42 protein-coding genes and 1 tRNA gene are annotated in these 53,796 nt (G+C 25.8%); 7 read left to right on the forward strand and 36 right to left on the reverse strand.

The genetic code is table 11. The features are described from left to right. The 5 genes from ABGF45_RS05860 to ABGF45_RS05880 all read right to left on the reverse strand — a co-directional run. On the reverse strand, positions 1-232 hold a 232-nt coding region (locus tag ABGF45_RS05860; protein WP_408112821.1), incomplete at its 3' end, for a hypothetical protein. A gap of 44 nt (positions 233-276) precedes the next feature. Further along, the gene (locus ABGF45_RS05865) at positions 277-1,167 is read right to left on the reverse strand and encodes a helix-turn-helix domain-containing protein (protein ID WP_134711813.1); all 891 of its coding nucleotides are present in this window, start codon (positions 1,165-1,167) and stop codon (positions 277-279) included. Between the two features lie 94 nt (positions 1,168-1,261). Beyond that, the gene (locus ABGF45_RS05870; RefSeq protein ID WP_134768802.1) at positions 1,262-3,439 is read right to left on the reverse strand and encodes a C1 family peptidase; all 2,178 of its coding nucleotides are present in this window, start codon (positions 3,437-3,439) and stop codon (positions 1,262-1,264) included. 121 nt (positions 3,440-3,560) lie between these two features. Then, positions 3,561-4,424 (reverse strand): staphylokinase domain-containing protein, encoded by an 864-nt coding sequence (locus tag ABGF45_RS05875; RefSeq protein ID WP_408112822.1) that lies wholly within the window; start codon positions 4,422-4,424, stop codon positions 3,561-3,563. Between the two features lie 451 nt (positions 4,425-4,875). Next, positions 4,876-6,153: a folylpolyglutamate synthase/dihydrofolate synthase family protein gene (locus ABGF45_RS05880; protein ID WP_134711816.1), complete on the reverse strand. Its 1,278-nt coding sequence runs from the start codon at positions 6,151-6,153 to the stop codon at positions 4,876-4,878. Positions 6,154-6,271: 118 nt separating this feature from the next. Here ABGF45_RS05880 and ABGF45_RS05885 point away from each other — a divergent pair, with 118 nt between their 5' ends. Beyond that, on the forward strand, positions 6,272-6,796 hold the full coding sequence (locus tag ABGF45_RS05885; RefSeq protein ID WP_134711817.1) for a folate family ECF transporter S component: 525 nt from the start codon (positions 6,272-6,274) through the stop codon (positions 6,794-6,796). A 79-nt stretch (positions 6,797-6,875) separates the two neighbouring features. Further along, positions 6,876-7,916, forward strand: coding sequence for a hypothetical protein (locus tag ABGF45_RS05890; protein ID WP_408132175.1), 1,041 nt, complete (start codon positions 6,876-6,878; stop codon positions 7,914-7,916). 129 nt (positions 7,917-8,045) lie between these two features. Here the strand turns inward: ABGF45_RS05890 and ABGF45_RS05895 are convergent, their stop codons facing one another. The 11 genes from ABGF45_RS05895 to polA form a co-directional block, all read right to left on the reverse strand. After that, the gene (locus ABGF45_RS05895; protein WP_167554059.1) at positions 8,046-8,621 is read right to left on the reverse strand and encodes a 5-formyltetrahydrofolate cyclo-ligase; all 576 of its coding nucleotides are present in this window, start codon (positions 8,619-8,621) and stop codon (positions 8,046-8,048) included. Positions 8,622-8,688: 67 nt separating this feature from the next. Then, positions 8,689-9,261, reverse strand: a complete 573-nt coding sequence (locus tag ABGF45_RS05900; protein WP_134744103.1) for an electron transport complex protein RnfA — start codon at positions 9,259-9,261, stop codon at positions 8,689-8,691. Continuing rightward, positions 9,258-9,860 (reverse strand): Rnf-Nqr domain containing protein, encoded by a 603-nt coding sequence (locus tag ABGF45_RS05905; RefSeq protein ID WP_134711944.1) that lies wholly within the window; start codon positions 9,858-9,860, stop codon positions 9,258-9,260. Before ABGF45_RS05905 ends, ABGF45_RS05900 begins: the two co-directional genes overlap by 4 nt. A gap of 9 nt (positions 9,861-9,869) precedes the next feature. Continuing rightward, entirely contained in the window at positions 9,870-11,114 is a 1,245-nt protein-coding gene (locus ABGF45_RS05910; protein WP_408111996.1) for an FMN-binding protein, read from the reverse strand. After that, the gene (locus ABGF45_RS05915; RefSeq protein WP_134711946.1) at positions 11,111-12,028 is read right to left on the reverse strand and encodes an RnfABCDGE type electron transport complex subunit D; all 918 of its coding nucleotides are present in this window, start codon (positions 12,026-12,028) and stop codon (positions 11,111-11,113) included. The genes ABGF45_RS05910 and ABGF45_RS05915 overlap by 4 nt, the downstream gene beginning before the upstream one ends. A 9-nt stretch (positions 12,029-12,037) precedes the next feature. Continuing rightward, positions 12,038-13,348, reverse strand: coding sequence for an electron transport complex subunit RsxC (rsxC, locus tag ABGF45_RS05920; protein WP_134711947.1), 1,311 nt, complete (start codon positions 13,346-13,348; stop codon positions 12,038-12,040). Positions 13,349-13,470: 122 nt separating this feature from the next. Next, complete coding sequence (locus ABGF45_RS05925) at positions 13,471-15,975, reverse strand: ABC transporter permease subunit (protein WP_134768804.1); 2,505 nt, start codon at positions 15,973-15,975, stop codon at positions 13,471-13,473. Positions 15,976-16,077: 102 nt separating this feature from the next. Beyond that, the gene (locus tag ABGF45_RS05930; protein WP_134744294.1) at positions 16,078-16,371 is read right to left on the reverse strand and encodes a hypothetical protein; all 294 of its coding nucleotides are present in this window, start codon (positions 16,369-16,371) and stop codon (positions 16,078-16,080) included. Between the two features lie 169 nt (positions 16,372-16,540). Next, a complete protein-coding gene (locus tag ABGF45_RS05935; protein ID WP_134711950.1) occupies positions 16,541-17,158 on the reverse strand; it encodes a lytic transglycosylase domain-containing protein in 618 nt (205 codons plus the stop codon). Continuing rightward, positions 17,155-17,775: a dephospho-CoA kinase gene (gene coaE / locus ABGF45_RS05940; RefSeq protein ID WP_245151213.1), complete on the reverse strand. Its 621-nt coding sequence runs from the start codon at positions 17,773-17,775 to the stop codon at positions 17,155-17,157. The genes ABGF45_RS05935 and coaE overlap by 4 nt, the downstream gene beginning before the upstream one ends. Beyond that, entirely contained in the window at positions 17,741-20,377 is a 2,637-nt protein-coding gene (gene polA, locus ABGF45_RS05945) for a DNA polymerase I (RefSeq protein WP_134744293.1), read from the reverse strand. The genes coaE and polA overlap by 35 nt, the downstream gene beginning before the upstream one ends. Positions 20,378-21,101: 724 nt before the next feature. Between polA and ABGF45_RS05950 the strand changes: the two genes are divergently transcribed. Then, positions 21,102-21,188 (forward strand) — tRNA-Leu (locus ABGF45_RS05950). 217 nt (positions 21,189-21,405) lie between these two features. On the opposite strand, the gene ABGF45_RS05955 is transcribed toward ABGF45_RS05950, so the two are convergent. The 19 genes from ABGF45_RS05955 to purE form a co-directional block, all read right to left on the reverse strand. Further along, positions 21,406-21,591, reverse strand: a complete 186-nt coding sequence (locus tag ABGF45_RS05955; protein ID WP_134744292.1) for a hypothetical protein — start codon at positions 21,589-21,591, stop codon at positions 21,406-21,408. A gap of 145 nt (positions 21,592-21,736) precedes the next feature. Beyond that, positions 21,737-22,336, reverse strand: a complete 600-nt coding sequence (locus ABGF45_RS05960; protein ID WP_134711952.1) for an NUDIX domain-containing protein — start codon at positions 22,334-22,336, stop codon at positions 21,737-21,739. 266 nt (positions 22,337-22,602) lie between these two features. Then, positions 22,603-26,523 carry an NEAT domain-containing protein gene (locus ABGF45_RS05965; protein WP_134744291.1) on the reverse strand — a complete coding sequence of 1,307 codons (3,921 nt, stop codon included), beginning with the start codon at positions 26,521-26,523 and terminating at the stop codon, positions 22,603-22,605. A gap of 22 nt (positions 26,524-26,545) precedes the next feature. Continuing rightward, entirely contained in the window at positions 26,546-27,325 is a 780-nt protein-coding gene (locus ABGF45_RS05970) for an ABC transporter ATP-binding protein (RefSeq protein WP_245151214.1), read from the reverse strand. Next, positions 27,318-28,313 (reverse strand): iron ABC transporter permease, encoded by a 996-nt coding sequence (locus tag ABGF45_RS05975; RefSeq protein WP_209021429.1) that lies wholly within the window; start codon positions 28,311-28,313, stop codon positions 27,318-27,320. Before ABGF45_RS05975 ends, ABGF45_RS05970 begins: the two co-directional genes overlap by 8 nt. Then, positions 28,300-29,280: a heme ABC transporter substrate-binding protein IsdE gene (isdE, locus tag ABGF45_RS05980; protein WP_134711955.1), complete on the reverse strand. Its 981-nt coding sequence runs from the start codon at positions 29,278-29,280 to the stop codon at positions 28,300-28,302. Before isdE ends, ABGF45_RS05975 begins: the two co-directional genes overlap by 14 nt. After that, a complete protein-coding gene (locus tag ABGF45_RS05985; RefSeq protein ID WP_167554060.1) occupies positions 29,277-30,170 on the reverse strand; it encodes a heme-binding Shp domain-containing protein in 894 nt (297 codons plus the stop codon). Before ABGF45_RS05985 ends, isdE begins: the two co-directional genes overlap by 4 nt. A gap of 199 nt (positions 30,171-30,369) precedes the next feature. Further along, a complete protein-coding gene (locus ABGF45_RS05990) occupies positions 30,370-31,974 on the reverse strand; it encodes an ABC transporter ATP-binding protein (RefSeq protein ID WP_134711956.1) in 1,605 nt (534 codons plus the stop codon). Continuing rightward, positions 31,967-33,634, reverse strand: coding sequence for an ATP-binding cassette domain-containing protein (locus tag ABGF45_RS05995; RefSeq protein WP_134744290.1), 1,668 nt, complete (start codon positions 33,632-33,634; stop codon positions 31,967-31,969). Before ABGF45_RS05995 ends, ABGF45_RS05990 begins: the two co-directional genes overlap by 8 nt. Continuing rightward, complete coding sequence (locus tag ABGF45_RS06000; protein WP_134744289.1) at positions 33,628-34,014, reverse strand: YbaN family protein; 387 nt, start codon at positions 34,012-34,014, stop codon at positions 33,628-33,630. The genes ABGF45_RS05995 and ABGF45_RS06000 overlap by 7 nt, the downstream gene beginning before the upstream one ends. 406 nt (positions 34,015-34,420) lie before the next feature. After that, the gene (locus ABGF45_RS06005; protein ID WP_134744288.1) at positions 34,421-36,070 is read right to left on the reverse strand and encodes a formate--tetrahydrofolate ligase; all 1,650 of its coding nucleotides are present in this window, start codon (positions 36,068-36,070) and stop codon (positions 34,421-34,423) included. Positions 36,071-36,076: 6 nt separating this feature from the next. Continuing rightward, entirely contained in the window at positions 36,077-37,315 is a 1,239-nt protein-coding gene (gene purD, locus ABGF45_RS06010; protein ID WP_134744287.1) for a phosphoribosylamine--glycine ligase, read from the reverse strand. After that, the gene (gene purH / locus ABGF45_RS06015; RefSeq protein ID WP_134744286.1) at positions 37,315-38,835 is read right to left on the reverse strand and encodes a bifunctional phosphoribosylaminoimidazolecarboxamide formyltransferase/IMP cyclohydrolase; all 1,521 of its coding nucleotides are present in this window, start codon (positions 38,833-38,835) and stop codon (positions 37,315-37,317) included. The genes purD and purH overlap by 1 nt, the downstream gene beginning before the upstream one ends. A 13-nt stretch (positions 38,836-38,848) precedes the next feature. Further along, positions 38,849-39,409 carry a phosphoribosylglycinamide formyltransferase gene (purN, locus tag ABGF45_RS06020; RefSeq protein ID WP_134711962.1) on the reverse strand — a complete coding sequence of 187 codons (561 nt, stop codon included), beginning with the start codon at positions 39,407-39,409 and terminating at the stop codon, positions 38,849-38,851. Next, positions 39,406-40,410, reverse strand: a complete 1,005-nt coding sequence (purM, locus tag ABGF45_RS06025) for a phosphoribosylformylglycinamidine cyclo-ligase (RefSeq protein ID WP_134711963.1) — start codon at positions 40,408-40,410, stop codon at positions 39,406-39,408. Before purM ends, purN begins: the two co-directional genes overlap by 4 nt. After that, positions 40,407-41,825: an amidophosphoribosyltransferase gene (purF, locus tag ABGF45_RS06030; RefSeq protein WP_134744285.1), complete on the reverse strand. Its 1,419-nt coding sequence runs from the start codon at positions 41,823-41,825 to the stop codon at positions 40,407-40,409. Before purF ends, purM begins: the two co-directional genes overlap by 4 nt. 4 nt (positions 41,826-41,829) lie before the next feature. Next, positions 41,830-45,495 (reverse strand): phosphoribosylformylglycinamidine synthase, encoded by a 3,666-nt coding sequence (locus ABGF45_RS06035; RefSeq protein WP_245151215.1) that lies wholly within the window; start codon positions 45,493-45,495, stop codon positions 41,830-41,832. Then, positions 45,488-46,525: a 5-(carboxyamino)imidazole ribonucleotide synthase gene (locus tag ABGF45_RS06040; protein ID WP_245151216.1), complete on the reverse strand. Its 1,038-nt coding sequence runs from the start codon at positions 46,523-46,525 to the stop codon at positions 45,488-45,490. Before ABGF45_RS06040 ends, ABGF45_RS06035 begins: the two co-directional genes overlap by 8 nt. Continuing rightward, a complete protein-coding gene (purE, locus tag ABGF45_RS06045) occupies positions 46,525-47,004 on the reverse strand; it encodes a 5-(carboxyamino)imidazole ribonucleotide mutase (RefSeq protein WP_209021431.1) in 480 nt (159 codons plus the stop codon). Before purE ends, ABGF45_RS06040 begins: the two co-directional genes overlap by 1 nt. 165 nt (positions 47,005-47,169) lie before the next feature. Between purE and ABGF45_RS06050 the strand changes: the two genes are divergently transcribed. Both ABGF45_RS06050 and ABGF45_RS06055 read left to right on the forward strand, forming a co-directional pair. Continuing rightward, complete coding sequence (locus tag ABGF45_RS06050; RefSeq protein WP_134711968.1) at positions 47,170-47,853, forward strand: phosphoribosylaminoimidazolesuccinocarboxamide synthase; 684 nt, start codon at positions 47,170-47,172, stop codon at positions 47,851-47,853. Between the two features lie 9 nt (positions 47,854-47,862). Then, on the forward strand, positions 47,863-49,050 hold the full coding sequence (locus ABGF45_RS06055) for a coenzyme F420-0:L-glutamate ligase (protein ID WP_134744283.1): 1,188 nt from the start codon (positions 47,863-47,865) through the stop codon (positions 49,048-49,050). A gap of 60 nt (positions 49,051-49,110) precedes the next feature. Here the strand turns inward: ABGF45_RS06055 and ABGF45_RS06060 are convergent, their stop codons facing one another. Next, positions 49,111-50,016, reverse strand: coding sequence for a D-alanyl-D-alanine carboxypeptidase family protein (locus ABGF45_RS06060; RefSeq protein WP_134768808.1), 906 nt, complete (start codon positions 50,014-50,016; stop codon positions 49,111-49,113). A gap of 210 nt (positions 50,017-50,226) precedes the next feature. Between ABGF45_RS06060 and ABGF45_RS06065 the strand changes: the two genes are divergently transcribed. Both ABGF45_RS06065 and ABGF45_RS06070 read left to right on the forward strand, forming a co-directional pair. After that, positions 50,227-51,732: an IMP dehydrogenase gene (locus tag ABGF45_RS06065; protein WP_134743981.1), complete on the forward strand. Its 1,506-nt coding sequence runs from the start codon at positions 50,227-50,229 to the stop codon at positions 51,730-51,732. A 227-nt stretch (positions 51,733-51,959) separates the two neighbouring features. After that, the coding region (locus ABGF45_RS06070; protein ID WP_134743982.1) for an ATP-dependent helicase at positions 51,960-53,796 on the forward strand (1,837 nt) is incomplete at its 3' end.

A 53,796-nucleotide genomic window follows, 5' to 3' on the forward strand; every position in this document is an offset into this window, starting at 1 on the left:
TAAAATCTGTATACAATAATATTTTACGTCTTTTGAATCTATCTACTAATGCACCACTTATCGGATTTAACAAAATCGATGTTAGTGTATCAGCTATTTGATAATACGCTAAAAACTTCTTTCCTATATTCCCAATTGATGCTAGCCATATTGAATTTCCATAATCATAAAATATATTTCCTATTTTATTTATTCCTCTGCTAAATAGCAGTTTTTTGATTGTTTTATTCATAAAAATCCTCCTAAATAATATGAATATAATTATATCCATATTATTTAAGAGATATTATTTTTTCCCATATATACAAATTTATTTTTTACAAATTCATCAAAATGTTGCTGATAATTTTTTGCATGATAATCACAAGAAAGTAATTTAAACGTTTCGATGATTTTCTTCATCACTTCAACTCCGGCACTATCCCCTTTTTTGTAAAGTAAAAATGCTTCTCCATATTTAAGTATCATTCTTTCATAAACTTTTGTTTCTCCACCGACAATTTTTCTTAATTTCTTGTTAATTTTTTCAGCTTCTTTCAAATCATTTCTTTCTATTAATTTTAAAAATATATTTAGTGAAGTGATACATACTAAATGTTTGTGCATTGAACTTTTTTTATACTTTTCATAATTTTTAAATATTTCATCAAAAAAATATAACATTCGTTTTGTACTAAAAAATTCATATAGATTTCCTATTAACTGAAGTTCTAAAATTCCCCAATTTTCAGTTACAAATAAATGATCTATTATTTTTTGAAGATCTTTATCTGATAGTTTTGTCTTATTTATCTTGCATATAAACCCTTTAAATAAAATTATATATAATGGATAAAGACTATTATCAGGATTTTCTTTTAATTTATTTTGATTTAGTTCTATCAATTCTCTAAATCCTTCAATACTATTCTCATAATAATATTTTACAACCTTTGACATCATTTTAACTACATCATATTTTTCATAATCCCTAGCATATACCATAAATTCATCAATAGTAATCCCTATTTTATTAAGAATAAAAATAAATTTTCCAATTGATAAATCAGTTTCACCTCTCTCAAACCTTGAAATTTGAGAAATCGATATTTCACCAGAAGATATTTGCTTTAATGTATAATTTCTATCTTTTCTAAGTTTTTTTAATACTTCGCCATAATTATTCATGATATATCCCTACTTTATTATATTCATCTCAACATAATAATAAAGTAGTGAAGATAATTAATCAACACTACTTTATTAAAATTTTTAATAGATATTAATACCTAGATATACTATTTTCATTGAAAGATACTTCTATTCTGTCACTATTAGACAATTCATTATATAACTCTATATATAAAATATCATCTATTATTCTTATATTTTCAGCTCCAATTAACGCCCCATTTACTCTAATCTTTACATCTTCCTTTTGAGTGTTTGTTAAAAGAACTGTTTTATTATAATTTTTTTGCAATTTATACGTTAAAACTGTTTTATCAAATTTTGATAATTGAGCTTCTCTGAATATATCTGATGATCTATTATTTCTATTTTGTCTACTAATATTTCTATTATATGAATTATAACTGTTATCATTAATATAATTATTTCTATCATAATTTCGATCTTCAACATTATATCTATTTGCATGTGAAGTTTTATTTAGATATACATAATATTTAAATAAGTCTTCATTTTTATTTATCTTATCTCTTATACTATTATGTAAATCTTTATCCACATCTGTATAATCTGTTATTATAGGAACAAAGTATCCATTTTTCAAAACATAATCTTTAATTTCGAAAACTTTTGATTGAATTTTTCCTTTTTCATCAGTATAATCTACTCTTAATCTATTTCCTATACTTAATAAATGTTCTCTTACATATGACTCAGAAGCATTTTTATCTACATAAATAAATGTTTCTTTATCTTTTGTAACTGATATAACATTTTTAACTTTTTCTTCATATAATGAATTAAAGCTTGATTTGTTATCAGATTGCGTAAATGCATTTATATATATATCATTATTATATGGAATAAATCCATAATCGGTATTTATAAATGAAAAGTTTGAATCCGGAGTATATGTTGGAGTTGATATTATGCTGCTTCCTGTAGATTTAATATCTTTAGCAACGCTTATATATACTCCATTTTCATTTTTTAAAATAAGTCTAATTGCAAACTTATTTTTAGTAATTTCTAAAGGACTTATAGATATTGTATTAACTCCTTTATCATTACTTACTCCACTAGCTACTTTAGTATAATTAGCTTTTTCAACATCTTCAGTTGAATGTCCATTTAACATAGCTACTTGTATTTCATAACTTAAATTTTTCCCTACTTCATTTATAAATTGAATATTTGTTAAATATTCTCTTTTATTATCATTTTTATCATAAACATTTACCATATCTACGGTTGTTCTCTTAAATGTATGTCCTAGTGATGACTTATCAAATCCGTCTTTACCAAATGTATATACTTTTCTGGAGTTTTCTTTTGATAAAAAATTACCGTAAGAATAAAAAGTATTTTTTACTGGTGATAAAACATCTAAACCATTTATTCTAAGAACTTGAAAACTTTCCTTAGGAAATGTATCATAAGAAATCCACATATATCCGTTGTCACCAAATTCAGGTCCTCTTGACTGTCTAACCTTAAAAGCACCAACAGCCCTTTGACCTCTTTGGTTTACAATTTCTTTATTATCATCCCAACCAACCAATACTACAGCATGATTTGGAGCCATTACAATTTCATTCATAGGATTAGGTGCATAATGGTAAACTAAATCCGGATTATAAAAAAATCTTTTTAATCTTTCAGGTTCATTTGATTTTCTACCAAATCCATAATAACTTCCGGATGCATTATAATTACCGGAAAATCCTGATTCAGTGTTGTCATAATAAGCCGCAGTAACAGCACCATATTTTTCAATATTTTCTTTTACATTAGAAATATCAGATTCTATTATATTTCCAACTGCAAATTTATATTTATATTTTCCTAAATCTTCCATAGAATTATGTCCCGGCAATACATATGTCCCACTATTTTGGTATAATGGAACAGAATCTTTTATTGTAGGGTATTCAGTTTCACCAACTGGTCCATCTAGTCTCATAAGATAAGGTGTGGCTGATGTTAAACTAGCTCCATCTAATTTTGCACCATCATGTATATGATATGCCAAATGAGTTTCTGATAAATCAACTGTTCTTCCGGTTGCTTTTTTATAAGCAATTTCTATCGCTCCCATAGTAGCATGTGCCCAGCATGTTCCTGTTCTTCCTTGATTTTTAACTTCAGTAAGATATTCTTTTGGTGTTTCATATCTTACTGATACAGCAAACGCTGATACTGGCTCTAACAATAAAAATGATGCAATAGTAAATGTGATTATTTTTCTTAAATTTTTTGTTAATTTCATTTTTTCCTCTTTATTTTTAAAAATTATAAATAAACCAAATTATAATATATGTTTTCATATTATGAATTTAACAAGTATTATTTTGCTAAATAATAAATAAAATTTAAATATAAAAAAATAATTATTTCTTATATTCGACAATATATCCCTCTTTAACTCTATCAACACTTTGAGTTTCACCAAGTATCTTGCCAGTCTTTGGCTTTGTGTATAGAATCTTATTCCTTTTAGCTATTTCGTATTCAAAATCATCTTTAAATGATGCATATTTTTGAAACTCTCCATTTTCGTTATGAATTATAAATGTATACTCTTTCTCTACTATCTTAAAATCAGGATAATTTTTTTCTAAAACTTCTTCAGCCTTTTTTCTAAGTTCTTGAGAAGTTAATTTTTCTCCTACAAGTTTTTCACCTAAATCAACTTCTATTGGAAATAAATATTTTCCAGTTAACTCACCAGCAATTGAAGGAGAGAATTTAACCTTGTATTCTATTCTAGCAGACTCTGATGGATTTGTAAGTTCAGGTTCTTTTATTTCCTTCAATATCACATGACCATTCAACTGATATTTTCTAATACCACCTTCTAATTTTACTGTACCTTCATCATCACCTGTAGAAAATAAAAGTTCTCCATTATTATACAATTTAGCATCATATGCAAAATCTAAAAGTTCATATTTATAATCTAATTGTAATTCTGTCATTTGATGTCTAATTGAATCTAATAATTCTTTTTTTGTAACTTTATCAAAGGGATCAGATAATATATGAGTTGTCCCCCTAATTAATATTTTTTCATTAGTATCTTTGACAATACCATCAACATTTATAGACACTGTAGCTTTTCTTTTTTCAACATCATCATCATAATACCTTGATGAATCAGAGCCCATAAAAGTAACTATGGCTTCTGCTTTTGATGTGTAAACAGAAGATAAAAGTGCAACAATAAGTGCTAATATATAAATCTTTTTTTTCAAATTTTCCTCCACAAATTTTTTAATTAAATATAACTTTTTTATATAAAGAACTTTTTATAAAAATTATTTTTATAAATTTTTATTTATAATTATTCTTTATATCTTAAATAAAAATGACATTATGTATGCATTTTTATTAAACCTCCTTTATAATATATTTAGGTTGTTAAAGGTAACCTATAACCCTTTATCTACTAAATATTATTCAGTTTTACTGTATAATATTTAGTAGATAGAGTATACTCGTCTCTTACTTGAGATTTAATCTCGTACTTGAACGAGTGAGTGTTCTTTCTTTATTAAATTCTATAAAAAATCTATCACATAACTATAATTCTAAAAAAATTAAATTTATATAGCTAACGTTTACAAAATTTTTTACACAAATATAATAGCAAAATTTAAGAAAAATTGAAAATTTTTTTCAATTTTGTTATTTTTTTTTAATCTACTAATCTAAATATTTTAATAGTTCTCTTATTAAATAAAGCGACCCGCACCATAATATCAAATCGTCTTCACTTGCTAAAGACTTAGTGTATTCAAATGCTTCAACATTATTTGATATAACTTTTATATTAATTTCATACTCTTTTACGATTTCATTTAATTCTGTTTCAGAATAATTTCTGCCCGGATAATCCACTGTAGTAACGATAAGTTCATCTGATATTTTTGATAAAGCTGATAAAGCATAAGATATATCTTTATCTTTTAACATACTAAATCCTACTATAAGCCTATTAAATTTTAAGCATTTAATTGTATCTATCAAACTAATGATTGATTCTTTATTATGTGCTCCATCAAATATAATTTTAGGATTTTTAGATACTACTTCCAAGCGTCCGGTATTTCTAGCTAAATATATCCCATCATATATATCTTTTTCTGAAATCTCATAATTATTTTTCAGATAATCTATAACCGTTAATGCTAATACCGCATTGTATACCTGATGTTTGCCAATAAGACACGACTTCATATTTTTATAAGTTCTAAAATTAAACACATTCTCAACTTCAGATATTTTAAGTATATCAATTTCAGAAATTGAGAATGTATTAAACTCACAATTTAATTTAATGGCTGTTTGTTCAAAAATTTTGTGTACAGTATCAATTTGAGGATATATAAACACAGGACAATTATTTTTTATTATACCTGCTTTATTTTCTGCTATATCTTCTATTGTATTACCTAAAACATTTTGATGATCTTTTGAAATTGTCACAATAACTGATGCAATAGGCTTTTTTATTATATTAGTTGCATCAAGTTTTCCTCCAAGCCCAACTTCAACTACTGCAAAATCAACGTTTTGATCATAAAAATATTTATACATAATAGATGTTATAATTTCAAAATATGTTATAAACTTTCCATTTTTTTCCATAGCATCGATGATTAAAATTAATTTATTTATATATTCTATAAATAACTTTTCAGACATTTGAGCCCCATTTATTTTAAATGAATCTGTTATATCATTCATATATGGAGACGTAAATAACCCACATTTATATTTTCTAGATAATACTGATGCTATAAAATTAGATGTAGACCCCTTTCCATTTGTTCCTGCTATATGTATTACTTTAATTTTATCTTGAGGATTATCTAATTTATCTAACAAATATTTTATATTGTCCAAGTTAAATTTCCCTTTTGATCCTCCTTTTAAATACAACCAATCTAAACAGCTATTTATATCATAAAATTTTTGCATTGTTCCCCCTTGTAATTTTAAATTGATTTTATATAATTTATTATATCAGAATTTTTAAAATATTTACGGAACACATATTTTAATTTGCCTGATATTATATTATATAAGGAGTATTTATATGAAATCAAAATTTAATCTACAATCTTTTATTATGGCAACTTTACTTACGGCCATATCAATTATTTTAACAAGATTTTTATCTTTTTATTTAACACCAAATATGAGAATAGGCATAGGTTCTCTTCCTATAATTTTTAGCGGTGCAGTATTAGGTCCTTTTTTAGGTGCCTTAACAGGTGTAGCAGCGGATTTAATAGGTATAATGATTAACCCGGGAGGTGTTCCTCATCTAGGATTTACATTATCATCAACACTTACAGGATTAATTCCGGGAATTATATTTTTTATAATATTCAATAAAAATAATGAAAATCAAAATTTAAAAATATTATTAACTAATCTATTTATTTTTGGATTTATACATCTTATTCTTAACAGTATATGGTTAAGTCAATTAAGCGGTTTAAGTATCTGGTTTTTAATTATATCACGTCTGCCAAAAATTCTTATAGAATCAGTATTTACAGGAATACTATTAAAATTATTACTAAACAAAAAAGTTACACTACTTTTAAATCAATAAATCCTTTATTGACTTAAATATAAATAATAGTATATACTTAAAAAGTTACATTATTAACTGTAAAATTTAAGGAGAAAATATGACATTGACAAAAAAAACATTATATTCTACATTAACAATTATATTTTTAGTATTAACAATTTTTTCATTTTCTGTTAATAAAAACATTTCATATGCAAATGATGATATACCAAACATATTATCTAAGAATTCTTTCATATATAGCTATGATGAAAATAAATCTAAAATTACATTTTTATCTAATTTTTGGGAAATTAAAGAAGAGATTGCTGATATTTATATAATATTTTCAAAAAATATTGACAGACATAATGCAAAATATTTAAAAATGAACCTTACAAAAGATAAAGTTTTTAATTTGACACTACCTATTGAATTTATAAAAACTTATGACAATTATTATTTTGAAGTTAATTTAAAAAATGGATTTAAATACTATTTTACTATACAAGATCCAAAAGATAATATTGATAAAATTATAGAAAGAAAAGAATCTCGACTAGATTCCACACTAAAAATTGAAAATATCGAAAATATATTCCCTAAAAAAAGTGAAATTAATAATAATTTAGAAAAAAATAAATTTGGATGGTATTCTTTAAACAATGATTGGTTCTATAAAAAAACAGATGGAAACAAAGCTATTTCTGAATGGTTATATGACGAAAATTATTCTTCATGGTATTATCTAAATCAAAATGGTAAAATGGCTAAATCTGAATGGAAAAAGCACTCAGATAATAACTGGTATTACCTAAAACAAAATGGTAAAATGGCTAAATCTGAATGGATAAAGCACTCAGATAATAACTGGTATTACCTAAAACAAAATGGTAAAATGGCTGAGTCTGAATGGATAAAGCACTCAGATAATAACTGGTATTACCTAAAACAAAATGGTAAAATGGCTGAGTCTGAATGGATAAAACACTCAGATAATAACTGGTATTATCTAAAACAAAATGGTAAAATGGCTGAGTCTGAATGGATAAAGCACTCAGATAATAACTGGTATTACCTAAAACAAAATGGTAAAATGGCTAAATCTGAATATATTGGAAAATGGTATGTGAATAATAATGGTAAATATATAAAATAATTTTTAAATAATATTATAAATAACAATACTTAAAAAGCTGTTGCAAAATAACTAAAAATATTATTTTGCAACAGCTTTTTTTTTTAATAAATCTTAGATATTTGAAAAATAAAAATAATATAATTTTAATTAAAAATAAATATTTATTTTTTCAACAAAATTTTCAGATAAAATATTTTCAAATATTAAATCATGTGTTTCAATTGGAATATTGTCATAAATCATTTTTCCTCTACAAATAACATATGTGGATTTCAAGGATTTATTTTCAAAAAATTTATCATAATATCCTCCACCGTATCCTAATCTATATCCTCTTTTATTAACTGATATGCATGGTATTACCGAAAAATCTATATCATTTATATCTATTTTTAATGATTTTTCTGAAGGCTCTAATATTCCAAATTTTCCTTCTTTTAGTTCATTTAAATTTTTTATTTCTCTAGCTTCCATAATCCCTTTTTGTAAACATAAAGGCACAAATAATCTCTTATTATCTAATAAAACTTTTCGTAAAAAATTTATTGTTGAAACTTCTTCATTCATACTTACATAACAAAAAATATTTTTTGCATTTTTATATTCTTCTAACAAAATTAATTTTTGATATATTAATTCATCAGACTTTTTAATATATTCTTTTGATAATTTTTTTCTTTTTAATAATAGTTTTTTTCTTAATTTGTTTTTTAATTTGTTCACAATAATATCCTCAAAAAATTTACAATAAAAAGGAATGCTGAAAACTCAACATTCGCAAAATTATTTACTAAATTAATCCCTTAAAGCCATAAAAAGCTAATGCCATTAATCCTAAAGCTAACAATGTTATAGGTTTTCCTAAAAAATACCTTGGCAAATTAGCATATTTATATTTTTCATTAATTGCATTTAACAATAAAGCTATCAAAGTAAATCCCAGAGATACTCCAAATGAATAAATAACAGTATTTAATATGTTATAATTATTTGATACAACTATTAAAGAAACCCCTAAAATCATACTATTTGCAGTAACTGAAGGTAAATATGATTTTAAATCTTCATATTCCTTTTTAGAAGTAACTGCTACTAAAGAATAAAATATTTCTATCACTAGGACTATAATTACTACAAATGACAAAATTTTCAGATATTCTAAATTAAATTTCAATAAAACATAGTCATAAAATACTTTAGCTATTAATGATGAGATAACTGTTACAAATGTTATTGAAAGCCCCACTGTTATAGATGATTCAAAATCTTTTGATGATTCTAAAGCAGATTTGATACCAAATATTTGTGTTAAAACCATATTATTAACTAAAACTGTCGCAATTATGATACTAATATAGTTCATTTTCTAGCCTCCCTTAGTTTTTTGCTTATTGTATACCAATTTGATAAAGCAATAAATAAAGCTAACAATATAAATCCCATCATTGGTTCGTTAAATGTCTTAATTGTAAATTCTCTAGAAATAAATCTTAATCCATAAATTGTACCATTTCCAATTAACTCTCTTATAAGTGCTAATACAACAATTACTAAAGTATATCCTAAACCTGTTGTTATTGAATCAATCAATGAACTTACAACTCCTGAAATCATAGCGTTTTTTTGTAATCTAATTAACATAATAGAGTTAACTGATATTAATGAGGTAAAGATCCCCATTGATTCAAATGTTAAAGGATATATAAATTTTATTGTCATCTCAGCAATAGTAGATAAAGTTGCTACTATTACCATTAAAATCAACATTTCAAACTTTTCATCAATTAATGATTTTAATAATGAAACTATTACACTTGATACAACTAATACAAAAGTTACAGCTAAAGCCATAATCATAGCCGGTTTTAGTGAATTGCTCAAAGCCAAGATTGATACAAATCCAAGACTTTGAACTAAAACTGGATTTTTCAAAATTATATTATCTAAATATGATTTTTTCATAACAACCTCTTAAATTTTTTCAACAACATTCGCATATTTATATGCAAGAGAAACAACTACAAATTTTAAATTTGCTGCTTTATCTAGGGGTTTTAAATCATCAATTGTATTAAACTTTTCTTTGTGATTGTAACCTTGTTTGCTTTCTTCAGATTTTTTATTTAATTCTAATTTTTTAAAATTTGAATTATCAGATTTAATTTTATCAAATTTCACAAGTGCATTAATCGCTTCATTTAATGAATCTTGAATTGCATTTGATGTAACAGTAGCTCCTGAAATTAATAAAATATCTTTTTCTCCTTTAGGATTTTTTCTCAATTTTATAGAATTTACTAAAAAATTTTTATCTAAATTTAATCCTTTAAAAATATTTGTATAATGTTTATCTTCAATATATGCCCCTAAACCTTCTGTTTCATTATGCGAGACAACCAGCATATCAAATACTCTGTATTCGTAATTTAGTCTTAACATTAAATCTATTTTACCACCATATCCTTTAGCTGTTAATTGTAAAATGTATGAATCAAAATTTTCACCATATTTAACTTTTACAATTCTTTTAACAAATTCGTTATAAATCGAGTCTGTTTGTTTTGCTGACTCCTGAAATTCTTCAAATGTATACTCTGATAAATTATTTGGTAAAATCTCTTTATATTTTGTTTCATAATATGGAGTTTCTTCTGCAACAGGCTTTACTTTGTTAGATAAAGTACTCAATTGATTAACAATATTCTTTAACTCATTAAGCACAGCATTTGTAGTAACTGTAGCCCCAGAAATAGCTGTAATTTGTCCATTTTCTTTATTTCCTTCTCCTGCTGATATTTTACCGGTTGAAACATTTACATCTTTTACACCATTTATAAATTCTTCTGTTTCAACAAAAGCACCATATCCTTCTGTTTCAGATTGTTCTAAAACTTTTAATCCTTTGATAATTCCATCATTTGAAATACCTACTAGTAAATGAATATCTCCTCCAAAACCTTCCTTAGAAATTGCATCAAATACATATCCTATATGATTAGATCCATCACTTACTTTAATAATTTTATTAATAGTTTCAGCTTTATCTTTAATATCAATTTCATTAAATTCTTTACCTTCAGCAAAAACTTCTGCATATTGACTAGGAACATAATCTTCACTATTTAGGCCTAGAAAGACTTTATTTAATCCGTAAATAGAAGCAACAGATACAATTAAAACTAATGCAAATGTAATAATCGCTTTAATTTTATTCATTTCTTAGCCTCCTTTATACCAAATACTCTTGTCTTTACATATTTGTCAATTAGAGGAACAAATACATTCATAATCAAAATTGCAAATGATACTCCTTCTGGATATCCACCATAAATTCTTATTAAAACAGTTAATAATGCAGCTCCTAAAGAATAAATGTATTGCCCCTTAGGTGTCATTGGTGATGATGAATAATCTGTAATCATAAATACAGCAGCTAAAATTATACCACCTGAAAATAGTTGATAAAATGTATCAATAACATCATATTTTAATATAAATAGAAAAAATGCCGAGCCGAAGAAATATGTTAAAGGCATTCTTAATTTAATTACTCCTCTTGCAACTAAATATACTAATCCTAATATGATTGCTAATTTTGATACTTCTCCTATTGTTCCCGGAATATTTCCCAAAAATAACTCTAAAAATTCTACAGGTTTTCTACCTAAAGGAGTTGCTGATGCAACACCATCTATTGTGAAATTAGTCATTTGTGTTGGCCAAGTAATCATCAAAAATGCTCTCCCTGCTAACGCTGGATTCATGAAATTTTGACCAATACCACCAAATAATTCTTTAACAATAACAATGGAAAAAATTGCCCCCAATATTGTCATCCAAAATGGAAATGTAACCGGTAAATTAAATGCTAATAGTATACCTGTTACAACAGCTGATAAATCTCTAACTCTTACTTTTTTATGTAATAATTTTTGCATAACCGATTCTGATAAAACACATGCTGTCACAGAAACTAAAATTAAATATAAAGATCTTAATCCAAAATAGTAAATTGATGCAAATAATGCCGGTAGCATAGCTATTATTACATCTAACATTACTATTTGTGTTGATTTTTTATTTCTAATATGTGGAGCGTGAAAAGTTGAAATGTTTAATGTATATCTCATTAGTTCTCCCTAATCCCTTAATTCTCTTACCATACGCTTTCCTTCTTTGAAAATTTCAACAAGAGGAATATGTGATGGACAAATATATGAACATAATCCACATTCAATGCAACTCATAATATTATTATCTATTGCCCCTCTTATATCCCTATTTCTGATTAATTCTGCTAAAAGAAATGGTTGCAATCCTACCGGACAAACTTCAACACATGAAGAACACTTAATACATGGTTCTTGCTCAGAATAATATGTTTCTTTTTTAGAAAGTGCTAATATTCCATTGGTTGGTTTTTCCAATGGAATTTCCATATCATCCTTAGATAATCCCATCATTGGACCACCTATAACTATTCTTGAAATATTTTTATCTACCCCTCCTAAAAATTCTAAAGCTTTTGAAATTGGTGTACCAAATTTTACAAGAGCATTAGCCTTTCGCTTCATGGATTCACCTGAAAATGTAACAATTCTTTCATAAAGTGGAATATTGTTAATTACGGCTTTCTTAATAGATAATGCTGTTGTAGCATTTGAAACTATTACACCAACATCAAATGGATGCTTTCCAAAAGGCACTACTTTTCCAAGAGTAACATCTATAACTCTCTTTTCATCTCCTTGAGGATACTTAGCTTTAGCAACTACAACTCTAATATTACTTTCATCTTTAACAGCTTCTTTTATAGCCTTGATTGCTTCGGGCTTATCATCCTCAATTAAAATATGTCCATTTTGTGCATTTAATGCATGCATTTCAATTTTTAATCCAATAACTATATCTTTTGCAAAATTCCTCATATTCACATCATCTGAGGTTAAATACGGCTCACACTCTGCACTATTTATAATTACATCTTGAACGGAAGTAGGTGGATTTAATTTTATATGAGTAGGGAAACTGGCTCCTCCTAATCCTGTAATACCTGCATCTTCAACAATCTTAATAATTTCTTCTGAAGACAACCTAGTATAATCTCTATTCATTAATTCGTATCCTAACTCATTTTTATAATCATTTTCAATAAAAATACACTTCACATGATTTCCTCTTGTCGCAGTTGAATACTCAATTTTGGAAACTTTACCTGATACACTTGAATGTATATTTGCCGAAATTGTTCCCACCTTTTTCGCAATCAATTGACCGACTTTTACATAATCTCCCACTTTAACTACCGGCTCGCTTGGTGTACCAATATGTTGCAAAAGAGGAATCTTCACTATGTACGGTGCAGGTATTTCTATGTACTTATCACCACGACTTAATTCTTTTTTACCCTGAATATGAAATCCATGTTTAAATGTATTTTTAAATACCATTTGTTATCTCCCTTTAACTAATTTTATCAATTATTTTTATTATATCATACTAATGATATTATCATATTGAAAATAAAATAAGTTCACAAATTTCTTAAAATATCTAATATCAATTTCTATATCTACTGTTCTATTTTATTAGATAAAATCATTCCCATAATATTAATAACTGTTGTAAAAATTAAAATAACAATAAACATTAATAAAATATTTGCATCTTGCGAATTAAGTTTAATTTTTATTGCTCCATTAGCTATATATCTGGCACTCATGTAGCTAAACGGTGAATAAATTTTTAAATAATTTGGTAATTTAAAATTTATTAATAATCCGGAGGCTAGTGTAATTAAAGTTGTAAAAATTAAAGTTAATCTACGTTTTGTAAACATCGAAATAAAGTTCGAAATAGAAATTATCATGTATAATTGTAAAATTAACAAAATAAATATTTTCAAGTTGTATACCCATATAGGAATAAATGAAAAATAATTTTTAGAATTTAAGCTTATTGATGAAATATTTAATAGTCTATCATATTGAACTATAGGAAAATTTAAATCTCCTATACCTTTTGTAATAAATCCTAAAAAACTAATAAATAACAACATTAAAATAGTTAATATTATTGCAATCAAAAATGTAGAAAATAATTTAAATAAATATATTTTTCTTTTATTTAATGGTTGTGTGTTTATTAAATCAATTTGTCTTCCATTTTCTTTGTCAAATGTGTATCCACCTATAACCATGAAACTTACAATGGCTAAAATAAATAAATCCAAAGGATAAGTTTTGAATAATTTTCTATGTATATAGGATGCAGAGTGATCAAATATATTATCAAAGTCTTCTATTTCATTTGATATTTCTCTTTCTTCATACTCTGAAGAAAAAATTGGCCAAGCTAAAACTTTAGGTTCTATATTTTTTTCAGATAAATATTTATATAAAGATAAAGTTTCATTGTATGATGATGGAAAATATAAAAAATTTTTTAATTTTACGGTTGGTATTATCTTGTCATTTTGTAATATATCATTTATTTGATCAATTCTTAATTTATAAAAATTCTTTCCATCTTTTTTATCATAATATTCAGATTCTATTCTATATTTTTCTATTCTTTTTTCCCTTTCTAATAATTTCTTTTCTAATCTATTAAATTCTTCTTCAAAAGCCTTCTTTCCATGTAATTTAATATAATCTTCTTTCATCATACTAAAATTTGTGATTTCATTTTCTAATTGTTCTGTTTCTGATATCTTATAATAAGTCATTAAAGGAGTAAGATCTGATGATTTTAATACACTTTCTGATTTAATATCTTTAATGTACACATTGATAAAAAGTATTATTAAAATAGCTAAAACGCCTGAAAGCATAAATAAAAATGTTTTGTCTCTTATAATCTTAAAATATTCAAAATTAAAAATTGACTTAATTTTTTTATTACATTTAAAGCTATAATATAAAAAATTTCGATTTAATAAATACACTGACAATAGAACTAAAATAAAACTTAAAGATAAATATATCAAATAAATATTAAATCCTATTGGTTTAACACGAAAAGAATTTATTACATTTAATTCAACATCTATACTTATAAATCCATTTAATATATTCTTAAAGTTTAATAAATAAAAAGGATTATAAACATTTCTTAACAAATCAAATTTATTTGTAATAATTGTACTAATTATTAATCCAAATGATATTAATATTGCCGGTAAATACTTATTCTTAAATATGGTGCTAAGCAAAATTATAAGTCCTGCAAAAAATGTTATCATAATTATACTAGATAAAATAATTTTTATTAATAATATATAAGCTATTGTGTAATCAATATTTTTATCAGAAAATATTCTATATATTTCTAAGTGACCATTGTGCCAATTATAACCATTTAGATTAAATATAATAGCTGTAAATATAATTGTTAAAAATATAAAAGTTATACCATAAATTATAATACTTATCCATTTTGATAAAATAATTTTAAACTTTGAAATAGGTTGAGTTTTTGCTAAATTAATTGTATTTGATAGTTTTTCATCAGAAATTATCCCTGAAAAAATAAATGTTAGAAAAACTACTATGGATACCCCAAACGTAACATTATCATTATAAATTAAAGTTCTAATTGGATTTGAAGAAATATTAGACATTAATTGTGTACTAACAGGTGTATTTGTATTAATCATGTAGTTACTTTCAAACATTTCCCAATCCCAAATTTTCTTTTGTTCAAGGTTTAAACTAATATTATATTTTTTTAATAAGAAATCATTAAATAGAAAATTTTTATAATATGCCCTAGTCATATCATTAGCATATTTTTCATCATTTATCTTACTATCATCCCATGGATATTCAAAATTAATTGTATATTCTGAATATTCTTTGACAATTTTATTTTTATCATCATCATTCAAATTTTTTATTATTTCACTTTTGTGATTTAATCCTAAAAACAAACTACCATTTAATGATTTTTCATTTCTAATAGATATATTTGTAACTTTAGTAATATATAGATTATATGCAGAAACTAAAATAGATAATAATATTAATATTAAAAATAACTTACTTTTATATATTTTTTTTATTTCAAAAGATATCATTACAACCTCTATTTCATGTTATTTTTTTATAAAAAAATTTCCCATAAAGTCAAATTTAATAATAAAACTTTATGGGAAAATTTAATTCTTATTTATAATAACCTATATTCTTAAAGCTGAATTCCCAGCGTAATCTAATGTACCTTCAAAGTAAGCTATTCCATCTTGTATTGTTTTTAAGAAAATATATCCTTGATAATATCCTTCCTTATGTTTTCCATCAGATACATATATTCTACGCCATATTCTATTACTAATTGTATGTGAACCATATAAGTATATTTTTTCTTTATAATTATAGAATCCTTGTATAATAGCACCATATGGCTGAATATTACTATTATCTATAATTCTTCCACTAGCATACACTGATGTACTAAAAAAAATAATCGACATAACTAAAATAAATATTTTTTTACTGACTTCATATTAACTTTCCTTTCATAATAAATGTGATATATATTGTATACTTATAAGTATATATATCATATTAAATATAAAAAATCAATATTTTTCTTTTTTAATATAAAAATATATTAAAAATTATTTAATACATTTTATTATCTTAACCTAACGAAATCAAAATTTTAAACGCTTTTTTAAATTTTGATTCTGTATTATTTTTATAATAAACATCATATATTTTTTTATTTAAATTATACTGTTTTTTTACTTTATATATATAATGTTTTGTTTCTGCTATCGGTATTTTATCATAATTTTTATCATTTCCATTTAAAATACCGGCATCTATCCACTTTTGAACATTACTTGGTCCCCCATTGTATGCCATGATAGCATAGTCTACATTTTTAAATAGATCAAATAAATATTTCAAATAATATGTTCCATATTTTATATTTAATTCAGGATTTAATAAATTTTCTTCCTTAAAACCTTCACCCAATCTATTTGCAATCCATTCACCTGTTTCAGGTAATAACTGCATCAAGCCTTTAGCATTTGCATGAGAATGTGCTTTTTCATTAAAAGAACTTTCCACTTTTACCACAGCAGTTACAAGCTTTTTATCAATTTTATATTGTTCAGAATATTTTTCTATATATTTTATATACGGCACATGATTATCATTTATCATTAAATATACATAAAAGTATATACCAGAAAATATAATCAACGCCAAAATAATAAGTATTATTATTAGTCTTTTTAGTACTTTCATAAATTTTCCAATCTTTCATTAATTTGTTTAAGTAAAAATTTTTCATCTTTAGAATTATCAATAATAAAATCTGCATATTTTATTTTTTCATCAATGCTTATTTGTGAATTAATTTTTTTAAATGCTTCCTCGTCATTCAATTTGTTTCTTGACTTCAATCTTTCAATCTGAATGTTTTTCGGAACATAAATCAACCAAATTTCATCATAATTTATATAAAAATTTCCATTTTTAATTAATTCAATAAGTAAAGGATTATCAATAAAAATTAATTTTTCTTTAGATAAATTAATATTCTCTAATATTGTATGAAAAATATTTGGATGAGTCAAATTATTTAATTCCTTTAATTTTTCATTATCTTCAAAAACAATTTTTCCCAACTTACATCTATCAATTTCATTATTCTCATCTAATATTTCACTCCCAAAATAATTCAAAATATTAATATAATTTTTTTCACCCTTTTTCATTAATTCATGAGCAGTTTTATCTAAATCAAAAACTGTATATCCCTTACTTTTCAATATATTAGATACCTTAGATTTTCCGGTTGCTATTGAACCCGTTATTCCAATAATTTTAGACTTCATCCCAATTATTTCCAATCTCAACATCAACTGAAATATCAACTTCCAATTTTACAGCTTTTTCCATTTCTTCTTTTAAAATATTCTCTATTATATCAATTTCATCATTAGATGTTTCAATAATAAGTTCATCGTGAATTTGTAATATCAATTTTGATTTCAACTTTTCAGATTTAATTCTATTATAAACATTAACCATCGCAATCTTTATAATATCTGCCGCTGTTCCTTGAATTGGAGTATTTAATGCTATTCTCTCTCCAAAACTTCTAACATTAAAATTAGAACTTTTTAATTCAGGAATATATCTTCTTCTATGAAATAATGTATCTACATATCCCTGTTCTTTAGCTTGTTCTATTATTTTATCCATATATTTGGCTATATTGGGATATGTTCTTAAATATCCATCAATATATGACTTTGCTTCTTTTCTAGGTATGTCTAAATCTTGAGATAAACTATAGTCAGAAATTCCATAAACTATTCCAAAATTGACAGCTTTGGCATTTGACCTTTGTAACTTTGTAACCTCATCAATCGCTACTCCAAAAACCTCTGATGCAGTCTTAGTATGAATATCTATATTATGCTTAAATGCATCTATCATTGTTTCATCTTTTGACAATGAAGCCAATACTCTGAGTTCTATTTGAGAATAGTCGGCTGAAACAAGCTTTTTATTTTCACCTGCAACAAATGCCTTTCTAATCATTCTTCCTTCTTCTGTTTTTATAGGAATATTTTGTAAATTCGGTTCTGTTGAACTAAGTCTTCCTGTTACCGCAACAGTTTGGTTAAATTTAGAATGAATTCTTCCATCTTCCTTAATCACCGGAATCAATCCATCAATATATGTGCTCTTCAATTTTGAAAGTTGTCTATATTCTTCAATCAGTGGAATAATTTCATGTTCACTTCTCAATTTATATAAAACATCTACATTTGTAGAATATCCAGTCTTTGTCTTTTTAATTACAGGTAATTTCAACTTGTCAAATAGGACTTCTCCCAACTGTTTTGGTGAATTCAAATTAAATTCTCCATCAGCTAAATCAAATATTTTTTTTGTTATATCTTCTATTCTTGCTGAAATTTCAATATCTAGCTTATCAATTTCTTTTCTTTCAACTTTAACACCAAATATTTCCATATCTCCAAGAACTTTTACCAGTGGTAGCTCAATGTCATAAAGCAAATGCTCCATTTCTAAATTTTCCAACTTCTCAATTAGTTTATTAAAAGTCTTTTCTATAATAAATAAATTATTCGATAAGTATTCTTCAACATAAATAATTTCCAAATCATTTATAGTTTTTCTGGACTTACCACTTCCTAAATATTCATCAAGTGATTTAATATCTGCCTCTAATTCAGAAAATGCAATATCTTTTATAGAATAATCGCCTTTTGGATTAATCAAATAGCTAACTAACATCAAATCAATATAGTTGTCACTCAATTCTATTCCTAATTTATTTAATTGAACATATTGTTTTTTTAAATCAAATCCAATTTTTTGTATTTCCTGATTTTCAAAAATTTCCTTAAATTTTGAGACAAATAAATCCTTATCTTTTTCTAAATCTACAACTAATATTTTATTTTTATCATCTTTAATTCCAATATATTTAGCATTTTCAAATAAATAGTCACCATCTACTATAAATTCAAAAATAAACTTTTTATTTTTTAACACATGTGCATATACATCGCCAATTCTATTAATTCCAATAATTTTATAATCAAAATTAAACCTTTCATTGCCCTTAGGTGCAAACTGTGTTGTTAATGTATTAAATTCTAATAGTTTATATTTTTCATAAAGTTCATCTCTATTCGGTTCTTTAACTCTTAAATTTTCAATATCAAAATTTAGTGGAACACTTGTAAATATTTTACCTAATTTTCTTGATAAAAATGCCATCTCTCTATTTTCAACCAATTTTTGTGATAATACCTTACCGGAAATTTTATCTAGATTCTCATAAATTGCTTCAAGATTCCCATACTCTTTAACTAATTTAATCGCTGTCTTTTCACCGACTCCGGGAATACCGGGTATATTATCTGATGCATCTCCCATCAACCCCTTAACTTCAACTAATTTTTCAGGACTTAATTCATATTTTTCTTTTACTTTTTCTACATCATATATCTCTAAAAGTGAAATACCTTTTTTTGTATATAAGACATTAGACATTTCATCTACCAATTGGAAATAATCTCTATCCCCAGTAAGCATATATGATTGAATATTTTTTTTATTTGATAATTTAGACACTGTACCAATAATATCATCAGCTTCATATTCATCCATTGCAATATGTTTAATATTATATGAATCTAATAAATCTTTTACTATTCCAAATTGTGTCAATAATTCATCAGGAGTTTTTTGCCTATTTCCCTTATATTCTGCATATTCCAATGTCCTAAATGTTGGACCTGATTTATCAAATGCAACCAAAACATAATCAGGATTTATTTTTTCAATCGCAGCATTATACATATTTATAAATCCATAAACTGCTCCGGTCGGTATACCTTCCCTTGTTGATAAATTTCTTATCGCATAAAATGCTCTAAAAATCAAACTAGATCCATCAATCAATAATATTTTTTCCAAATTTCCTCCTAGAATATTTTCATTATGTATTAATTATTTATATATTAAAGTATATCAAATGCATGCACAAATAGCACTAAATAAATTTTGCTGTGTGATGAAAAATTTTAATTACACAAAAAAAAGCTTCAATAGTTTGAAAATTACAATTATGCCTTTTGAAAAATTTCTTTCTTGTCATATACGTTTGATAAACTTAAATTATATAATCAAATTTGTACATTTTTATGTTGACATTAACATAATTAAGTGTAAAAATATTTGAAATTTCCCCTGCATAATATTAAAATGGAAAAAAGCTGGGGCTAAATTTAGGAAGAAAATTTTCAAATTGCCCCTGCATAATATTAAAATGGAAAAAAGCTGGGGCTACTTTGAAAAAATATAGATAAAAATAGCCCTAGCAAAATAAGTAAGTGGAAAAAAGGAGGGGTCAGATTTAGTAGAAATGAAGCAAGTGTAGCCCTAGCAAAATAAGTAAGTATAAAAAAGAAGGGGCTACTCTGTAAAAATATAGATAAAAATAGCCCCATCAAAATAAGTAAGTGGAAAAAAGAAGGGGCTACTTTGAAAAAATATAGATATAAACTACTACCTATAAGCTAGACATATAAAATTACATTTTGACAGTATATATTAAATGGTAACACCAAAAGTTATACAGTCAAATGTAATAAATTTTAACTTGAAAATATTTTATGAAAATGTTAATATATATAAGTAAGCCGGTATGGTGGAATTGGCAGACACGTCAGACTCAAAATCTGGTGCCTTCACGGGCGTGGGGGTTCGACTCCCTCTACCGGCACCACTTAAAAATATTCATAGACATAAGAGGACATTAAAGGAAATAACAGAACATTTAAAATGATTATTCAAAAATATGTTTTATTTAGGACATAATTTGTTTAAAGACTGTTTTAGTCGAAAATGTATAAAGAGTGTATGAACACGGGGATAGAGAAAATCTATCTCCTTTTTTTTTGCAAAAATAAAAGCCACGAATAATTTTCACGGCTTTTACAATATCAATCCAACTCTTTTTTTCTTTGTTCTATTAAATTTTCTAATTCTTCCAAATCTTCTAAAGTTGCTTTATTTCTTATAAAACTTCTTGATATACTTCGATAATTTAAATATTGTTTATGTTCTTTATTACTTTCATACCATTTTTTATCTGCTTGTGGATTATATACAGATTCTCTTTTTGACATATATCCCTCCTATTTAAATAATAAGTATAATGCTATGATTATCGCAATGAATAATACAAATTGTAATTTCTCTTTTAATGTTGTTTTTATTATTTGTGTTTTAATTCTCCATTTGTTTTTCGTAGAAAAGGTATTATTATTTCTATTAAAATTTATTCTTAGAATAATAATGAGAATTATTATTTCTATTAAAATTTCTAACCTTTTTACCATTATCAAACGCTTTACTATTTGTGTGAATGCCTCGTTTTTCTTTAGTAAAATAAAGCATTTCAATTAATGATTTTGTATAGGGAATAAATTTATTTTCATCAATTAGTTTATAAATTTCCTCTTTTGTTGCCCACTTGCAGTCCTGAACTTCTTCTTCTTGAATAACAACATCTTTTATATCTATTTCTTCCATAAATGTGTAAAAATCGTCAAATCCTTGTTTAAAATTAATTGTAAAATCAGGTCTAACTCCTCTAAAATCAAGATCAATGCCTAATTCTTCATTTACTTCTCTTCTTGCAGCTATTTGGGATGTTTCTCCTTTTTTAACACTTCCACTAACACTAAAATCCCATAAATTTGCCCAACCACGTTTTGTTTTTTGTCTTTGTTGAATTAACATTTCATTTTTAGAATTGAAAATACATACATGAATAATCGTTCTATAGAAATTTTTTGGAGTCTTTTTCCCCCTAATCATGGTTCTTTTTGTTTTTCTTCTATTAATATCATATAAATCAAATATTTCCATAATTAACCTTTCTATTTTTAAAATATCTAGTTTAAATTGTACACTAATTTTGAGAATAATTAAACTATTTTAGTTAATATTAAATATAAATCTGAATATTATCTAATGAAATCCCCCAAAAAAGTATAAACTGCAAATATAAAATTTTGATAAAAAAAGCTATTTTGAATCAAACTTACCAAAAAATTATTTATTAAATCATAATTTTAAGATTAGCATAATCACAAAATAGCTTAAAGCTTACTTTTTATTTTTTAATTAAGGTTTTATATAATATCTTTTCTTCTTCTAATAGCAATGAATATAAATGTGATTCCACTTGCTATTATTAAAAATGTATGATTATTGACATTAAAACTATCGCCAGTATTTGGAGATTTTAATCTATTATTTTTATCGAAATTTCTCACAGTATTTAAATTCAATTTCAATAGTACATCTTGCTCACCCATTCCTTTTCTACCTGAAACAAGTCCTATTTTTTCCATAACATCTACAAATACATGAAGAGGTATGAATCCTGATTTATCATTCAATGCAGATTTCACTAAAGGAATTCTAACAATTTTTGGAGATTTCCCATCTGATTGGTATTCTAAAACTTCTCCATTTAATAATCTTCCTACAGGTTTCAAGTTTTCATCATATGTGAAATTATCATAATAACTTAATTTTCCCAAATATCCAACCTTCTTACCTATTTTCATCCCTTTAAATTCAAGTGTAATATAAATATCTCCTCCATTTTTTTCTAATATTGCTGTAGGCAATATTGCACCATTTGCCATGGAGTCTTCTTTTCTATTAATTTTTATTAATTTTATATCTACTAAATACTTACCATCTCTTAATTTGTATAAATCTTTCAGTGATGATAATTTTGGAATTTTATATTCTTCGTTATAAAGATTATAATTTTTTGCATTATTTCTTGAACTTGAATTTATATTAAAATCATTTCCCTTAGAAATAAATTTGGATTTAGCCCAATCAATTACTAAAACTGCAGGTTGTGGTCCTTCTTTCTTTCCTGATAATTTTGCAATATCATCCATTGCATCAACCCATATTTTTAAACCAACAAATTTAGTTTTCATATCCTTCAATGGAATTATAATTTCCTTAGGATATTTTATTCCATTTTCTTCATATGTTGAAAATACATCTGTATCCTTAAGATTCTTATCAGCTTTCATATCTTCCAAACTTGGATAATATCCTAATTTTGTAACATGTCCTGTTTTATCAAAGCTTTTTAAATATAAGCTCTTCAAACTAATAATAATATTAATTCCCTTTTTACTCTTAATTACTCTTGCAAGCGAATTTAATGCAGCATTACCCATAGATGCCTCTTCACTACTTGCATTTTTTAAAAATACAGGTACTTCATAAATTTCAGACTCTACATTACTAAATTCTTTAGAAACATTTGCATCAACAAATTGAGATATTTCTGTTACTTTATTATTTCCTGTTGATGAATTATACTCATATATAGTTTTAGTTACTTTATACCTATCTCCCTTTTTCATATCAGGATCATTAAATTTATTTGTTATATCATTTTCATTTTTTGTTGTACTGCTAATGATTTCTTTAACATTTCCATTTCTAAATCTTTCTAATTTTGTTGTGATTTCCCAATTTTTACCCTCTAATCGATTTATTACACTTTTACCTTTTGATGATAATTCATCCATAAATTTAATATATTCATCATATCCTTGTATAACTTCTTTACCACCATAATATGAACTTCCATCATATTTCCAATGTAATAAATTTAAAATTGTCATCTTATCATTTTCGTATTTTGAAGTAACAACCCCATCTTTAGCTTCCAAAATTAAATTTGAAGATGTTCTTTGAGGATAATATCCTAAAACACTGCTTGGATGTATTCCCAATTTCTTTTGTGAATCCTCATCATATTTTATAGTTTTACTTAGATAATTAAATGCTATATCTAATGTTTGTAGTTGTCCTGATTTCTTTATAACTTGATCAGGTAACTTGCTGAATTTATTGCCATCTAATCTAACTATGGCATTATTTTTAGCTAAATTAGCCCATAGTTGTTCTGGTAATTCACTTAAATTATTATTGCTTGCATTAAATTCTTTTAACAATTTTAAGTTTCCAACTTCTTTTGGAATTATTTCTAAATTATTATTTGGTAGAGATAAATTATTTAATTTTTCAAGATTTCCTATACTTTTTGGTATAGTTTTTAATTCATTATTTCCTAAAGTTAATATATTAATATTTTTATTTTGTTCAAAAAGCTTATCAGGTAAATTTTTTAACTTGTTATCTTGTAATCCAAGTATTTCAAGTTTTTTCATTTTCGAAAATAATGATTCCGGAATACTTGATAACCATGTATTGTCTAAACTTAAATCCTTTAATTCCGTTAAACTATCAAATACTCCTTCCGGTAATTTCCCCAACTTATTTGAGCTTAAATATAACTTAGTAATTTTTGAATTATTCTTAAATAATTCTTTCGGAATATTAGTAATATTATTACCTGATAATATTACTTCTTGTATATTAACAGCTTTTGCAAATAAATCTTTTGGTAATTCACCGAATTTATTACTGTCTGATTTGAATGATTTAACCTTTGGTCCCATATTTTTTAATAAAGATATATCATAAATTGCACCTTTATCAATTGCTCCGTTTATTTCTATGGAACCTATATTTATATCACCTTCAAAATCCATTAGTTCTTCAGGAGTAACCTTACCATCTTTATTTTTATCAACTCCATTTGCTATAAGTTTCTTTTGCAAAATCTCATCACTTTTTGCTCTAGCAATCTTTTCTTCTTCAATAACTGCAAAATCATCCCAGCCCTTGTACACTTCATTAGCAAATTTTATTTTAACTTTAGTATATTTGTCAAAATTACTTTTTTGGCTTGGTAAACCGCCCATATACCCTACAAGTACACCTGCCATATGTTCCTTTGTTAAGTCATCAATATCCATAGAAAATGTTGCTCTATCATATTGTCCGGCACTATTTGTGTTGCCATAATCTTTTTTTATAGCAGAACTCCAATTATTTTTATTTTCAATTCCAAAATCTATTAATGAATATGCAAACAATGTATTTAACATAGTTATTGTATATTTACCATCTTTTACTACTAATTTTATATTTTTGTCAAAGAATCCCTCTAACATGGAGGAACCCTTTCTCCCATCTGCATAAAGTGCATTAAATCCGATAGTATATTCCCCATTTGACAAATTTTTTAAGTCCTTAATTGGAGTTCCCTTATTTTTCTTTGTTTTTTTATCTAACAATGTATTTTGTGCATTATTTTTGATAATATCAGATTTTATAACATTTCCATCATTTGGAAATACAGACTTACTTCCATCATTAAATTCTATTTCAACTTCATTTTTTTCTTTAAATAATTTTATAACTTCTGAATCGTGAGTATATAAATCATAAGACATACTTGTTAAAAACACATTATTATCTTTTAATTTTTGGGTTAAATCATTTCCATTAAATATAAATTTTTTTACTGATTCTCTAAATTTAGTATCTTTTGATGAAATATTATCTATATTTATAGAAACTAATTCTTTATTTTCATAATTTTGTGTCTTAAAAACTTTTTTTATTAAATACTCATTTGCAACATCATATTGAATATTTTGATAATTAATTACATCATCATTTTTTACATATCCATCTTCTTCATATTTTGCAATTGAACCATCATTAAAATAAAATTCTATTTTATGTTTAGTATTTTTAGAAAATATCTCATAAAAATTTGGGACAGTAACTGTAATCTCATTATTAAATAGTATAAATCCTTTTGAATCATAGGATTGATCAGTATTTACTTTATAACTTCTATCATCTATTTTTAAATCCTTTATATTTTTCCAATATTTATTAAAAATTGATTCACCTTTTTTATCTTCTACACTAAATGTAACTGTTTTAGCATTTACCTCTGGTTTACTAATTATAAAATCCTCTGCAATACCTTTGGTTACAGTTAACTTACTAGTTTCATTTGATGCAAAAGCTGATTTCACTGCTATTCCGGGCAAATTTGTAAATGTTAACGAAAAAGCTAATGCTCCTGCCATTAATCTTTTACTGCAATTAATTATTAATTCTTTATTTATGTAATTTTTATTATTCATAACAAACTCCTTTTGTTAAGTTCTAAATGCTTAATATGTATTTTTGTCCTTCTATTTCCTTTATTTTTAAATTAATGCCATATATTTTTTTAATATTTTCTTCAGTTATAACTTCACTTGGTCCTCCTTCCATCTCAATTTTCCCTTTTTTTAATCCGATAATTTTATCTGAATATCTTATTGCCTGATTAATATCATGAAGTACCATGATTATAGTTATGTTAAACTCTTTGTTAATTTTTTTTATTAAATCCAATATCTCTATTTGATATCTAATATCTAAAAATGTTGTCGGCTCATCTAAAAATAAAACTTCCGTTTCTTGTGCCAATGCCATTGCGATCCACGCTCTTTGTCTTTGTCCACCGGATAAATTTGATAATTTACATTTTCTATATTTTTCGATAGATGTAACTCTCAATGCCCAATCTATAATTTTTTCATCCTCGTCAGAATTAATATTAAATAATTTTTTATGAGGAGTTCTTCCTAGACTAACTAAATTTTCCACACTTATTGATGTTTTGACATCATTTAATTGTTGAACTATTGAAACATTTTTAGCAAAATTTTTTATAGATATATCTGAAATATTTTTGTTTTCTAAAAAAATTTTTCCTGAATTTGGTATCAATTCTTTTGTCATCAAATAAAATAAAGTAGATTTCCCGCATCCATTTCCACCTAAAAAAGTGGTGATTTGTCCTTCTTTTATAGAAAAATTAACATTATCAATAATTAAATCATTTTCATATGAAAAACTTAAATTTTGAACAATTATTTTATCTTTTTTCTCATTCATAATTTATCCCCTTTCTCAAAATAAAAATAAAGAATGGACCTCCTACTATCCCCATAATCACTGAGGCGGGGATTTCATATGGATAAAATATTGTCCTCCCTAAGGTATCGGCTAATAAAAATGTTATTGCACCTAGTATCATTGAAAAAGGAATTAATTTTCTATGATCTTCTCCAATAAAAATTTTTGAAATATGAGGAACTATCAACCCTAAAAATCCTATACTTCCAACTATTGCAGTAGATGATGAAGCAAGTATAGTTGCTATGACAGAAATCATTATTCTATTAAGACTTACATTTATACCTAAACTTCTAATTACTTTATCTTCTAAAAACATTAAGTTGCAAATTTTCGAACAAAATATTGCAAGAAATATTCCAATAAATATATATGGAATAAGAATATTTACATCATCCCATGTTTTCATTGTTATATTTCCATTTACAATTGATGCAACACCATTCATCGATGAACCTGTCGCAAAATTTATTGCCGATGATAATCCTGAAAACATTGTACTTATTGCTACCCCAATTAAAACAATAGAAATCGGACTAAATGAAAATTTCCATGATAATAAATAAACTATAAAAAATGCAATTATACCTCCTATTGAAGCAAATATAGGTGTCATTAGATATAATTTCGGAAAAAATGCCGCAATCATTACAGCGAAAAAACTTGATGAAGAATTAATTCCTATAATTCCCGGATCAGCTAATGGATTTTTTAAGACAGATTGAAATAAAACTCCGGAAACGGCTATCCCTGCACCTGCCATTACTGAAATAATTATTCTTGGAAATCTTAAATCATAAACAATGGATACACTTTCATCATATTCAAAAAATAATCCTCTTATTAACTGTTTTAAATCTACTTTAATACTACCTAAATTAATGGATAAAAATATTAAAAATAACAATAAAATTGCAAAAATCAGAAAGTATACTAAATCAAATTTTCTAGGATTAATTTTTTTCATTTTTTTTCTCCTCATTAAATAGAATTAATGATAGTTCTTTTAATGCATCCTGATAATTAAACCTTGCACTCATACCGAATTTATCATATGATAAATCAAAAACTTTATTATTTTTTACCGCACTAAAATGTTTCCAAATATCATTTTTATTAAAATCATCATCAAACATTTTTTTTACATTTTTCGGCAATGCATGTGCTGCTCTTAAAATTATATCCGGATTTTTAGTTTTCATATCTTCTGTATTGACATTTAAGAATTGCTTATATTCATGATGATAAACATTTTCTCCACCTGCTAAATTAACAAGGTCTCCTATGTATGAATTATTTGTCGCTATTAGATAAGACCCTGGTAATCCCATCAAAATCATTACCTTTGGTTTATTTGTAAAGTTTATATTTCTTTTATATTCCTCATAAAATTTATTAAATTCTAAAATTAATTTATTAGCTTCTTTTTCTTTACCAAAAATATATCCCAGTTCTTTAATAGACTGATACATACCACCTACACTATTGAGATTTAGAAATGCCCAATCAGATTTAATTGTTTCATATTTTGGTTTCAAATCATCAATTAATGAATTTGGGGACAATATCCAATCCGGATTTAACTTTGAAATTTTTTCTAAATCAGGATTCATTGCTAATCCAATTTTTTCAACATTTTTATATTTTTTAGGCAATTTATATATATTAGAATTAGAAATTCCTACCAATTCTAAATTTAACTTATCACATATATCCGCTATAGATGGCGATGTAGCAATTATTTTCGGCTTTGATTTACTATTCTCAACTATTTTTTTTGCATCAATAACTCCAAGTTTATGATTTTCACCAACGCTTTTTTTAGTAGGACTACTTACATTATGTTCTTTTTTTTTATCAGGATGCTGATTAACACACCCTGTTAGAAATATTGATAATAATAAAATAACTACAAAATTAAATTTCTTAATCATTTTCTATTACCTCTTTTTTTTATGTACAATAAAGCCTTAAAAATTATAAATAAAATCCCTAAAGAAATAACACCAAAAATTATGAACTTACTTGTGTTGTTAATTCCTTTAGATTTCAGAGAGGAAGCATTTTTCACTGTACTTTCAGTAGATAAAATTAATCCTTCTTTTTTTAATTTATTTTCATGATTATAATTTGATATTAACTTTTCATTTTTTGTATCGTTTTTTTCAGAACTTGTTTCTTTCTTAGTTTCTTTATTTGTATTTTTACTTTTATTTTTTTCTAATTTAGATTCTTTTTTATTTTTTTCTAATTTAGATTCTTTTTCTTCTTTTTCTTCTTTTTCTTCTTTTTTTTCTTTTTCTATAGAATTTGAACTAACTAATTTTTGAGCAATATCTGTATTATTTCCCTGAACAACATCTGAAATATGCATAAACCAAATAACATTTCTTCCCATAGGCTCTACATACATATTGCCCTTTATTATCGAGTTTTTATTTATAATCTTAATTCTTATATCTTTAGTTTCACCATTATCATCACTTCCACTTCCCGTAAATTCATGTTCCGAATCATTTTCATCTACTAAAAATTTGTGATTACCGGTATAATCAAACAATGCCATTTTAATTGTTAAATACATTTCGCCCGAATCTAAAACCTCTAATAGCCCTTTCTTATAAACAGCTCCTTCAACCATACCTTGTCCAATCTCAACTGATTTTTCTCCGCCAGAATCTTCAATTTCACCTGTAATCGGGTGTTTATAACTTGGATTTACATTAACCGTAAATACTTTTCCTGATTCTGCAAAAACCATTTCACTTAAATTCACTATTGAAATTAAAAATATTAATGTACAAATATAAACTCTTTTTTTCATAATAAAATCCTCTCTATTTTAGGCTCACCAAATAATTTTAATATCGATTACAAACATTGTCAATATAAAACTAATTATTTTATTCGGTATGCTTAATTTTAATTACATTCCATATTAAAATACTATGAATAAAATTAGTATGTAATAAAAAAAATATTGCCAAAATATCCTAAATAAAACTTATGGCAATATTCTTAATCTACTTAATTTGTCTAATATTTCCATTATTAACTTCATATACCTTATCGCATACATCAATAGGTGCTTTTCTATGAGAAATAATAAAAATTTTAGTATTTTTTATATTTGTTAAAATTTCTAAAAATATTTTTTCATTTTGCAAATCTAGGTTACTTGTAGGCTCATCTAAAATCATTACTGATGATTCACTTAATAAAGCTCTAATTAATTCAATTCGTTGAAGTTCTCCAGATGAAAATGGTATTTTTTCGCTGCTCATTTCTGTATCAAGCCCATCTTTCAATGTAGTAAATTTATCATATAAATAAACCTGTTTTATTTTTTCTATAATTTTATTATCAGGAATGTTTTTTCTTAATGTTAAATTTTCTCTCAGTGTTCCATTAAAAATATATGTTTTTTGAGGCACATAATTTATATTTGACCTGATCGAGCTATTTGAAATTCTCTTTATATCCTTTGAATTAATTAAAATATCTCCTATACTCGTTTGATACCACTTCATAATAATCTTAACTAAAGTTGTTTTACCTTCACCGCTTTTCCCAACAATTCCAATAATGTTATCAGAATCAAAATTTAAATTTATATCTTCCAATACCTTTTTATTTGTATTTGGATATGAGAAGCTTAAGTTTTTAATTTCTATAGAATTTATGTTTTCAATATTCTCATTACCATCTGTAACTAAACTTTCTTCATCTAAAAATGAAATTAAATTCTTAGATGACTTTAATGTTTTTGAAAGTGATAGTGATAAATTAGTTAATGCTATTTGTGTATCAAATGTAAAAGGATAAACTAATAAATAAATTTTATCTAAATTTGTCATACTTGAATAATTTAATAAAAATAAAACAAACCATGAAATTAAAATAGTTATACTTATTATGTATCTTTTGTTAATAAATATAACAGCATTTCTATTAGAAATTTTTATCTCTCTATTTATTTTTTTCTCAATTTTATTTAATTCTTTATTAACTAAATTAAATTCTAAAATTTCCTTTTTTCCATTCATAATATCTGATACTAATTTACTTAAATTTAATTTTTCTATGTTTAAAATATTAGAATTTTTAGAAATTGTATTTTTCATGAAAAACGGATATATAAATCCAACTATAATATAAGTAATTGGAGCTACAATACCAGTTAATCCAAATTGATATATCATAAGCACTCCCATTAATAACGTCATAGAAATAGCTGTAATAACAGGTACTATCGTATGTGCAAAAAATACTTCTACAAGTTCAATATCTGTATGTATTATGGACAAGACCATTGTACTTTCCTTATTATCCATCTTTGCAGGTGCTATTTTTCTCAATTTGTCATAAACTCTTATACGAAAATCTGACAAAAGCTTAAATGCTACTAAATGCCCAAAATATTGTTCCAAAAATCTAAATGCAGAAATTAAAATTATTGAAATTACAAATATTCCAATATAAATATAATTAATTTCTAAATTAAATAATATATAAAATAAATATCCTAATTCTAAAATTGTCCCAAAACTTGCAATAAATGCAAATATATAACTTATAAATAAATATTTTGTTAAGTGATTTATGTAGGATAAAAGTCTTTTAATCATTATTTTCTCCTATTTTGGCATTATATAAATTAAAATAATTTTTGTTGTTTTTTAATAATTCTTTATGTTTATTGCATTGAATTGTATTATTATCAATAAAAATTATATTTTCATCATCATCTATTTCCTTAAGATTATGAGTAATTATAATTACAATACTTTCTTTTTTTAATTTATTAACTGCCTTATTTATTTTTTCTGAATTATTTTTATCAATACTCGAAGTTATTTCATCAAATATATAGATGTCCTTTCTTGACATTATAAGCCTTAATAAAGATATTTGCTGTTTTTGTCCCGGCGATAACATTTTTCCATTTTCGCCAACCAAGGTATCTAATTTTAGTTCAAGATTATTTACAAAATCTAATAAATCATATTTTTTCATACTTTCGTAAATGTCTATTTCATCGTTAATTTGTAAATTTTCTCTTATAGTAGTATTAAATAAATAACTTGAAGTACCTAATGTACCAATTTTTTTTAATTTTTCATAATAATTTAATTCATTTATATCTTTATTATTTAATAAAATTTTTCCTGAATCTGGAGATATTACCCCTGATATTAATTTTGTAATGGTTGATTTTCCCTTTCCATTCTCCCCGACTATCTTATAAACATTTCCTGTCTTAAATTCAAAATTTATATTTTTTAGTAAAGTATTTTGTGAATCATAAGAAAAATCTACATTTTCTATTTTAATTGTATTAATTTTTTCATTGAAATTTATTTTATCATCATTTTTAAATTTAATTTTAGAATATGCTATTGTAATTGGCTTAATTGCAGATTTAACAACGTGCATGTAAAACCCTATTTCCCTTGTAAATAACAAAAGATTTATTAATATCATGCTTAATATTATACCTTGGATATTGCTAATATTACCTAACTTTATTTGTATAATATTATAAATAACCCCAAAAATTGAAAATAAAAAAACGTAAAAATTAAGTATAAATAGAGTCTGTAACTGTGCATATAACAAATCCATTGTTTTCTGTCTAAAATTTTCAGAATCTTTCTTGAAATCATCAAAAAAAACTTTATCTTGACCATACATTATTAAAGTATTTATCCCATTTAAATCATTTAAAAACCTTTTTCCAATATTTAAAAATGTATTCATATGAACCCTATTTACAGTATTGATTGACTTCATAAATAACATAATACTTCCACCCATAACAAAAAAATACAAAATATATACCAAAAAGTTGATGGATTTAAAAAGTATTGAAAATAATAAAATGAAAATAAGTCCAAAAATTATTCTAAAAAAAGCAGGAAATATTATTTCATAAATATTATCCAAACGTTCTAAATTTATCATATCCCCCTGGATAATATCTACAACATTATAGTGATTATAATCTTGTAATACACTCTTAAAATACATTTTTTTTAAGTATAATTTAGATTTATTTGACCAAATATTTATATAATTTTTGCCCCATATTGTATAATATGATAATTGAAATATAAATGTAAATATTAACATTATATAGAATAATTTTGATACTTTTTGGTTATTAATTGTAAGTAAAATTATATTTGCAATTTTAATAAAAATTATAATATTCATCCAATCCATAAATGTATTCAGTATTGCAAATTTTCTATATTTTTTTTCAATACAAAATAACTTTTTTAACATATTTTCTCCTTTTTTTTAGTTTTAATCCTAAATATAAAATATATTATATGAAATATCCATACAATAAAAAGTATTAAACATGGAATGTATAAGCTTTTTCTAAACATCATAAAGAAACCGACTCCCATCAATAATGTAATGAAACACATGACTCTTATTTTTACAGAAATTGGCATTTCATTTTTTTCAACAAATGACTTTAAATTTTTTTCATATATATTACTTTTTATAAACCAATTATGTAATCTAGTCGAACCTTTAGCAAAACAAATAAGTGCTAATAGTAAAAATGGTGTAGTGGGTAATATAGGCAAAAATATTCCCAATGTGCCTAAAAATAATCCAATTAATCCTAAAATTATGTAAAATATTTTTTTCATTTTTTATAAGGCCTCCTTAATTTTACATTTTATAATACCATAAAATATATAACAATATATATTTTTTTATACCGCAATATAAAAGTGATGGTATTATACTAAACAACAATATAAAAATTATATCGAAAACAGGCACTAGATATCAAAATAAACCACCTAAAAAAAATTGGCAATTTAATAAAAATAAAAAGGATTCATACAATAATATGAATGTTGTTAAAATAGCATAAAAAATATTTAGAACACAAAAAGCCAGAGACAAATATTTCTAAATGTCTCCGGTATAAAGTCCAACTTTTTGGATTCATTTCAAAATCCAAGGCTTATATATGTGTTTTATTAAATTTTTTATAATTTAAGATTTATTACCTATTCTAAAAATTATATTATTTTAATATTCATTTTTCTAAAAAAGATTAATTATATTTTCATTTTCATCAATATCTATACTAATTGCATTTGGTATTTTAGGTAACCCGGGCATTGTAAGGACTTTATTCAAATATGCAACAATAAAACCTGCACCACTATTTATTTTCAAATCTGAAATTGTTATTTGAAAATTTTCCGGTCTGCCTAATAACTTTGGATTATCAGAAAGAGAATTTGGTGTTTTTGCCATACATACAGGTAAATTACTATATCCCAAATCATTGATTAATTTAAGTTTTTCTCTAGCAGAATCTGTAAATTTAACAGATGTTGCTCCATAAACTTGCTTAGCTATTATATTAATTTTATCTTCTATTAAATCTTCATCTTTATATAATAGATTAAATTCTTTATTATTTTTTTCAATTAAATTAACCAATTTTTTTGATAAATCAATAGCACCCTCTCCACCTTTCGACCACACTTGAGTAAGTGAAATTTCAACATCATGAGATTTAGCCCATTTCAATAAAAACTCTTTTTCTCTATCCGTATCTGTTGTAAATTCATTTAATGCAATTACAATCGGAAGATTAAATTTCCTAATATTCTCAACATGTTTTTCTAAATTTTTAATACCTATTTTCAATGCTTCTAAATTTTCTTGTGCTAAATCTTTTTCTAAAACTCCACCATGTAATTTAATTGCTTTTATAGTTGCTACAATTACAACAGCTTTAGGTTTTAATTTTGCACTTCTACATTTTATATTAAAGAATTTCTCTGCACCTAAATCAGCTCCAAATCCTGCTTCTGTAATTACATAATCGCTGTATTTAAGTGCTGTTTTTGTAGCTATAACTGAATTACATCCATGAGCAATATTTGCAAATGGTCCTCCATGTATAAATGCAGGGTTATTTTCAAGTGTTTGAACTAAATTAGGTCGTATAGCATCTTTCAACAACGCAACAATAACTCCTTCAATTTTTAATTCTCTTAAATATATAGGCTTAGATTCTCTTGTATATCCCAATATTATATTTGAAACTCTTTTTTTTAAATCAAAAATATTTTCTGATAAACATAATATAGCCATAATCTCACTAGCTACAGTTATATCAAATGAACTTGATTTTGGACTACTTAATTTACCATTACTGTAAATTTCAACACTTCTAAGTGCTCTTTCATTCATATCCATTACATAATTAAAGTCTATTTTATCAAAATTTAATTTATTTCCTTGAAAAATATGATTATTTATTAAAGCCATTATTGCATTATGTGCAGATGTAATTGCATGAAAATCTCCTGTAAAATGAAGATTTATTTCATCCATTGGAACTACTTGAGCATAACCTCCCCCTGTAGCACCTCCTTTTCTCCCTAAAACAGGTCCTAATGATGGCTCTCTAAGTGCAACTGAAGTTTTTTTACCTATTAAATTCATACCATCACATAATCCAACTGTAACTGTAGATTTTCCTTCTCCTGTTGAAGTAGGATTTATAGATGTAACCAAAATTAAATTTTCTGATAAATTATCAAAACTTGGAATATTAACTTTTGCCTTATATTCTCCATATTTATTTAAATCTTTTTGAGATATATTTATTTTTGAAGCAACTTTTTCAATGTTTTTTTTATTAGCTTCTAATGAAATTTCGTAATCTGTCTTCATTTAACCTCACTTTAATGATAAATGCCCTATATCTTTCCTATAATATAAATTATCACATTCTATTTTTTCAATGTCTTTATATGCTTTTTCAATAGCCTTCTCTAATGTATGAGCAGATGCACACACAATTAAAACTCGTCCACCATTTGTAACTATTTTACCATTTAAATCCTTAGTTCCCATATGAAATATTTGAGATTTAACCTTTTCTAATCCTAAAATTTCATATCCATTTTTATAATCTTCGGGATATCCTTTAGATGCTAAAACAACTCCAACATGAGACTCCTCATTCCATCTCAAATCAATCTCATTACCATCAATTATATCATTTGCAATATCATATAAACTGGATGTCATACTTTGTAAAATTATCTCTGATTCAGGATCACCGAACCTTACATTATATTCAATAGTCTTAATCCCATCTTTTGTTTTCATCAGTCCGGCAAACAATACTCCCTTAAACTCTCTATTTTCTAAAATCATAGCATTTGCTGTAGGAATAATAATATTATCAACTGCTTCTTTAACGTCCTCTTCAGTTATGTGTTTTATAGGCAAGTATGCTCCCATTCCCCCTGTATTTAACCCCTCATCATTATCAAAAGCTCTTTTGTGATCTTGAGCTATTTTCATGGGATACACTTTATTTCCACTTACAAAACACATTAATGAAAACTCTTCCCCTATTAAAAATTCTTCAATTACAACCTTTTTACCAGCAGCATTAAATTTATTATTAATCATAATTTCTTCCAAATCAGAAATTGATGTTTCATAACTTTCCGCAATAATAACACCCTTTCCGGCTGCAATCCCATCAGCTTTAATTACAATTGGAAAATTTGAATTTTTAAGATATTCTTTAGCAGTTTCAAATTCTTCAAAAACTTCATAACTTGCAGTAGGAATGTTATATTTTTTCATTAAATTTTTAGAAAAAGATTTACTTCCCTCTAGTATAGCGGCTCTTTTATTTGGCCCGAATACACGAATTCCTTCATTTTCTAATTTGTCAACTATACCGTCTACTAAATATTTTTCAGGTCCGACAAATACTAAATCAATCATATTATTTTTGCAAAATTCTGCTATTTGATTCTCGCATATTTCTATACAAGTACCAAACTTTGCAACACCTGGATTTAGTCCAAGCATAAATATTTCATGACCTTCATTAAATAATTTATATGAAATGGCATGCTCTCTTCCACCATTTCCTAAAATTAATACTCTAGCCATCAATGCTTAAAGTGACGTAATTTTGCAAAAATCATAGAAATTCCATGCTCATTACATGCGTCAATTGAATCTTGATCTTTAATAGATCCTCCTGGTTGAATTATAGCAGAAATATTATATTCACCAGCCATGTCAACACTGTCTCTCATTGGGAAAAATGCATCCGATGCAATTACAGCACCATCAGCCTTGTCACCAGCTTGTTTTAATGCAATTTCACAGGCACCTACTCTGTTCATTTGACCTGCACCTATTCCCAATGTTTGTTGATTTTTCACAACTACTATTGCATTTGATTTTACGTGCTTTACAATTTTATATCCAAATAACAAATCTTTCATTTCTTTGTTAGATGCTTTCTTTTCAGTAACAACATTTATTTCATCGTATAATTTTTCGTCATAATCTTGAACTAATATTCCACCTCTGACTGACTTTATAAGTTTAGAATTTTTTGATATTCTCTTAGGTATTTTATAAATTCTTAAATTCTTCTTTGTTTTTAGTTTTTCCAAAGCATCTTCATCATAATCTTCAGCTAGAATTATTTCTAAAAATAGCTTATTCATCATTGTTGCAGTTTCAATATCAACTTTACCGTTAATAGCAACTATTCCTCCAAATATCGAAATTGGATCAGACTCATAAGCCTTTGTATATGCTTCTAAAACAGTATTTCCTATTGCAACTCCACATGGATTCATATGTTTTAATGCAACACATACAATTTCATCAAATTCTTGTAAAATATCTAATGCAGCACTTGCATCCTGAAGATTATTATACGACATTTTCTTTCCGTGTAATTGCTCACAATCTTGCAATTTATATGAGCAAGCTTCATTATTTGTGTAATGTACAGCTTTCTGATGTGGATTTTCACCGTATCTTAATTCATCTTCTAATTTATATGTTAATGTTAATTTTTCAGGAGTGAAGTTAAATTTATTATTAAAATAATTTGCTATTACTGAATCATAACTTGCTGTTTTATTAAAAACTTTCGCTGCTAAATATGCTCTTGTCTCAAATTTAGTTTCTCCCATTTCAGATATTTCATCAATAATCATATTATAATCTTTATAATCTGTAACAACTGTAACAAACTTGAAATTTTTTGCAGCTGATCTTAACATGCTAGGGCCTCCGATATCAATATTTTCAATTATTTCAACATCAGAAACTCCGTCTTTTTTTAATGTTTCTTCAAATGGATATAAATTTACACAAACTAAATCAATAAAATCAATTTCATTATTTTCTGCTTCTTTTATATGTAATTCACTATCTCTTTTTGCCAATAACCCACCATGAACTTTAGGATGAAGTGTTTTAACTCTACCTTCTAAAATTTCTGGAAATCCTGTATAATATTCTATTCCAATACATTCAACTCCATTTTCAACTAAATGTTTAAGTGTCCCACCTGTTGAAATTATCTCAAAATTATTTTCTTTTAATGACCTTGCAAACTCTAAAACGCCAGTTTTATCACTTACACTAATTAATGCCTTTTTCAAATATTCCTCCTAATTAATTATCAGTTAAAATCTTTATAATGGTTTTCGGATAAAGTCTATGCTCTAATTCATGGACTTTTTGAGTAACTTCATCTAAACTTAATTTATAATCAACCCTAAATTTATCTTGTGCTAAAATTTGTCCTCCATCAACCTCTTCATTTACATAATGAATACTTATACCTATAAATTCCACTTTATCTTCAAAAGCTCTTTTTATAGAATCTTTTCCTTTGTATAAAGGAAGCAAAGAAGGATGAATGTTAACTATTTTACCTTTAAATTTCCCCAAAAAATATGGCGAAATTATCCTCATATACCCTGCTAGAAATATATATTTTACATCTTCAATATTTTCCAAAATGTATTTCTCATAATCTATTTTTGAATCAAAATTTTTAGGATTAACTATAAGTGTTTCAATATTTAGCAATTTAGCTTTTTCAATTACACTTGCTTTTGGATTGTCACAAACTAAACATCTAATATTAATTAAATTTTTCAACTCCGGATTAATTGCCAAATTATAGAAATTTGAACCTGTCCCGGATGCAAATATTGCTACATCTATCATATTAATTTAATTCCCTCTTCATCTATTACTTCTCCCAATTTAAAACTTTCAGGGATAATTTCAAATACTTTAGAAACATCTTCTCTATTTACTACTACAGCTAATCCAACTCCCATATTAAATACTTGATACATTTCATCGTCTTCAATATTCCCTTTTTCTTGAATATATCTAAATATAGATGGAACTTCATAAGAATCTTTTTTGATTTTCATTCCCAATCCTGATTTTAAGCATCTTGGTAAGTTTTCATAAAATCCTCCACCGGTTATATGAGAAATCCCTGCTATTTTTACATTTTCAATTAAACTTAATACTTCCTTTGCATAAATTTTAGTTGGAGTTAGAAGCTTTTCACCAATTGTAGTATCCTCAAATTTTTCTGATAATTCAATTTTATTGTCACTTAAAATTTTTCTAACTAATGAAAATCCGTTTGAATGAAATCCCGAAGACTTAATACCTATAACAATTTGCCCTACTTTTGTATTTTCTTTAGATATTAACAATTCTTTTTCTTGTGCTCCAACACAAAATCCTGCAATATCATATTCGTCTTCTTTGTAAAATCCCGGCATTTCAGCTGTTTCTCCACCTATTAATGCAATATTTGATTCTACACATCCATCAGAAACACCTTTAACAATTTCTTCTATTTGCTTTGGATTATTTTTTCCAACTGCTAAATAATCAAGGAAAAATAAAGGTATTGCTCCTTGTGCTAAAATATCATTTACACACATTGCTACTACATCAATTCCTATAGTATCATGCTTATTTAACTCAAATGCTAATTTCAATTTTGTACCAACTCCATCAGTTCCACTTACAAGCACAGGATTCTTAAAATTATATTTTGAAAGATCAAAAACTCCTCCAAAACCTCCAATCATCGACATCATTCCTTTATTTTTAGTTCTTTGAACATGCTTTTTTATTCTTTCTACAGATTCATATCCATTATCTAAACTAACTCCCGACTCTTTATATTTTTGACTCATTTTAACCTTCCTTGATTTAAAAACACTTTTTCAATTTCTGTTAGTTCTTCATTAAATATTTTTTCATAATCACACAAATCATCCGTATATTGTCCATTAAAAATATCGCTTGTAATTCCGTTAAATTTAGAATCAAGCTCAAATCCAACCGCCTTTTGCAATCCTTCTAAAGTTAAATATTCTAGTGAGTCCGCTCCTATTTCTTTACATATTTCTTCCTTACTTTTATTTGCCCCTATCAAATTTTTTGATGATTGCATATCAATTCCCGTATAACTTGGAAATAGTATCATTGGAGAACCGATTCTCAAATGAACTTCTTTAGCCCCCGCATCTTTTAATAAATCTACAATTCTTCTGGATGTTGTTCCCCTAACTATTGAATCATCCAATAATACCACTCTTTTATCTTTTACTACATCACTTAGTGCTGATAATTTCATTTTCACCCCTAAGTCTCTTAAATCTTGAGTTGGTTGAATAAATGTCCTCCCCATATATTGATTTTTAATTAATCCCATTTCATAAGGTAAATCTATTTCTTCTGCATAACCACTAGCCAAAGACAATGAGGAATTCGGTACCCCGACTACAATATCTGCATCTACAGGACTTTCCTTAGCTAAAATTTTCCCGGAATTTTTTCTAACCATATGAACATTTTTTCCTAAAATTGTTGAGTCCGGTCTGGCAAAATATATAAACTCCATTGCTTCGATTGTAATCTCTTCAGCTTTTGTAAAATTACATTTTTCATACCCTTCATCAGTTATCTTAAAAATTTGACCAGCACTAATATTATCAACAAATTTTGCACCAATAACATTTAAGGCACAAGTTTCAGATGCAATCATTAGAGAATTATTTAATTTTCCCAAAACTAAAGGCCTTCTTGAATGCTTATCTACAATTCCATACATCGCATTATTTAATAATATAATTATCGAAAATGCTCCCTTAAGTTTTAATAGAGCTTCTTTTAATCTTTCTTCAAATTCTTTTTTTAAACTTCTTCTTATCAAATGAACAATTAATTCTGCATTTGATGATGAATGAAATACCGCTCCCTCTTCTTCCAGTTTTTTTCTAAGTGATTTAGCGTTTAATATATTTCCGGAAAAAGATATACCAATATGTTCATCATAAAATTTAAATAATAAAGGCTCAATATTTTGAATATTATTTGTATCATGGCTTGAATACCATACCGAACCTAAAGCACAATCTCCGGTTAAATTTTCTAAAACATTTCTATTTCTAAAAACTTCATTCAATAAACCTATGTTTCTATATCCTTTTATTCTATTTCTATCGCTAGAAACAATGCCTGCTCCTTCCTGTCCTCTATGCTGCATACTGTGTAATGCTAGATATGTCAAATTTACCGCATTTTTGTTATTCCAAATTCCAAACATTTACTTAACCCCTTGTAAAATATTTAACCCCATTAGAAAATATATCTTGTCTTTCTTTTATAGTGTTTGTTTTATATAAATTATGTCCTGATCTTTCACTATGACCCATTTTACCTAAAATAAGACCATTTTCACTAATCATCCCTTCAATAGCATAAAGTGATCCATTAACATTATATTTACCATTCAATGTTGCATCTCCATCCTCATCAATATATTGAAATGCAGCTAAATGCTTAAATTTTTCAATTAATTTTCCCGTCAGTCTACCTTCTCCATGACTAAATACTAATTCATGTTTCTGTCCAATTTCAAAATCCTGAGTCCATGGTGAATTTGTGTTGGCAACTCTAGTTATTGCAGTATCAGAAATATGTCTTAATCCTTCATTTCTAAACAATGTTAAATCGTCACTACCTAAGTCTTTTATTTCTCCATATGGCAATAATCCTGATTTTATTAATGCTTGAAATCCGTTACATATACCTAAAATTAATTTTTTGTCGGCTAAATGTTTATGAATTGCATTTTTAACTTTTTCATTTTTCAAAATATTTACAATAAATTTTGCACTACCATCAGGCTCATCTCCGGCGGAAAATCCTCCCGGAAACGCAATAATTTCAGATTTTTCAATCATTTCTACGAATTCATCTATAGAATTTTGAATATCATTTGCTTTTGTATTTCTAATTACAACCTGCGAAACTAATGCTCCAGCCTCTTCAAATGCTTTTTGAGTATCATATTCTGAATTTGTACCTGGAAATACCGGAATTACTACTCTTACCTTATCTAATTTTTCTTTATAATATTTCTTAGTTTCACAAGCATTAGAAATATTTTCCACTTTATCTTTATCCAAATTATAATAAGTTGGGTAAATTTCTTCTAAAGTATTCATATATGCTTTATATATCTCTTCTTTAAGTATAGTATTTCCATTTATTATAATATCTTCTGTTACTTCTCCAATTAGTTCAAAGTCAAGTTTTTCAGTAGCTTCTACTACAATTGAGGCAGGATTAAAATTAAATATTTTTTCACTATCTACTGTAAACCCTAAACTATTACCTATTGCCATCTTAGATAATGAAGATGCTATTGAACCATACTCTTGAACATATGCAGAAACAACTTTTCCATCTTTTATGTATTGATTTAATTTCCCAAATAATTCAACTGTTTTTTTGATATTAGGATATCCTTTATCTGTTTTTTCAATATCTATCAAATAGAGTTTATTACCCACTTTTTTTAATTCAGGAGTTATAACATCCTTTATTTTTACAGGTGCACATGCAAATGATATTAATGTTTCAACTACATTTATATCATTAAATGTACCTGACATTGAATCTTTGCCACCAATAGAAGGTCTTCCTATTTCCCTTTGAGCAACAATACTTCCCAAAAGAGATTGTGTAACTTTTCCCCATTTTATAGGATTATCAAGTAATTTTTCAAAATATTCCTGGAATGAAAAATATAAACTTTCTTTAGTCCCACCAATTGCATAAACTTTTGCCAAAGATTCCAGCACAGCATAAATACTTGATAAAAATGGTGAATATTTTGAAATTTTAGGGATAAATCCATATGTCAATACAGTTGCAGTATCCGGTGTACTATACAAAGTAGGAATAGCTGCTACACTAGCTTGTACAGGCGTTAATTTTGTCTTTCCTGCAAATGGCATCATTACTGTCATAGCACCTACTGTAGAATCAAACATAGACACCATTCCTTTTTGATTTGATACATTTAAATCTGAAAGTTCTTTTAAAAATTTATCTTTTGAAAATTCTCTTTTTACAAATGGATTTTCTGAATCATTATCTCTTAATTCAGCTTTTGAATGCTTTCTAACTCCGGCTGTTTCCAAAAATTCTGACTTGAAATCTACAATTAATTCGCCATTATAATACATTTCTAGTCTATTTCTATCAGTTATGTTTGCAACATGAACATATTCAAGATTTTCTTTTTCACATTCTGCTACAAAATTTTCGTAATCATCTTTGGAAATCCCGACAGCCATTCTTTCTTGAGATTCACTGATTGCAATTTCTGTAGGGTTCAATCCCTTATATTTTGTAAGAACTCTATCTAGAAAAATTTCAATTCCTTCTGACAATTCTCCAATAGCAACCGAAACCCCACCAGCACCAAAATCATTGCATTTTTTTATTAATTTTGTAACTTCCGGTTTTCTAAATAATCTTTGAATTTTCCTTTCTTCAACCGGATTCCCCTTTTGAACTTGACTTGATGCATTCACAAGAGATTTATCATTATGCTCTATTGATGAACCCGAAGCACCTTGTATACCGTCACGACCAGTTCTCCCACCAATCATAACAACAATATCCCCGGGAACTAAGGTTTCTCTTTTATAATTATCAACCTTAACCGCTCCTACTACAGCTCCTACTTCCATTGTTTTTGCAACATATGAATCATCATAAATTTCTTTCACAAATGTAGTTGCCAATCCTATTTGATTACCGTATGCACTGTTGCCTTGTGCAGTACCTTTCGAGATATCAACTTGAGGTAATTTATTTTTTAATGTATATCCTCTATTTTGCAAAATATTACCTGAACCTGATACTCTCATTGCTTGGTAAACATAACTTCTCCCTGACAATGGATCTCTAATCGCTCCACCTATACATGTGGAAGCCCCACCAAATGGCTCAATTTCTGAGGGATGATTATGAGTTTCATTTTTAAATTGAATTAACCATTTTTCCTTTTGTCCTTTATTTTCTATTTCAGTAAAAAATGAACAGGCATTTATTTCCTCACTTATTTCTATATTTTTATCGCCTAATATCTTTGTATGATATTTTCCAATAATAGATGCCATATCCATAAGCCTTATTGGTTTTGTAATGCCTAATTCCTCTCTAATTTTTATGTAATAATTAAATGCTTCTTGCATTTCCTCTTGGAATAATTTTGAATTAATTGATATTTCATCTAGACTTGTTTCAAAAGTAGTATGTCTACAGTGATCTGACCAAAACACGTCGAGAACGTACAATTCTGTTTCTGTAGGATCTCTATCTTCTTTCACAAAATATTTTTGAATAAAATTTAAGTCTTCTAAATCAAGTGCTAAAGATAATTTTTCCTTGATTTCTTCTAATTTTTGATTATTAAATATTCTAAATCCTGTTAAATCTAACATTTTTTTAGATTCTTGATTGATAATAAATTCTAATTTATTTAGATTTTTTTCTTGAGATTCAATTGGATTGATTAAAAAGTTTTTAATTTTTTGTAATTGTATTTCGTTTAATTCCTTATCAAATACAATTAATGTACCTGTTCTTATAACAGATTTATTTTTATTGTCTATTAATTTTAAGCATTGCATAGCACTATCTGAACGCTGATCATACTGTGCCGGCAAAGTTTCATATGCAATATATTTATTTTTTTCTAAATTAATATTATCATATACCTCATCTATCATAACTTCAGAAAATACAAGGTTTTTTGATTTTTCAAAAATTTCATCATCAATATCAAAAATATCATAAATTACGTATTTTTCTAATTTTGATATTGATATTCCAAACTCTAAATTTAGTAAATTCATTAAATTTTTTGATTGTACATCATATTTATTTTTTTTCTTTACAAAAATTCTTTTATTCAAAACTATCCTCCAAAAAAACATTTCCCTCAAAATTAATATGTCCTATTTTTCTATTGTTACGGGCTTCTTTTTCGTACAAATGCAAATAACATTGTCTATCTTTAACTAAATTTATAAAATATTTTTCATTCTGACCTAAAATATTGTATAAAGTCGTTTCCTTATTTGTTATTTTTCCTACCGATAATCCACAAATTGCCTCAATATGAGCTCTAAACTGCGATTTATTTGCAGATTGCATCGTTATATGGCCTGAATTATGAACTCTTGGAGCAATTTCATTAAAAATTACCTTTCCATTACTTATAAAAAATTCTACAGTTAAAACACCGTAATATTCTATGCCTGACAAAATCCTATTTGTGTATTCCACAGCTGTTTCATACTGTTCTTTACTTATATTTGCAGGAATTTTAGATCTATATAAAATATTATTTCTATGTTCATTTTCTACTACTGCTACGATATTTACGCCTTGAATATCCTTGCAAGCAACTACAGAAATTTCTTTTTCCAATGAAATAAATTTTTCTAAAATAGTATTTTCTTGTATTTCAGATATTGAGTTTATCAATGATTGCCCTTTGCCATCATATCCAAATCTCAATGTTTTCATAATATATTTTCCATCAAGTTTAATATTTTTATCATCAGAACTAAAATATTCAACTGTAGGAATATTTAATTTTTTTGCATATTCTTTTTCTTTAAGTCTATGCTGTGATATTTCTAAAATTTTTGATGATTGAACAACATTGTATTTGTTCTCAATTTGCCTGTATACATCCAAATCAATATTTTCAAATTCAAATGTGATTACATCACTTAATTCGCATAGCTTTTCTATGCCTTTAAAATCACTAAAAGCACTATGTATAAAAAAATCTGCAAATTTTCTTGCACAGGCGTCTTCACTTGGATCTAATATAGCTATTTTATATCCCATCTCTTTTGCAGACATAGCTAACATTCTTCCTAGTTGACCACCACCGATTATTCCAATAGTGCTTTTAGGTAATATAGTACTCATCATATCTTCATATCCTTTACTATATTTTCTAATTCAGTTTTAAATTTTTCATATTTTTGAGCGTACTCATCATTTTCAATTGCAAGAATTGATAATGCACTTATAGCTGCATTTTTAGCTCCAGCTACACCTATAGCCATAGTATGTACAGGAACCCCATAAGGCATCTGAACAATTGATAAAAGCGAGTCAATACCATTTAATGTGCTTGATTTTATAGGTACACCTATAACAGGTAAAATAGTCATAGATGCAATCATGCCCGGTAAATGTGCGGCTCCACCTGCTGCTGCAATAATTACACTAAACCCGTTATTTTTTGCGTTTTTTGCAAAGTCTATTAACAAATCAGGTGTTCTATGTGCACTAACAACTTTTTTATCGTATTCTATACCAAACTCTTCTAATAGCTGACAAGTCTCTTTCATTGTCTCAAAATCAGAAGAAGATCCCATAACAACAGCAACTTTAGGCATTATTTGCTCCTTATTTTTTTATTTTTTACAATTACAAGACTAGTATATCAAATATTTTTTTATTTGCAATTATTTTTTACAAAATAATTTTATTTAAATTTTAGTTGAAATTTAAACAAATTTAATGTAGTATTCTCTTGTAAAAGTTTTGTCAAAAAGGAGAAAATTATGAAATTAATTTATCAAGGTAAGACTAAGACACTCTTTGAACTTGAAAATGGTAACATTTTATTAAAGTTTAAGGATGATGTAACAGGTAAAGATGGCGTATTCGATCCAGGTGAAAATCAAATTGGACTTTCGATCGAAGGGTCAGGAAAAGCAGGATTAGAACTAACAAAATTTTTCTTTGAAAAATTAAAGGAAAAAGGAATTGTAACTCATTATGTAGATTCAAATATTGAAGAAAATACTATGGAAGTTAGAAAAGCCAAAGTATTTGGTCATGGTTTAGAATTTATTTGCAGATACAAGGCTGTTGGATCATTCTTCAAAAGATATGGAAAATATGTTAAAGAAGCTCAGGATTTGGGTGGACTTGTCGAAATTACAATAAAAGACGATAAAGCTCAAGATCCAATTATTACAAAAGAAACTCTAAATTTATTAAATATTGCGACTTTTGAACAATATGATGTAATTGTAGAACAAACTAAATTAATTTCCGATGAAATATTTGAAATTCTAAAAGAAAAAGGTTTAGATTTATATGATATTAAATTAGAATTTGGTATTGATGAAAATCAAAATATTATTCTTATAGACGAAATTTCAGGTGGAAACATGAGAGTTTACAAAAATGGTGAATATATCCTACCATTGGAATTACACAAATTAGTATTAAACAAATAAGGAGCATAAATGAGTAGATTAATAGGTACAAGTTCATTAGGAATAAGGCTACCAATTGTAAAACAAGGTGATGATTTAGTAAAAATCGTGAGTGATTGTTTTACAGAAGTTATAGAGCAACAAAAAATCGAGGTTTCAAATACTGACATCATTGGTATTACTGAATCTTTATTGGCAAGGACACAGGGAAACTATGTAAAATTATCATACATTACTGAAGACTTAAACAGTAAGTATAATGATGAAATAAGCTTAGTGCATCCAATTTTAAGCAGAAACAGATTTTTAAATATTCTAAAAGCTATCGCAAATACAAATAAAAAAGTTAAAATTTATCTTTCATATCCAAGTGATGAAGTAGGAAATCTACTTATGGATAAATATGAAATAATGAAAAAAAATGTAAACATCTACAAAGATACTCTAACCGAAGAGGACTATCTAAATATCTTAGGTAAAAAATACCTTCACCCATTCACAGGACTTGATTATGTTGAAATATATAAATCAGTATTTCAAAAAGGTCAAGTAGAAATCTTATACTCAAACAATCTAGAAGATATTGCAAAAAACTCAAAATCTATACTTGTAGCAAATATACATGATAGAGAATACATGAAAGAATATTTCAAGGAACATGGTATTAATTCTGTGTATACACTTGCTGATATTATGTCAAGTCCAATAAACAATTCCGGATATAACGAACACTATGGACTATATGGTTCAAACGCAGCTAGCGATGATTCACTAAAATTATTCCCTAGAGATGCTAAAAAATTCGTTGATGATGTTCAAGCAGAAATAATGAAAAGAACGGGTAAAAAAATTGAAGTTTTAGTATATGGTGATGGTGCATTTAAGGATCCTATTGGTGGAATATGGGAATTAGCTGATCCTGTTGTATCTCCCGGATTTACTGATGGTTTAATCGGTAGACCAAATGAAGTTAAAATAAAATATCTTGCAGATAATGATTTGGCAGATTTGTCAGGTGAAGAAGCAATTAAAGCAATGAAAGAAAAAATCAAAACCAAAGATGATAATGATGTTACACAAAATGCAAAATTAGGCACAACTCCTCGACAACTTACAGACCTTGTCGGCTCATTATGTGATTTAATGTCGGGTTCAGGAGATAAAGGTACTCCTGTAATTTACATTAAAGGTTACTTTGATAATTACTCAGTTGAATAAAATTAAATGAAAAATAGTCATGCCCTTTTACAAAAAATTGAATTAGAACATGACTATTTTTTATTTTTCAATAATTCTTTTTATAATTTCATTGGCTTCTTCATATCTTTGTTTATCAGTTTTTGAACCTAATATATGAATGATATATTCTCTATCACCTTTATTATACAATAAAATCAAATTATTTATCCCATCTAATGAACCGGTTTTAATTCCTTTAATTTTTTTACTAAAATATTTAAAATTAGGATCTAAAAATTTATTTGTATTTATCCAAGCAATATCGGTGTCATCAGGTAAACTAGCAATATATTCATAACTTGATATAACTTCTCTTATAAACTTATATTGAATAATATTATTAACAACATTATTTAAATCCTCACAAGTAGTATATGATTCATAATCAAAACCAGATGGATTGTATATTTTAGTATTTTCATATCCTCTATCTCTCAAAAATATATTGAATTTTTCTTGAAATAAGTCCAACCTAGTTTTTATATCTCTTAAACTTTTATCTAAATTTTTCCCACAAAAATCAGCCAAAACATATGCAGCATCATTACCTGAAGGAACTAATAATCCTGCAACTAAATTTCTTAATGTATATTCTTTATATTCAATATTAGCTAAAGATGAATTTTTAGGTACATATTCTAATATTCCATCAGAAGGTGAAATTACAGTATCTAAATTATAATTTTCTATAATATAATCTGTCAAAAATAATTTTGATAGACTTGCAGGAGATATTTTTTTATTTTTATTTTTTTCAAATATAACATTATTGTTTGATTTATCAAAAACATAAACAATTTCAGAATTTATTTTTTGTTTAAAAATATAATTTTTAGCTAGTAATGCCATTATAATAAAAAATATAATATATAAAATATTTTTAACAATTTTATTTTTATTAATTCTACTTTTTTTTACTAAAATTTTACGATTTTCAAAATCCATAATTCCTCCTTAAAATAATTATAACTATTAATGTAAATAATTACAATCTGTAATGCTTAGAACGGATAAAATAATTCAAAAAATGAAAATAAATGATATATAAAAAATATCCCTTTGACTTTAACAAACATAAATGATAAAATTAATCACAAATTTAAATATATTAAATTTTAATTTTGGAAATATTTAGTAAATAAGAAAGGATATTTTATGGCATTTTATTTTAGCGAACCATCAAGAACATTTAGTGAATACTTATTAGTACCTGGTTATTCATCGAAACAACACATGGTATCAAATGTTAGTTTAAAAACACCTATTACAAAATTTAAAAAGGGTGAAACACCTAAAATTAGTGCGAATATTCCACTTGTATCAGCAATAATGCAAGCCGTATCAGATGATAAAATGGCTGTTAGTTTAGCTAGAGAAGGTGGAATTTCTTTTATTTTTGGCTCTCAATCCATTGAATCTCAAGCAAATATGATTAAAAAAGTTAAATCATATAAATCGGGATTTGTAGTAAGTGATAGTAATTTATCTCCCGATGCAACTTTAGCTGATGTACTTGAGCTAAAAGAAAAAAATGGATATTCAACAATAGCTATAACTGAAGATGGTACAAGTAAAGGTAAACTTTTGGGACTTGTAACAAGCAGAGATTATAGAATTTCAAGAATGACTACTGATATTAAAGTTACAGAGTTTATGACAAAATTTGAAAATTTAATATATGCTAATGTTGGTCTAACTCTAAGTCAAGCTAATGATATACTTTGGGAACATAAATTAAATGTTTTACCAATAGTTGATGATAATCAAAATTTACAATTCCTTGTATTTAGAAAAGATTATGACATGCACAAATCAAACCCAAATGAACTTTTAGATTCTAATAAAAGCTTCATAGTAGGAGCAGGTATCAACACTAGAGATTATATGGAAAGAGTCCCTGCTCTAGTTGAAGCCGGATGTGATGTTTTATGCATAGATTCATCCGAGGGATTTAGTGAGTGGCAAAAAGACACTATTGAATGGATTAGAGAAAATTATGGAGATAGTGTTAAAGTTGGTGCTGGAAATGTGGTAGATAAAGAGGGCTTTGATTTCCTTGCAAATGCCGGTGCTGATTTTATTAAAATCGGAATTGGTGGTGGTTCTATCTGCATTACAAGAGAACAAAAAGGTATTGGTCGTGGGCAGGCATCTGCGGTTATAGAAGTTGCTAAAGCTAGAGATGAATATTTTGAAAAAACCGGTATTTACGTTCCTGTTTGTTCGGACGGTGGAATTGTTCATGATTATCATATGACTCTTGCACTTGCAATGGGTGCTGATTTTATAATGCTTGGTAGATATTTTGCCAGATTTGATGAATCACCTACAAATAAAATAAATATAAATGGTAATTTTGTTAAAGAATATTGGGGTGAGGGCTCAAATAGAGCTAGAAACTGGCAAAGATATGATCTTGGAGGAGCATCAAATCTTAAATTTGAAGAGGGTGTAGACTCTTATGTTCCATATGCAGGATCATTACATGATAATGTAAATTTAACGATTAATAAAATTAAAGCAACCATGTGTAATTGTGGTGCTTTGAGCATTAAAGAATTACAAGAAAAGGCAAAGATTACTCTTGTTTCATCAACTTCTATTGTTGAAGGTGGAGCACATGATGTTATCGTTAAAGATAATTTTCAAAATAAAATTTAAGATATGAAATTAATCAAACAGGCTTTCTCTTAATTGAGTTAGCCTTTTTAACTATATAATAAAACTATTTAAAAATATTTTTCATTTCCATATTTAAATTTTCAATTTAATTGATGTAATTAATTCACATAAAAATTTTTTTAATGATAAAGTCTTATCTGTTATTACAAAAAATTAATATTTTATTTTTTTTGTTTTATATATTAATATTATTTTGAGGAGTTATTATGAAATTTTCAGAAAATCAATTAAAAGTAATAAATCATAAAAAAGGTCCGGCATTAGTATTGGCAGTCCCCGGTTCCGGTAAAACTACAGTATTATTAGCAAGAATAAATAATTTAATAAACAATGGAATTAATCCTGAAAATATTTTGGCAATGACATTTTCTAAGACTCAAGCTAAAGATATGGAAATTAGATATAAAAAAATCTACGGTGATCAAAACATTCATTTTTCAACTATTCATTCTTTTGCATACGGTATAATAAAAAAATTTTCAAATAAATTATCAAATTTTAAGATTATAGAATCATCAAAAGAATATAATAAATACTCTATTGTTCAGCAAATATTTTTACATGTTAGAAAAAAATATATGAATGATGAACAATTGGAAAGTTTTTTTAGAGTATCTAGCTTTTTAAAAAATACATTAATGGATTATAATGAATATAAAAAGATGTATTCCGCTATATTTAATGATTTTGAAAAAGTATACACTATATATGAAAGATTCAAAAAAGATAAAAATTTACTTGATTTTGATGATATACTTATTGAAGCCTTGAGAATACTTCAAACTAATAAACAAGCACTAGATTTTCTTCAAAATAAATTTCATTATGTACAAATTGATGAAGGCCAGGATACATCATACGTACAATTGAAAATCATCAGCTTGGTATCACAAAAAAATAATAATTTATTTATTGTAGCAGATGATGATCAATCAATATATGGATTTAGAGGTGCTAATTCTAAACAATTACTTGATTTTCCTAATGTTTATCCGGATGCTAAAATTTTTTATATGGAAAATAATTATAGATCTACTCAAAATATAATAAAATTTTCAAATAAATTAATAAAAAATAACAAACAAAGATATTTAAAAGTTATAAAATCAAATAATTCTGAAGGCAATAATGTAAATATAATTTCTACTAAAAATACAAAGCAGCAAATTGAATATATTATTGATAAGGCATTAAAAAAACTTTGCTTAAATGAAACAGTTGCAATATTATACAGAAATAATATTTCGGCAATATCTTTTATTAATTATATTCCAGATAATGTTGATTTTTATATAAAAGATAGTACTAACGCTTTTTATTCACATCAAATAATTAATGATATTATTGATATTATAAATTTCTCTAAGGATCAATATGACTTAAATTTATTTAAAAAAATTTATTATAAATTAAATTTATTTATAAAAAAGGAATTTGTAAAACAATTGGAATTCATGGATGAAAGTGATGATGTCATAGAACGATTAAAAAACGTTGAAGGAATAAATAATTTTTTCCTAGAGAAAATATACTTACTTTCATATTACATGGATAAATTATCTTCATTGAATTTTTCAGATGCTGTAATATTTGTTTTAAGAAGTATGGATTATTATGAATATGTAAAAGAACTTTCTAGACGAACAACAGGATCCATGATTTCCTATGATAGAATTATAGATACTTTGATTAATATTTCTAAAGACATTAAATCTGTTTCAGAATTTGAAAATAAAGTCAGAAATTTAATCGAGAAACAAAAAAATCACAGCATCAATTCTTCAAATTTAACGCTTTCAACTATACATGGTTCAAAAGGCTTAGAATTTGATAATGTGTTTATAATAGATTTAGTTGATAAAGAATTTCCTTCATCTTATTCCGAATCGGTAAATGAAGAATTAGGAATTTTAGAAGAGGAAAGAAGGTTATTTTATGTTGGAATTACAAGAGCAAAATATAATTTAACTCTACTTTATCCAAAAAAACTCTTTATAAATGAGGTTAAAAATTCTTCATTCATTAATGAAATAATCGGAAACT

The sequence above is a fragment of the Helcococcus sp. KG196 genome (genome assembly GCF_046035495.1).
Taxonomy (GTDB): Bacteria; Bacillota; Clostridia; order Tissierellales; family Peptoniphilaceae; genus Helcococcus; species Helcococcus ovis.

What these genes read in the sequence shown, in the direction of transcription:
- purM (WP_134711963.1), bottom strand. Translation starts at nt 40,410, where the DNA reads ATGAGTCAAAAATATAAAGAGTCGGGAGTTAGTTTAGATAATGGATAT.
- ABGF45_RS05900 (WP_134744103.1), bottom strand. Translation starts at nt 9,261, where the DNA reads ATGAACTATATTAGTATCATAATTGCGACAGTTTTAGTTAATAATATG.
- ABGF45_RS05915 (WP_134711946.1), bottom strand. Translation starts at nt 12,028, where the DNA reads ATGAGATATACATTAAACATTTCAACTTTTCACGCTCCACATATTAGA.
- purN (WP_134711962.1), bottom strand. Translation starts at nt 39,409, where the DNA reads ATGATAGATGTAGCAATATTTGCATCCGGGACAGGTTCAAATTTCTAT.
- ABGF45_RS05985 (WP_167554060.1), bottom strand. Translation starts at nt 30,170, where the DNA reads ATGAAAAAAAGAGTTTATATTTGTACATTAATATTTTTAATTTCAATA.
- ABGF45_RS05865 (WP_134711813.1), bottom strand. Translation starts at nt 1,167, where the DNA reads ATGAATAATTATGGCGAAGTATTAAAAAAACTTAGAAAAGATAGAAAT.
- ABGF45_RS05970 (WP_245151214.1), bottom strand. Translation starts at nt 27,325, where the DNA reads ATGAATGAGAAAAAAGATAAAATAATTGTTCAAAATTTAAGTTTTTCA.
- ABGF45_RS05960 (WP_134711952.1), bottom strand. Translation starts at nt 22,336, where the DNA reads ATGGAAATATTTGATTTATATGATATTAATAGAAGAAAAACAAAAAGA.
- ABGF45_RS06065 (WP_134743981.1), top strand. Translation starts at nt 50,227, where the DNA reads ATGGCATTTTATTTTAGCGAACCATCAAGAACATTTAGTGAATACTTA.
- ABGF45_RS05995 (WP_134744290.1), bottom strand. Translation starts at nt 33,634, where the DNA reads ATGTTAAAAAAGTTATTTTGTATTGAAAAAAAATATAGAAAATTTGCA.
- ABGF45_RS05890 (WP_408132175.1), top strand. Translation starts at nt 6,876, where the DNA reads ATGACATTGACAAAAAAAACATTATATTCTACATTAACAATTATATTT.
- purF (WP_134744285.1), bottom strand. Translation starts at nt 41,825, where the DNA reads ATGTTTGGAATTTGGAATAACAAAAATGCGGTAAATTTGACATATCTA.
- ABGF45_RS06060 (WP_134768808.1), bottom strand. Translation starts at nt 50,016, where the DNA reads ATGGATTTTGAAAATCGTAAAATTTTAGTAAAAAAAAGTAGAATTAAT.
- coaE (WP_245151213.1), bottom strand. Translation starts at nt 17,775, where the DNA reads ATGTTGAGATTGGAAATAATTGGGATGAAGTCTAAAATTATTGGAATA.
- ABGF45_RS06050 (WP_134711968.1), top strand. Translation starts at nt 47,170, where the DNA reads ATGAAATTAATTTATCAAGGTAAGACTAAGACACTCTTTGAACTTGAA.
- ABGF45_RS05965 (WP_134744291.1), bottom strand. Translation starts at nt 26,523, where the DNA reads ATGAATAATAAAAATTACATAAATAAAGAATTAATAATTAATTGCAGT.
- ABGF45_RS06040 (WP_245151216.1), bottom strand. Translation starts at nt 46,525, where the DNA reads ATGAGTACTATATTACCTAAAAGCACTATTGGAATAATCGGTGGTGGT.
- ABGF45_RS05975 (WP_209021429.1), bottom strand. Translation starts at nt 28,313, where the DNA reads ATGAAAAAAATTAATCCTAGAAAATTTGATTTAGTATACTTTCTGATT.
- ABGF45_RS05870 (WP_134768802.1), bottom strand. Translation starts at nt 3,439, where the DNA reads ATGAAATTAACAAAAAATTTAAGAAAAATAATCACATTTACTATTGCA.
- ABGF45_RS05955 (WP_134744292.1), bottom strand. Translation starts at nt 21,591, where the DNA reads ATGTCAAAAAGAGAATCTGTATATAATCCACAAGCAGATAAAAAATGG.
- ABGF45_RS05930 (WP_134744294.1), bottom strand. Translation starts at nt 16,371, where the DNA reads ATGTCGATTATTTTTTTTAGTACATCAGTGTATGCTAGTGGAAGAATT.
- ABGF45_RS06005 (WP_134744288.1), bottom strand. Translation starts at nt 36,070, where the DNA reads ATGAAGACAGATTACGAAATTTCATTAGAAGCTAATAAAAAAAACATT.
- ABGF45_RS05910 (WP_408111996.1), bottom strand. Translation starts at nt 11,114, where the DNA reads ATGAATAAAATTAAAGCGATTATTACATTTGCATTAGTTTTAATTGTA.
- ABGF45_RS05905 (WP_134711944.1), bottom strand. Translation starts at nt 9,860, where the DNA reads ATGAAAAAATCATATTTAGATAATATAATTTTGAAAAATCCAGTTTTA.
- purD (WP_134744287.1), bottom strand. Translation starts at nt 37,315, where the DNA reads ATGGCTAGAGTATTAATTTTAGGAAATGGTGGAAGAGAGCATGCCATT.
- ABGF45_RS06055 (WP_134744283.1), top strand. Translation starts at nt 47,863, where the DNA reads ATGAGTAGATTAATAGGTACAAGTTCATTAGGAATAAGGCTACCAATT.
- ABGF45_RS05880 (WP_134711816.1), bottom strand. Translation starts at nt 6,153, where the DNA reads ATGCAAAAATTTTATGATATAAATAGCTGTTTAGATTGGTTGTATTTA.
- ABGF45_RS05990 (WP_134711956.1), bottom strand. Translation starts at nt 31,974, where the DNA reads ATGATTAAAAGACTTTTATCCTACATAAATCACTTAACAAAATATTTA.
- ABGF45_RS05935 (WP_134711950.1), bottom strand. Translation starts at nt 17,158, where the DNA reads ATGAAAGTACTAAAAAGACTAATAATAATACTTATTATTTTGGCGTTG.
- isdE (WP_134711955.1), bottom strand. Translation starts at nt 29,280, where the DNA reads ATGATTAAGAAATTTAATTTTGTAGTTATTTTATTATTATCAATATTT.
- ABGF45_RS05925 (WP_134768804.1), bottom strand. Translation starts at nt 15,975, where the DNA reads ATGATATCTTTTGAAATAAAAAAAATATATAAAAGTAAGTTATTTTTA.
- rsxC (WP_134711947.1), bottom strand. Translation starts at nt 13,348, where the DNA reads ATGGTATTTAAAAATACATTTAAACATGGATTTCATATTCAGGGTAAA.
- ABGF45_RS05885 (WP_134711817.1), top strand. Translation starts at nt 6,272, where the DNA reads ATGAAATCAAAATTTAATCTACAATCTTTTATTATGGCAACTTTACTT.
- ABGF45_RS06000 (WP_134744289.1), bottom strand. Translation starts at nt 34,014, where the DNA reads ATGAAAAAAATATTTTACATAATTTTAGGATTAATTGGATTATTTTTA.